Raw genomic sequence first — 57,671 nt, forward strand, 5'->3', positions numbered from 1 at the left:
AAAAGAGCGGGGATTATCAATGTTGACGGAATGAAAACTTCCACTGGCTATAGTAACCTTACTCCGCTCTTTTGTTCTTTCTGATTAATTACTAAAGTTAACTGATTTAAGAAAAATCAAACTTAAGCTGGCTATAAGTAATTGCTTGTTCTCGCCTACTTCTGAAAATCCTCATGGATTTTCAGATTGGTGTGTACTTGCAAAATTAAGTGTTAACCCACGCAACTACTCATAGCCGAGACCGTTGTGCATAATTTTGACCCGTCCTGAATAAAGGCTACATAATTTTAAACATTATGTACAAAAATGACAAAGTAATCAGACGGTATTCAGAGCCTTTTAAACTGAAAATTTTAGACGAACTTACTACCGGAAAACTAAACAAGTATCAACTCGGTAAGGCTTATGGAATTAACCCTACAACCATCAATGAGTGGATCAGGAAGTACAACCGTAAAGACCTTATGAACACTCGTGTGACTGTGAAAACCAAAGACGAAATAACCCGTATTAAAGAGCTTCAAAAAGAGATTGAGCAGCTCAAAAAACTCCTGCTTAAAAAAGATATGGAGGCTCTCGTAGATGAATCCTACCTAGAAGTAGCAGCTGAACAACTAGGCTATAAATCTGTGCTTGAATTAAAAAAAAAGCTAAATATCAAGCCCTAATAAAGGCCAAGGAAAAAGCTAAGGGATTTGCTTCTTTGACTTCTATAACAGCTTGCTTCGGACTAAAACGTGATGCTTTTTACAAATACAAACGTAGAGAAGATAAACGGTTGGATATCGAAAAAAAAGTGGTTGAAATTGTCCAACAAAGACGCAAATCCCTTCCCAGAGTAGGCGTTAGAAAACTCACCAGATCATTAGAACAAGTGTTTATTGAATCCAACTTAAAAATTGGTAGAGACACCTTATTTAACATCCTTAGAAAACACAATATGCTCATACTTAGAAAGAAATACAGCTCAAGAACAACAAACTCATTGCACAGGTTCTACAAGTACAAGAACATCATTAAAGATATTGACGTCACTAGACCAAACCAAGTTTGGGTAAGCGATATAACTTACATTAGAACTATAAAGGGATTTTGTTACCTGGCGCTCATTACAGATATGTACAGCCGTAAAATAGTTGGTTATGACATTAGTGACAGTTTAGAGCTTAAAGGTTGTGAAAGAGCTTTAAACAAGGCTCTGTATCAAGCTAAAGACACTACTGGACTTATACACCATTCCGACAGAGGTATACAATACTGTAGCAATGTTTACACTCAAATCTTAAAGAGGAATGACATTGGAATCAGTATGACAGAAGAAAACCATTGCTACGAAAATGCTGTAGCAGAACGTGTAAATGGCATCTTAAAAGACGAATTTTATCTCGACCAAACCTTTGATAGCCTACAACACGCAAAAAGAGCAACAAATAATGCAATTAATTTATACAACGAAATAAGATTACATTTATCTTTAGACTATAAAACACCTAATATGGTATATTTAAAAACAGCGTAAATCAATTTTTAACCTGTAGCCATATTTCAGGACTAGACATTTTAATAAATAGTGAATAAAGAGAAAATAACGCAATTCGATAGAATAAAGATTTTCCTATATGAATATTATTTTGGTTACGGAATTTATTTTTCAGTCTTAAGAATCATTGGCGGGCCGCTAATTTTAATGATTGGATTCTATCTATATTTTATCGCAAAGACGAGGTTCGGAATTAGCTACGGTGGCTTTATGATTTTTTTCGGAATTTACTATTTGCTCAAACCACTAATTTTGATTTTGACCCGAAAAGCTTGGTTCAGAAACTTTGATCTTGACTATCGTATCGAAAATGAAAAAATTATCATCAAATCAGATAAAAGTAAATCGGGATTAGATTTTTCAGATTTAAAAACGGTTAAAAAGAGAAAAGCCTATTTTGCGCTTAAAACTATATCAAAACAACAATTTTATTTGCCCATTAAATACTTAAAACCAAGTGAAATTGATATTTTAAACAACCTGAAAAATAACTAATGGCAATAATTTACTTATGTGCTATTTAAAAAATTACGGAAATAATCCAAACCATCACAATAGAAAATATAAAAACTTAATTCAACTATATGAAAACTACCTAAACACTATTCGTACTTATGATTGCGCTTTTATGCACAGTTGGCATACAAGCCTAGGATACAAACAATAAATTCAGAATTGGTTTCGCTACAAGTCTTGAAAAAAATTTGAGTTCAGAAACAATTGTTTTTGATGAATTTAAAGGGTTTTCAGTAGATTACAATAAAACCAATTACCGGTTGGGGATAGATTTTGAATATTTTTTGAAGGAGAATTTCTCACTAAATAGCGCAATTCGTTATAGCAACAAGGATTTTACAGGAACATATTATTGCGAAGTTTGCGATTTCACAGTTCCGCCAAGTCCACAAGAAATTAAACTCTCATTTATCGAAATGCCACTTACGGCCAAATATTATTTTCTTCCAAATAAAGTTCGGTTATTTGGAAAGTTGGGTCTTACAAACCTTTTTCTATTGAACAAAGATGTACTTGTTAATTCCTATGTTGTAGGATTCAGAATAGGAGGAGGGGTGGAGTACAATTTAACACAGGAGGTAGCACTGTTATTTAATATGGATTACAACAATAGCATTTCCAAACTTTACAAAGAATCTGATTATAATCTAAAATCGATTGCCTTCGGGATTGGGGTTATGAAAAGAATGTGAAATCTTTGATTATATAAACTAACACATATTGCAAACTGTTTTCATTTTTTCACACGACTTAATAAATATAATTTTACGTAAAACCAGTACTGAAAAATTATTTATTGAACCACATTTGAAAAAAAGACTAAATTTAGAAAATGAAAAAATACGTTTTCACGGATGTAGGGCCGTCCGCCACGATGACCATATTCATTTCCAACTAAAATAAAATTTAAGAAATGTCAACAATGGATACAGAATTCACGGAAGTTCAAAAATTCACGCAATGGTGGCTTTGGCTGCTTTTGGTGGTGATTGGCATCAGTTTGGCAGTTGGCGTGTACCAACATTATTCCGTAGGTGGAAATATCGAAGAAAATCCAGATGGCGTTGCATTGATTTCCAGTTTAGTCATTATTTTATTAGTTATAGGATTGTTCAAAATAATGAAACTTCAAACCTCCATAAACAAGCAAAAAATCCATATGAGATTTTTTCCATTCATCAATAAATCAATAAAATGGGACAATGTTAAGCATGCTGAAGTTGTAAATTACGGCTTTGTAGGTGGTTGGGGCATACGGATTTGGACAAGATATGGTACGGTGTATAATGTGAAGGGAAACAAAGGCTTAGCTTTAGAATTAACCAGTGGAAAACGCTTGCTTATAGGTACACAAAAGTCGAATGAATTAGCTAGGTGGATAAAAACCCAAGCATAGTTTCTCCAGTTGTTGCCGCACTTTTTTGATTTCAATAGGTTGAAATCAAAAAAGTAAAATCTTCATTTTCTTCTGAAAAATCATGTCTTTTTGAATTTTCAGAATTATAACTACAAACGAATAATCTTTCTGTTACTTTTACAAAAATTTAAAACTGAATTTATGGCCTCAGGATTTTTCGCACTTTTGGATGATATTGCCGCACTTATGGACGATGTGTCCGTTATGAGCAAAGTTGCCGCAAAAAAAACCGCCGGGATCTTGGGCGACGATCTTGCGGTAAATGCCGAGAAGGCTTCGGGTTTTATTTCAGATAGGGAATTGCCGGTGTTATGGGCTATTTCAAAAGGTTCATTTATTAATAAGCTCATTATTTTGCCTTTGGCTTTCTTGCTCAGCGCATTCCTGCCTTGGGCCGTGACCATCATTTTATTGCTGGGAGGAATCTATTTGGGCTATGAAGGCGCCGAGAAAATTTACGAATTTTTCTTCCCGCACGTACATGAAAAAGAGGAGGTAGTTCACACCGAAATGACCGAAGCTGAATTGCGGGCAATTGAAAAAGAGCGCATAAAAGCAGCCATACTTACAGATTTCATTCTTTCCGTGGAAATTGTAATCATCGCCCTTGGTACCGTTGTGGGGGAAACGCTTACCACACAAATTATTGTGGTCTCCATAATTGCAATCATAGCAACCGTAGGTGTTTACGGCATCGTGGCGTTGATTGTGCGTATGGATGAGATGGGGTATAAATTGATTAAAAGCAGCAAAAGGGAAAAAAGTTTTGCCAAAACCTTCGGGCAATTTTTGGTGAATGCGTTGCCAAAAGTCATAAAATCACTCAGCGTCATCGGTACTATTGCCCTTATTTTCGTGGCCGGTGGAATTTTCGTCCATAACATTAATTTTTTCCATCATTTTATGCCATCATTGCCTTCGTTTGTCTTGGAATTTCTTGTAGGACTTGTAGTGGGTTTCATTAGCCTTTTATTTGTTTTGGGCTTTAAAAAAATCTTCAAAAAGAAAACTGCATAATATTCAAAATTTCAAATTAATTATTCATTTTCGACTGCTTGATTAAACCTTTTCGGGTTTTTTCAGTCTTAAACTCGCGTTTATTCCGCAGGGCGGAATTTGTTTTGTTAAAAAAAGGCCATTTTTTTATTGAAATGGTGCATAAAAATTAGATTTGTAAAATTTCTATTTTCTTAGGGCATACCGCCTTTTACAGTGCTGTTTATATGAAAATTAAATATATAGTTTACACCCTATTGATTATTGGGATTGCTGGATTTGTTGGTTACAGGATTATTGCGAATAACGAAGCTGAAAATGCTGGCAAAAAGCAGGGTGGCCCATCCAAAACCACAGTGAGCGGTATGGTTTTGACACCCGAAAAATTTGCTGATAATCTTTCACTTTCTGGTACACTGGAAGCCAACGAACAGGTAGAGATAAGAAGTGAGATAATGGGTGTGATTGAAAAAATTAATTTTGAAGAAGGCACCCAGGTATCCAAAGGACAAGTTTTACTTAAGGTGAATGACATGGAAATGCGTGCCCAACTTTCTCAGGTTAGGACGGCGCAACAGCTAGCTTCAGAAAATGAAAGACGTGCCAAATTATTGCTCGAAAAACAGGCCATAAGCCAAGAGGAATACGACATTGCCAGCGCAGATTTTAAAAGCGCCCAGGCAGAATCACAACTTATAAATGCGCAATTGGGCAAGGCTACGATTCGCGCGCCGTTCTCGGGTACTATTGGGCTTCGGTATATTTCAGAAGGAACCTACGTTACGCCTACCACGCCCATCGCAACTTTGGTAAATACGAAGCAGCTGAAAATCACTTTTTCCATTCCCGAAAAATATGCTAGCAGAATGAAGCTAAATAGTGAATTGACCTTTACCGTGGCGGGTTCAAAAGAAGAATATAAAGCAACCATTTACGCCATTGAACCTATGGTAGATTTAAATACGCGAACCTTAAAAATGCGCGCCATTGCTGAAAACCCTGATGGTAAACTATATCCTGGAACCTTCGCGAATGTAATCCTTCCGCTGGAGACGGTGGACGATGCGCTGCTGGTACCTACGGAATCGTTGATTCCCATTCAAAACGGTAAAATGATTTTTGTTTCAAAAGGTGGAAAAGCCAAACAAATTGAAGTGGAAACCGGTTCACGGACCGATAGTTCCGTTCGGGTAATTTCTGGATTGAAGGCGGGTGACACCATTTTGACGTCCGGGGTAATGTCCTTAAAGGATGGCACAAATGTGAAAGTGGATTTTAAAAACAATAAAGCACAAACGGGCAGCTGATGAATTTATCTACCTTAAGTATTAAGCGCCCGGTTCTTACCATCGTAATGAACGTGGCCATTGTCCTCTTCGGCATCATTGGTTATACCTATCTTGGTGTTCGTGAATTTCCTTCGATTGATCCCGCACAAATTTCCGTGAGGACCAATTATTCCGGAGCCAACAGCGATATTATTGAATCGCAGATTACAGAACCGCTGGAAAAATCAATCAATTCCATTGATGGAATCAGAAATATAACTTCTTCCAGCAACCAAGGCTCAAGCCGTATCAATATTGAATTCAATCTTGATAAGGATTTGGAAAGTGCCGCAAATGATGTGCGAGACAAAGTTTCGCAAGCCGTTCGAAGCCTCCCGGAAGATATTGATGCCCCGCCAGTAGTTTCAAAAGCAGATGCAGATAGCGATGCCATCATTTCCATGACCGTGCAAAGCGACAACAAAAATGTTTTGGAACTTTCAGATTATGCGGATAATGTGATTGCGCCGCGTTTGCAGACCATTCCCGGGGTAAGTAGTGTGCAGATTTGGGGACAGCGAAAATATGCAATGCGCCTTTGGATAGACCCAATAAAACTGGCATCCTACGGAATTACAGTTGCTGAGGTCCGCGCTGCATTGCTGGCGCAAAATGTAGAGCTTCCTTCGGGAAAATTGACGGGTGCCAATACCGAACTCACAGTAAAAACAATTGGAAATCTTTCTACGGAAGAAGAATTCAACAACATCATCATTTTTGCGGATGCCGAAAAAGTAGTGCGGATGAGCGACATCGGAAAAGCTGTGCTGGAGGCCGAAAATATGGAAACAAAGCTCAGTGATAGCGGACAGCCTATGGTCGCGCTGGCAATTATTCCGCAGCCGGGAACCAATTATGTGGATATTGCCGATGCTTTTTATATTGAATATGAAAAATTAAAAAAGGACTTGCCCGCAGATTTTAAACTCAATATCGCTCGGGATAATACCGTTTTTGTGAAGCGTGCCATTGTTGAAGTTGTTGAAACTTTAGGTATTGCAATCGTTTTGGTGATCCTCGTAATATTCTTTTTCTTCAGAAATTGGTCGATGGCACTTCGGCCGTTGATTGATATTCCTGTTTCGCTCATCGCCACTTTCTTCATTATGTGGCTATTCGGCTTCAGTATAAATGTGCTTACACTTCTGGCAATTGTACTTGCAACCGGGCTTGTGGTGGACGATGGTATTGTGGTGACCGAAAATATCTACAAAAAAGTGGAGGAGGGGATGACCCCAATTGAAGCTGCCATAAAAGGTTCCAATGAAATATTCTTCGCCGTAATTTCCATCTCAATAACCCTTGCGGCTGTGTTTCTTCCGGTTATTTTTCTGGAAGGATTTGTGGGCAGACTTTTTCGTGAATTCGGTGTAGTTCTTGGGGCGGCGGTACTTGTCTCGGCATTTGTGTCGCTTACGTTAACGCCCATGCTCAATGCTTATTTAATGAAGCCCGGAAAGCAAAAACAATCCAAATTCTATGTAGTTACTGAAAAGTATTTTCAAAAAATGAATACCAGCTATGCAGATTCCCTTAAAAAATTTATGGGAAGAAAATGGCTGAGTTTCCCCATTTTGCTCGTTTGCTTGGGAATGATAGGCTTGTTTTATAGTCTTCTGAAAAAAGAAACAGCTCCTTACGATGACCGAAGCTATATTCGCGCCAGCGTAACCGCGCCCGAAGGAGCTTCTTATGATTATATGGACCGTTTTATGAACGAATTGACCAACCTCATAAACGATTCCATCCCAGAAAAAAAGGTGAATTTGATTATTACCTCGCCGGGTTGGGGCTCGGGTTCGGTAAACAGCGGTCGCGCCATTATTTCATTGGTTGAACCGGAAGATAGGGAACGTTCGCAACACGAGATTGCAGATGATTTGACAAAATGGACACGACAATACACAAATGCCCGCGTATCTGTTTCAGAATCTCCAACAATTTCGGTCAATAGGCGTGGCGGAATGCCAATTCAATATATAATCCAGGCTCAAAATTTTGAAAAGTTAGAAGAGAAAATTCCTGCGTTTATGGAAGCTGTGGAAAATAATCCCACTTTTTCAAATAGCGATGTAGATCTAAAATTCAACAAACCGGAAATTTACGTTACCATAGATCGTGAAAAGGCACAAAGTCTGGGAGTATCGGTTTTAGATGTGGCGCAAACGCTTCAGCTTTCTTTGAGTGGACAGCGTTTTGGATATTTCTTAATGAATGGTAAGCAATATCAAGTAATGGGGCAATTTGACAAAAAAGATAGGGACGCGCCTATGGACCTAACGTCGATGTTTGTTAAAAATGAAGCTGGCGATCTAATCCAAATGGACAATTTGGTAACTACTGAAGAACACAGTAGCCCGCCTCAATTGTATCATCACAACCGCTATATGAGCGCCACCGTTTCTGCGGCACTTGCGCCCGGCCAGAGTATAAGCGATGGGATAGATGCCATGGAAAATATAAAAGAAACTGTGCTGGATGATTCATTTACAACTGATCTGGGAGGAGAATCGCGTGATTTTGTTGAAAGTAGCAGCAATACACTGTTCGCATTTGGGCTTGCCTTGGTATTGATATTTTTAATACTCGCGGCACAATTTGAAAGCTTTATCGACCCTTTGATAATAATTTTGACCGTGCCAATGGCGGTTGCGGGAGCGGTATTTTCACTTTGGTTGTTTGGACAAACGTGGAATATTTTCAGCCAGATTGGGACTATTATGTTAATTGGTTTGGTAACCAAAAACGGAATTTTAATTGTGGAATTTGCGAACCAATTGCGGGAAGAAGGTATGCCAAAAGGTAAGGCCATTATGGAAGCAGCAGAATCCAGATTGCGACCCATTTTAATGACGAGCCTTACTATTGCCCTTGGTGCGCTGCCCATTGCCCTTTCATTGGGTGCGGCTTCCACAAGTAGAATCGGGATGGGGGTTGTAATTATTGGTGGCACTATGTTTTCACTAATATTAACACTTTTCGTTATTCCGGCGCTCTATTATATGTGGTCGAGGGAGAAAGTGCACCGCCCGGAATTTGATGATTTAGAAAAATATGAAGTTCAGCAAAGCGTATAATTTTTTATTGGTATTTCTTTTTTTAATAGTTTCCCATTCTGGGCTAGCTCAGGAATTGCTTACTGCTGAAGAGGCGGTGGCAATAGCTTTGGAAAATAATTTTCAAATAAAAATTGTAGCGAATGAACTTGAAATCGATGAAACTGCGGTTTCGCCGGGATTGGCGGGAATGCTTCCGCAGGTAAATGCCGTTGTGGACAACAACCGAAGCCAGCAGGATATAACACAAGTACGGTCTGATGGTACTGAAATTTCAAGGAATAATGCGAAAAACAACAGTCTAAGTTATGGCGTAGAACTGGATTGGACTATTTTTGATGGGCTGCGGATGTTCGCGCGTTATGATCAACTAAAGGAAATAAAGAATCTAGGCGAAGCCGAACTAAAACAGGCTATTTTGGTTACGGTAAGCGATGTGATGACTACCTATTATGATCTCGTTCAGCAACAGCAACAGCTTACTGCATTGGATAGCACATTGGTAATTTCGCGCCAACGTGTGGATCTTGCCAACAATCGTTTTGAAATTGGAAAAGCCTCAAAACTCGAGCTGTTGAATGCACAAGTTGATGAAAACACAGACCAGACGCTGTACTTACGTCAACAGGAGTTATACGAAAATACAAAAACCCGCCTCAATGAAATTTTGGGGAGAGATGTCAAAGAAGAATTCAAAGTAGTGGATATTGTCGTGGTGGATGCGGATTTATTTCTTCCGAAATTGGAAGAATTGGCCCAAGAACAGAATCCGCAACTGCAGGTGCAAATAATCAATAAACGAATTGCTGAACTTCAATTTAAACAAGTGAGGGCGGCCCGGTTTCCAATAATAAGTGCCCAAACAGGTTATATTCTCAGTGATTCGGAAAACAGTCTTGGTTTTACCACGAGCAACAATGTACAGGGTTTCAATTATGGGTTTAGCGCAACGCTCAATATTTTTGATGGCTTCAACCAAAATCGAAATGAGAAAATAGCACGCATCCAAATTGAAAATTCGGAACTCGTGATTGAACAACAAACCCAAACGTTGCTATCCCAATTGTCCACTGCCTACCAAACATATAGTACCAATTTACTTTTGATGGATTTGGAAGAAAAAAATGAAGATATTGCAAAGGAAAATCTGGACATTACCATGGCCAAATATAAAATAGGAACAATCCCTACCATTGAATTCAGAACCGCGCAACTCAACTACATCAACGCCGTATTGCGCTCCAGTAATGCTGCATATGAAGCTAAACTTTCAGAAATTACATTAAAGGAATTGGCGGGAAATCTTACGCTTTAAGCTTAAAAACACAACTTTTTAAATTCTATTAATTTAACTTTTTAAACCCAAGTATGGTTTACTATATTTGCGCGATTTTTTTTTAACAATATTAAACAGAAACATGAAGAAATTTTACTCATTATTTATTGCAATGCTTTTATCATTAGTTTCTTTCGGCCAAGTGCTAAATGAAACCTTTGACGATAACAGCGGTTTTACTACATCAACACCATTTTTCTCTGATGGGACCGGAGATTATTTCGGTCTGGCCGGCGTAAATGATTTTAATGGAGAGCCCACGCCTACACAGCTAAAAGCATACACAGGCTTCACAGGCGGATTTTTAACCGGAATGGATCTGGATGGTGAAGGCGCTTCTCTCCCGATTATAATCGATTGGACAGGACTTGATATTGATGAACTGTCAGATTTAACGTTCAGTGGAGAGTTTGCTGAATTTTTTGATACTCCGGGTGACATAGACGATAATGATTTCATTATTGTAGAATATCAGATAGACGGAGGTGGATACCAAAACTTGATTGCCTTCGCCGGAGCAGATTTTACTGGAGGCGGTGGAAATGCAAACGGAAATTTCCGTGAGGATACAGATTTTGACGGGCTTGGTGATGGCAATCTATTAACAGATGCTTCGCAGGTATTTACTAAAACAATTGTTGGTACGGGATTATTATTAGATTTACGCGTTACAGTTTCTGTAGACTCTGGTGATGAGGATTTCGCAATTGATTCGTTTAACATTAACGGAACAGCTCCAAATGACATTACACCGCCAGTCATTACGTGCCCAACAAATATCACGCAAGATAATGATTTGGGGATTTGTGGAGCTGTGGTGACTTTTGACGCTGCCACCGCAACTGATGACGTAGATCCAAATCCAATAGTGACTCAAACTGGTGGGCCTGAAAGTGGTGACGAATTTCCAGTGGGAGAAACAACCGTTACATTTACAGCCACAGATGCTGCAGGAAATGTGAGCACTTGCAGTTTTACCGTGACTGTAGAAGACGTAGAAGCACCAGTTGTAACTTGTCCAGGATTGCAAACAGTTTCTGCAGATGAGAATGGAATGTATGAAATCCCAGATTACATTGGTGATGGTTTGGTAACTATTGAGGATAATTGCGCAACTGAATTTACAACAACGCAATCTCCCGTTGCTGGAACTATGGTGGCCGAAGGCACTACCACAGTAATTATCGAAGCTAGCGATGATGCTGGAAATACAGCTGGTTGTTCTTTTGATCTTCTTGTTGAACCTTTCTTGGGTGTAAATGATATAGATCTTGCTCAAGTTTCATTGTTTCCAAACCCCGCGAAAAATAGGGTAACTGTAAACACAGATGTTGAAAATATTACAGTTTACAACGTTTTGGGTCAACAAGTATTGGTTTCAGAAACGAATACTTTTCAAGTGAATACTCTTTCAAAAGGAGCTTATTTAGTAAAAATTACTACACTTAATGGAAGCGCGGTTAAGCAGCTGATCGTAGAATAATTTTCAGAATTGTTTATTTAAAAAAAGCCACTCCGCACAGGGGTGGCTTTTTATTTTCCATAATTCAATAATTTTTCTTAGTATTCTATATGGTTTGGTCACAGAAGTATATGAAATAACATATGAGAATTAGTTTCTCGAGGTAAAACTTATAGTTGCAACCAACAAATTACTCCCCCAATTTTCCGACATTTGAATTTCTTATTCTGAAAAAAATTGAAGAAACAGCTTATAGCCATAACATTTTTATTCATATTAATTGCGCCGGCAGTTACTATTTATGGCTACCTTCAATTTGAAAAAAAATCCCTAAAGCGCGAGATCAAAAGAAGAATAATTGCCGGGATAGCCGAAGAAGAACTGGTGCTTTTGAAATTTTCAAAAGAAGAATCCAAAACTCAACTTCGCTGGGAACATTCAAAAGAGTTTGAATTTGAAGGGCAGATGTATGATGTTGTTTCAAAAAAAACTGTGGGAGATTCCATTTTTTACCGTTGCTGGTGGGACCACGACGAAACGGCCCTTAATAAAAAATTGAAAAATCTGGTTGCAGACGCGTGGAATTTGGATAAAAAAAACACCGATGCCCAAATCAATTTGTATTCTTTTCTGAATTCATTCTTTTTTAATGAAACTGTTGCTTGGCAGCCTAAAGTTTATGCTTCTGAAATAATTTTTCATAAAGTGCTCTTGCATCCACAAACTTTCCGTTCAATTATACATTCACCGCCTACACCACCGCCAAGACGGTTTTAAAAATCACTTGTTATTTTTAAAAGAAGCTGCCTTTTTGGTGGCTAAAACCAGTATGCTTCATTTGAAGCACCATAAACTAAAAACAAACCGCAATGCGAAAATTAATATTATTGTGGTTATTGTTGGGCGCCGTAGGCACGGCGATTTCGCAAACAATAACCATCAAAAACAATCAAACCCAACAACCTATTGAGTTGGTGACCCTTAGCAGTGCCAGCCCAAGTGTGTTTGCAACAACAAATGCTGAAGGACAGGCAAATATCGCTGCATTTAAAGGGGTGGAGCGAATTGAGATTCGTTCCTTGGGCTATAAAACCCTCACGCGAAGTTATGCCGAACTTGAGGCAACTTTGTTTATACTTGAAATGGAAACTTCAAATTTGAATCTAGATGAAGTTGTAATTTCCGCAACCCGTTGGCGCCAATCCACGGATGATATTCCTTCAAAAATTATCAATATTTCTGCTGAGGAAGTGGCACTGCAAAACCCACAAACGGCAGCTGACTTATTGGGAATATCCGGAAAAGTGTTTATCCAGAAAAGTCAGCAGGGCGGTGGAAGCCCTATGATTCGTGGTTTTGCCACGAGCCGTTTGCTGTATTCCGTTGATGGTGTGCGCATGAATACCGCTATTTTCCGTTCCGGAAATCTTCAGAATGTAATCAATATTGATCCATTTGCCGTTGAAAATACCGAAATACTTTTTGGTCCCGGATCCGTCATTTATGGTAGTGATGCCATTGGTGGGGTTATGAGTTTTCAAACCTTGACGCCGCAACTTTCGCTAACGGACCAACCGTTGATTACCGGTAAAGCAGGCGCGCGCTATTCTTCAGCTAACAATGAAAAGACAGGGCATTTTGATGTAAATCTCGGTTTCAAAAAATGGGCTCTCGTAACCAGCGTCACTTCTTGGGATTATGATAATCTGCGGCAGGGAAGCCACGGTCCGGAAGATTATATCAAAGATTATTACGTGCAGCGGCAAGATAGTATGGACGTGGTAATTACTCAGGATGATAAACTGTTGCAGATTCCTTCAGCGTATTCACAGATAAATATGATGCAAAAAATCAGATTTAAACCGAATGAGCGCTGGGATTTTCAATATGGTTTTCACTTCTCTGAAACTTCGCCGTATGGAAGGTATGATAGGCACAACCGCGTTCGTAACGGTACCGCGCGTTATGCGGAATGGGATTACGGACCTCAAATATGGATGATGAATAATTTGAATGTGAGCTTTAATGCAAATAATTCGGTATTTGACCAAATGAGCCTTCGCTTGGCACACCAATGGTTTGAGGAAAGCCGGATAGACCGTTCGCTAAATAATAATGAGCGGAATACCCAAAGTGAAGAGGTGAGCGCCTATTCCATCAATCTTGATTTTGTAAAAGCAACGCACGCAAATAACACTTTGTTTTATGGTGTTGAATATGTACTGAATGACGTTGATTCCTTTGGAAAATTGACTGATATTTCAACAAATATTTCTGAAATGGGCCCTTCACGCTATCCGCAATCAACTTGGCAATCAATGGCTGCATATGTAACCGATGAATTTAAGATATCTGAAAAGTTTACTTTGAGTGCCGGTGCGCGTTACAATCACGTTTTGCTCGATTCAGAATTTGATACTACATTTTATCCATTTCCGTTTACCGAAGCAAATTTGAGCAACGGCGCGCTTACCGGAAGCCTTGGTGGCGTGTATCGCCCCGATGAAACTTGGGTTTTGAGTGGCAATTTGGGCACCGCGTTCCGTTCGCCAAATGTGGATGATGTTGGGAAAGTTTTCGACAGCGAGCCGGGCAGCGTAACAGTACCAAACCCCGACCTTAAACCGGAATATGCCTACAATGCAGATTTGGGCGCGGCAAAGGTTTTTGGCGATTTGGTAAAAGTGGATATTACTGGATATTACACCCATTTGGAAGATGCTTTGGTGCGCCGCAATTTTCAATTGAATGGCTTGGATAGCATTCCGTACCAGGGTGAATTGAGCCAAGTCCAGGCCATACAAAATGCGGCAGTAGCGCACGTGTATGGTATTCAGGCTGGCGTTGAGGTAAAATTGCCACAAGGTTTTGGATTTTCAACCGATGTGAATTTTCAAAAAGGGGAGGAAGAACTTGACAATGGAACCACAAGTACTTCAAGGCACGCTGCCCCATTTTTCGGTATTTCAAGATTGAATTATAAGGCGAATAACCTGAATATGGAATTGAATTTAGCCTATCAAGCCAAACGTGATTTTGAAGATTTGCCCGAGGAAGAAAAGGAAAAGACGGAAATTTATGCTCTGGATGAAAACGGAAATCCATATGCGCCATCGTGGTACACGCTCAATTTCAAAGCGCTCTATAAATTAACCGAAACATTTGATGTAAGTGGAGGAATCGAAAATTTGACGGACCAGCGTTACCGTCCATATACCTCTGGTATTTCAGGTGCTGGCCGCAATTTTATTTTGGCCGTTACGGCGCATTTTTAAATTAAATTTTAACAAGTTATTTTTTTATTTCGGAAAAGGTTGGTTCAAAAGACCAACCTTTTTTTATAATTAAAAATGAAATTTATTTCACTCTAAACTATATTAATCGTAATATTGCAATAAAACAATTAAGCATGGGAATTTCAAAGACCGAAATATTCACCGAAGATCAAAATACAATTGCTGCCTTTGCAAAGGCGTTTGCCCACCCGGCGCGCGTCGCCATCTTACAGCATTTATTTAAAATCGATTCCTGTATTTGTGGCGAATTGGTAAACGAAATAGGCCTTGCACAGCCTACCATCTCCCAGCATTTAAGGGAATTAAAACAACTTGGGCTTATAAAAGGAAGTGTAGAGGGAACAAGTGTTTGTTATTGTATCGACGCCAAAAATTGGGAGAAAATGAAAAAAACGATGGCTCAATTTTTAGATCAGGATATTGTTTCAAAAGAGAATTGCTGTTAAATATTTTACTAAAATGACAACCAAAAGACCAATCCTTTTTCCAGAAATAGAAAACGTTCTGAAAACCATAAATACTGAAACTATTTCTAATGAAAGAAAAGATTCTTTACAACCTTTAATAGATTTCATCAAAACAAAAGTTTCAAATTCAGGGAAAATCAGATTGAATTTTATTTGCACACACAATTCCCGAAGAAGCCATCTCTCGCAAATTTGGGCGCAAGCGTTGGCGTATTATTTCAAAATTAATAATGTGCAATGCTATTCGGGCGGAACGGAAAGAACGGCGCTATTTTCTTTGGTTGTGGAAACTTTGCTGAGTTCCGGTTTCAAAATAAAATCAATTTCAGAAGGAAATAATCCTGTGTACGCCATCAAATATTCTGAAAATGAACATCCTATAATTGGTTTTTCTAAAACATTGGATGACGATTTTAATCCAAAATCAGCATTCGCGGCCATAATGACCTGCTCCCAAGCGGACGGCGGTTGCCCATTTATTGCGGGTGCTGAGAAACGAATACCAATCACATACGAAGACCCAAAACAATTTGACGGAACACCACTGCAAACTGAAAAATACAAACAAACTAGCCTACAGATTGCAACCGAATTATATTACGTTTTCTCACAAATCAATTCATAAACTATGGCTTCAAAAAGACTAAGTTTTCTGGATCGCTATTTAACCTTGTGGATATTTGCAGCTATGGCCTTAGGGGTTGCCATTGGGTATTTTTTCCCTACCTTTTCGCAGTTCATAACCGCTTTTAGCAGCGGTTCCACAAATATTCCAATCGCCATTGGTTTAATATTGATGATGTACCCACCGTTGGCTAAGGTGAATTATTCACTTTTGCCAAAGGTTTTCCGGAACACAAAAATCCTTTCCATTTCCCTTATTTTGAATTGGATTATAGGCCCTGTTTTAATGTTCTTTCTGGCAATCCTATTTCTCCGCGACTATCCCGAATATATGGTAGGCCTTATATTGATTGGCCTTGCACGGTGCATCGCAATGGTTTTGGTATGGAATGATCTTGCCGAGGGAAGCCGCGAATACGGTGCGGGTTTGGTAGCGCTAAACAGTATTTTTCAAGTTTTTGCGTATAGTTTTTACGCTTGGATTTTTATAACCGTATTGCCACCATATTTCGGTTTTGAAGGTGCCATTGTAGATATCTCAATAGCAACCATCGCGGAAAGCGTTGCAATCTATTTGGGAATTCCATTTTTAATGGGGATTTTAAGCCGACTTATTTTGGTAAACCTGAAAGGCGAGACGTGGTACAACCAGAAATTCATTCCGGCGATTTCGCCAATTACGTTGATCGCATTGTTATTGACCATTGTGGTAATGTTTTCCCTCAAAGGCGAATTGATTGTAACCATACCCATGGATGTGGTAATCATTGCAATCCCGCTGCTGCTTTATTTTTTGGTAATGTTTGTAATTGGGTTTTTTGTCACCAAGGCAAGCGGCGCAGCATATGATAAAACAACATCCGTAGCATTCACCGCGTCAGGCAATAATTTTGAACTTGCCATTGCCGTTGCCATCGCTGTGTTCGGGCTAAATTCCGGTCAGGCATTTGCCGGTGTCATTGGGCCGTTGGTTGAGGTTCCCGCATTAATTTTATTGGTTAGGGTGTCTTTTTGGCTTCGGAAGAAGTATTTTAAGCAAACTCATAAATTTATAAGAAATGTAGATGAATAAATTTTATTTATCTGATTTATAAAAAACAACAGGCTCCGTAAAATCAATCTCAGGAACCGAATTAAAATAGGAAATGCCAAGTTTGGAAAGAATGCGGGTAACAATCCTGTTCTCCGTGCAAAGAAGGATGAGCACCTTGTTGTTTTCAGCGGCCTTTTTGGAAATCATATAGAGCATACACGCGCAGGAAATATCAAAACTGTACAACGGGTCCAGATCAATCACCAGATATTGGGTCTTGTCCAGCGCACTTTCAATCCTTTGCTGGACTTCGCTTAAGTTGCCACTGTACAATTTACCTTCCAGATGGGCAACGTGTTGCGTTAAAAAGTGAATTTTCATTGTATGTGACGGGTTGGGGGATCACATAGGTTACAAGAAGATTTGGGGATAAGTTCAATGCCAATAAAGCTAAAAAAAAATTATAGGAAATCAAATCCCATTCCGTGCGATTACGGCTACAATTAAAATGGAACATTAAATCACAAGCTATCAAGGCAAAATCAATTTTTATTCAGTATTCAAAATTCAACATTCAAAATTCATCATTAATTACTAATTGCTAACTGTTCATTGTTAATTGCTAATTGATAATTGTATAGTTTTGCAAACTCAAAAATTTCAGAATGATTTCAATAGACAACCTGGCGGTAGAATTTAGTGGCGATACGCTTTTTAGTGACGTTTCCTTTGTGGTGAATGAGAACGACAAAATTGCCCTTATGGGAAAGAACGGCGCCGGAAAAAGCACGATGATGAAGATTATTGCGGGCGTTCAAAAACCCACGCGCGGCAATGTGCGCGCCCCCAAAGATGCGGTTATTGCCTATCTTCCACAGCATTTGTTAACGGATGACACGGTGACTGTTTTTGAGGAAGCCTCAAAAGCCTTCAAGCAAATTTTTGAAATGAAAAATGAAATGGAGCGCTTGAACAAGGAACTGGAAACCCGTTCAGATTATGAAAGCGATGCCTATATGGACATCATTACCAAAGTAGCCGAGCTAGGCGAAAAATATTATGCTTTGGAAGAAATTAATTATGAAGCCGAAGTGGAAAAAGCACTGCGCGGTCTCGGTTTCAAGCGAAGCGATCTACACAGGCAAACATCAGAATTTAGCGGAGGGTGGCGTATGCGCATTGAATTGGCAAAACTGCTACTTCAAAAACCGGATTTGATTTTGCTGGACGAGCCCACAAACCACGTTGATATCGAATCTGTAATTTGGTTAGAAGACTTTCTGCTGAACAAAGCCAAAGCAGTAATCGTAATCTCGCACGATAAAACATTTATCGACAACATTACCAACCGCACCATTGAAGTTACGATGGGAAGAATTTATGACTACAAGGCAAATTACAGCCATTACCTAACCCTGCGGGCAGATAGAAGGGCGCACCAGTTAAAAGCGTATGAGGAGCAACAAAAATTCATCGCCGAAACCCAACAATTTATTGAGCGTTTCAAAGGCACCTATTCCAAAACCAATCAGGTAAATTCCCGCGAGAAAATGCTTGAAAAATTACAACTCGTTGAAATTGATGAAATAGATACCTCCGCATTGGCACTTCGCTTTCCGCCCGCCCAACGCAGTGGTGATTATCCAGTTGTGGCTGAAGGTTTGAGTAAAATGTATGGCGACCATGTAGTTTTCAAGGACGCCAATATGAGTATTTCCCGCGGCCAAAAAGTAAGTTTTGTGGGAAGAAACGGAGAGGGAAAATCCACCATGATCAAGGCCATTATGGGTGAAATTGATTTTGAGGGAAAATGCACTTTAGGCCACAATGCCAAAGTGGGTTACTTCGCCCAAAACCAAGCTGCGCTTTTGGATAAAGAACTCACGGTTTTCCAAACGGTAGATGAGGTTGCCAAAGGCGATGTGCGTACGCAAATTAAGAATATTCTAGGCCGTTTTATGTTCAGCGGTGATGATATTGATAAAAAGGTTGGGTTACTTTCCGGAGGCGAAAGAACGCGCTTGGCAATGGTGAAATTATTGTTGGAGCCCGTAAACGTTCTCATTCTCGATGAGCCTACAAACCATTTGGATTTAAAGTCGAAAGATGTTTTAAAGGAAGCATTGCTTCAATTTGACGGCACCTTGATTTTGGTTTCCCACGACCGCGATTTCCTGCAAGGGCTTTCAGAGAAGGTTTTTGAATTCAAGGACAAACGCGTGATAGAGCATTTTGAAACCATAGACGATTTCCTTCAACGCAATAGAATTGAGAATTTAAAGGAGATTGATTTGAAGGCTTAATTTGAAGTGTATAAGATTTACAAAACCAATTCCTCAAAAAGCCTTTTCAAAGTAGCGTCCAGATTTTCACTGAAACCGTTGTGCGGACGGGATGTCTGTATGGATGAACTGCGCTGTGCGGTAAGCCAGCGAAATCTATCCGCAAGCTCCCACTGGGCAATTGGTCCGCCGTTTTTGTCACCAGAAACAATTTTTTCAATGGCTTGCAAATTTTTTTCGATGTCTTCAAATTCCAATTCGCAAGTGAATATTTCAAATTTTTGCTTTTCAATCCTGCAAAGCACTTTCAGGAATTTTGCCTGCTTGCTGAAAAGCAAAACGCCCACATTCAAGAATTCTTCCCGCTCCACCTTCGGCACGAGCCTAATTACGGCATATTCATAAAATTGCTTCCCTTGCATGCTGTATCTGTTTTACAAAATTGATGGAATGTTTTTTTCGCTGCAGCAAAAACTGAAAATATACTTGACGAATGGCTTCCGGCGATAATTCCGCCCCTTCCCACAAAAGCCAATCTTTGGGAATTAAGTTGGTAATTTCAGCTAAAACTTCATCAGTTAAAAGCGAAAGCATTTCCTCTTGAATCTCCCCAACTTTTGAAGCAAATGGCAACAGCACGTGGTCTTTTATATATGGAAAAGTACTCTGCGCCTGCTGTTCCCACTTTTCCCAAGAATGGTGGAAATAAAACGTTGCGCCGTGATCGATAAGCCATAATTCCTTGTGCCAAATAAGCATATTCGTATTTTTTACCGTTCGGTCAATATTGGTTGTAAAAGCGTCCAGCCACACAATTTTTGAAGCCAAAACCGAATCGGGTCGTGTAACCACAGGGTCAAAAGTGATGGCGCCGGAGAGAAAATGAAGTGCAAGATTGAGGCCGCGACTTCCCTTCAGCAAATCTTGAATTTCTTCATCTGCCTCGCTTCTGCCAAAGGCTTCGTCCAAATTCGCAAAAACCATTTCGGGTACTTTCAGCCCTAAAATCCGCGCAATTTCGCCGCCAAGCAATTCAGCAATCAACGCTTTTACGCCGTGCCCCGCGCCGCGAAATTTGAGGACGTATTTAAAGTCGTCATCCGCTTCGGCCAATGCGGGAAGTGAACCGCCTTCCCGAAGCGGGGTAATGTAGCGCGTAACGTTGACCGTGCGCAGTTCTATTTTTTCTTTCGCCATTTGGCTTACGGGTTTGTTGCAAAAATAGGTTTATTTGTTAAATGTGAAATGAAATCATCAATACCTATTCTTGAACCAATGAAGTTTTATGAAGGTTATTCGTAGTTTTGCCGAAGCAGAAATTTCTAAGAAAAACGGCTTGAATTTAACCATTGAAAATATATTGCTTGTTGGCTCCTTGCTGCTACTAATAAGCATTTTTGCGGGGAAGACTACCTATAAATTTGGCGTGCCAACCCTGGTTCTATTCTTGGGAATTGGGATGCTGGCCGGGGAGGACGGCATTGGCGGTATCAGTTTTGACGATCCGCAGATTGCGCAATTAATAGGTATAATATCACTGAATTTCATATTGTTTTCGGGCGGACTGGATACGGACTGGAAAGCTGTAAAACCTATTATGAAAGAAGGATTGGCGCTTTCAACATTGGGCGTTTTGCTTACTGCTATTACGCTTGGAATATTTGTTTATTACATTACGGATTTTACTATTTACGAAAGTTTGCTATTGGGAAGCATTGTTTCTTCCACAGATGCGGCTGCGGTTTTTTCCATTCTTCGGTCTAAAAATTTGGCGCTGAAAACAAATTTACGCCCAACGCTTGAAATGGAGAGCGGAAGTAACGACCCGATGGCATACGTGCTAACTATTGCATTTCTGGGCTTGGTGGTAAATCAGGATCAAGGGTTGGCATCGATGATTCCTTTATTTCTGAAACAGATGATAATCGGCGGAATTGCGGGTTTCGGCTTTGGAAAACTGAGCAAAATTGTAATCAACAGAATAAAACTCGATTTTGAAGGACTTTATCCGGTGCTGGTCATTGCACTTATGTTCATCACCTTCTCGGCAACTGATTTTGTGGGCGGAAATGGATTTTTGGCAATCTATATCTGCGCCGTCTATTTGGGAAATCAATATTTAATCCATAAAAAAACCATTCTGAAAATGTACGATGGGCTTGCCTGGCTTATGCAGATTGTGCTTTTCCTAACGTTGGGCCTGTTGGTATTTCCTACGCAAATGATTCCCGTTATAGGTATTGGTCTCGTCATTTCATTGTTTTTGATGTTTGTGGCGCGGCCCGTAAGTGTTTTTATCAGTTTGATTTTTTTTAAAATGAAATTGCGCAGGCGGTTTTATATTTCGTGGGTAGGGCTTCGTGGCGCGGTGCCCATTGTATTCGCAACCTATCCACTTTTGGCTGGAATTGAAAAGGCGAATATGATTTTCAATATTGTATTTTTTATATCGCTCACGTCTATTTTAATTCAGGGAACGACGCTTTCCATTGTCGCAAAATGGCTACACGTGGGCCTTCCGGAAAAAGTAAAGCCGAAAAGCCCAACGGACGAATTTCTTTCGGAACACCCAAAAACTGAAATGAGGGAAATAGGCATTGCAAATTCAAATGCTATAGTGGGAAAAAAAATCGTACAGCTTCAATTTCCGAAGAATGCCATTATAGCGATGATAAAGCGAGATGAAAAATACATAACCCCAAACGGTGCCACCATTATTGAAGCGGATGATGTGCTCATTGTGCTTTCAGATTCCAAAAAAGGGATTCAACGTGTGTATGATACTTTGAATATTGGCCAGTTTGAGATTCAGTGATAAATACTTTTCTTATTGAAATTTCGCTCAAATAATTATTATTATTTTTGAAGCAAACCCATTGCAATGAAAATAGTAGTTTCCCCGGCAAAGACGCTGGATTTCGACACAAAACTTCCTACAACCCGCGCAACACAGCCAAAATTTCTGGAAGAAGCCGAGCAGATAAACAATAAGCTGGAACGAAAAAGCAAAAAATCCATTTCAGAACTGATGGACATCAGCGATAAATTGGCAGAGTTAAACTATCAGCGTTATAAGGAATTCAACACCCCGTTTACTAAAAACAATGCACGGCCCGCGGTGTATGCGTTTGCTGGCGATGTGTATTCGGGGCTTGATGCCTATACAATTTCTTCTGAAAAGATCGATCTTCTGCAGGACTCATTACGCATCCTTTCCGGAATGTATGGGTTGCTGCGGCCGCTGGATTTAATACAGCCATACCGTTTGGAAATGGGCACAAAGCTTCCCATAAATCGAAAAAAGGATTTGTATGCCTTTTGGAAAAAAACCATAACCGAAACCCTAAATGATGAACTGGAAAATAACGAACTTTTTCTGAATCTTGCAAGCGTGGAATACTTCAGCGCCATTGATGGGAAAAAGTTGAAAGTGCCAGTAATTTCTCCAGTTTTCAAGGATTTCAAAAATGGGAAATTGAAGGTAATTTCGTTTTTCGCAAAAAAGGCGCGTGGTAGTATGGCGCGCTTCGCAATAGACAAAAATGTGAAAACGCTGGAGGACTTAAAAGGTTTCGATTACGATGATTATAAGTACAGTGATAAATATACTGAAAAAGAAGGCGAGCCGGTTTTTGTGAGATAAATCCAAATTCTTAAAATCAAAAATCCAATAACCTAATAGTCTATTAGTCTATTTTGTTTCATCATATTCATCCATATCCACCCTTCATCCCTGAAAATGCTACAAAATTAATTGTAGGCACGCTGCCACCACCCAGATTTACTACTGGAGAACTTAGGGAAGGCGATGTTGATTTTTGTTACGGTAGCAGGGATGGGCAACTTTGGTTGATTTTAGATAAAATTTTTGGATTGAATTTAAAGTTTGAAACCACTACCGAAGCAATTGAACAGCGCGAAAAGTTTTTGAAAAGCAGAAACATTGGCATTTGCGATATGGTATCTTCGGCGAAGCGTGCAAAAGTTGATGCTTCAGATGTTGGGATGCTGGAGGTTGAACTTAGGGATTTGGTTCGTGTGCTTCAGGAAAATCCTAAAATCAACACGCTACTTTTTACCGGAGGAAACAGTAAAAATGGCCCGGAATATTTTTTCAGAAAAAATTTGAAACACTATGGAATTTCTTTGAAATCGGTTTCAAACGAAGTACCGCGTATCCATAGTTTCAAGCTTCCGGAATCTGGTAGAATTATAAAAACCGTTTCACTCATTGCACCCTCAGGTGCAGCAAATAGGGCTGTAGGGAGTCTCCAATCCTATAAAAATATGAAAGATTTAAATCCCGAAATGACAACTATTGATTTTAGGGTAGAGCAGTATCGGAGGTTTTTTTGAAATTAAATATTTTATTTTAATGTATATATTTTGTTTGAAAACACGAAAAATTATACTTTAGCGGAAGTTATTTACTAAATAGCTTGTATAAGTGTTGATCGTTTAAAGTAACCAGCCAAAAAAGAAAACCCACCGGTATTGCCGGTGGGTTTTTGTTTTATTAAAAAAAATCTTAAGTAATTAATTGTTTTTCATTAAGGTAGTCAATGGACTTACTGCGATTTGAAATTGAATATAAATAACGTTGTTTCTGATGAAAATTTTAGATAGGGAACAACTTGTATGAGTTCTCAATTAGAAAAAAACGTTTCATTAGTTATAAAGGGGTTAACCTGCGTTGCAACATCATTTTATTTTCTTTCGATGTGCTATGCCTAAAAATAAAATATGCTTTAGGGCCAGTTGACTCCACAAAATATTAAGAAATAAAAACGCTATTTTTAAGCCTAAAGAATTACTTCTTTATTTTCCTTTTGTCTTTTTTAGGATGGACTAGTGTCATTTCGTTGATTAAATTTTTTGCATCTGCGTATTTGTCAACAATAAAAAGAACGTAACGGATATCTACCATAATATTGCGTGATAAGGCTGGATCATAGTAATAATCGCTCATAGTCCCTTCCCAAACACGGTCAAAATTTAATCCAATCAAATTTCCATTTGCATCAATAGCTGGACTGCCGGAATTGCCACCCGTGGTGTGATTTGTTCCTATAAAATTAACAGGCATTTTACCATTTTCGCCATAAGGACCATAATCTTTGGTGTTGTACAGCTCAATAAGTTTTTTGGGCACGTCAAACTCATAATCTCCCGGAACGTATTTTTCCATAACACCTTCCAAATGTGTAACGGGTTCGTAATAGACCGCATCTGCGGGAGAATATCCATTAACCTTTCCGTAGGTTACGCGTAATGTGCTATTGGCATTTGGGAAAATACGGGCATCTTTTGGGCTAAGTTCCAATAATGCTTTCATATAATTACGTTGCAATGCAGAAATATTGGTATTCAGTTCATCGTACTTAGGATCAACTTTTTCAAAATAACTATCCGCCATTTCTTTTACCAATATAAATCCGGGATCCTTTTCCAATTTCGAGATCACTTCTTCTGCATTCCCAGTCAACAGATTTTTTACTGAATTATATTTCACAAAGGCAGAATTTTCATAAATGTTTGAAGCCGTGGATTCCGCATTGAGATTTTTGAATGAATTGGGAAGAAACTGTTGCGGTACATTTTTCGCATAAAGTGCGATTAGCGCTTCAAAAACTTCAGAATCCACTTGCTTGTTAAAATCTTTGTACTGATTTTCCAGCGAAGCCAAAAGATTATCCCTGCGGTCATTAAAAGATTGCTCCCCTCTATTCTCAAATATCTGTTTTAATTGATAGGTTTGATAGGCAGTCCGAAGCAATTCCACATTTCTTAAAACCGTTTCCAAAAAATATTCCCGGGCTAGGGCATAGGGCTCTATTTCAGAATAAAATTTTTCAAATTGTGGCAAAATATTGGCATATTCCTGTTGTTTCCCTTTCTTGTTTATTTCTGATGTAAGCTTGTTTTCCTGCCGCTTTTTGATTCCCGCAGCGTCAGATTTTTTCAAGCCAAGCGTTTCTCCTCGCCATTTTTTCCAGTAATTGGCGATGCGCGCATACTTTGAAGCATACTGAATTTTAATCTGCGGATCTGCACGCATATATTTATCCTGAATTGCCAACGCTGCATCCCGAATGGCTATTCGTGCGGGATTGATAGTATTTATAACTTGCTCAATGGCTACCGAAGGCAAGTATTCATCAGTAGTTCCGGGAAATCCAAAAACCAGTGTGAAATCATCCTCCGCTACGCCGTCCAGCGAAATGGGCAAATAATGTTTTGGTTTGTAGGGTACATTTTCTTCAGAATATTCTGCAGGGCGATTGTTCTTATCGGCATAAATACGGAACATTGAAAAATCTCCGGTATGCCTAGGCCACACCCAGTTATCTGTATCGCTCCCAAATTTTCCGATGGATGAGGGCGGAGCACCAACCAAGCGAACATCCTTATAAGTCTCTACAACAAACAGCATGTATTGATTGCCCTCATAAAAGGTACGCACACGGTTTTCTTGCCAGGTTTCTTTGGGAGAATTTTTTACAACCTCAGCCATATTTTCTTCAATTTTTTTCTGCTTTTCAGCTTCCGAAAGTGATTGATCTACATTTGCCAAAATCTTTGAAGTTACATCTTCAATTTTAATAATAAATGTTGCAGTAGTCCCTGGATTGGGGAGCTCATCCTTCATATTTTTTGCCCAAAAACCATTTTCAAGATAGTCGTGCTCAAGCGTGGAATGGCTTTGTATCTGCCCGTAACCGCAGTGGTGGTTGGTCAACAGAAGACCGTTGGGCGATATAACTTCTGATGTACATCCGCCATTAAAATGCGGAATGGCATCTTTCAAACTGGCATTATTGACGTCATAAATATCCTTAGCCGTCATTTTCATCCCCAGGTTGGTCATTTCGGTAACGTTCATTCCTTCTAAGAGTGAAGGAATCCACATACCTCCCTGTTGCGCGAAAAGTGGAAAGGATACTAAAATGAAGAGCGTTTTAAATATTTTCATGATGATTTTATTTTTTAATGTTATTCATAAAACTTTGGAAGTTAGGCTTCTGTAAGAGTTCTCGAGTTAGTTAACTTTCCACAAATATACGCTTTCAGAATTTTGTCTACCGTTATCATCTTTCATAATTGATTGTTAAGCGAAATTGCTTTGAGTGATTTATCCATTAATTTCACTGCAAAAAAGAAATTATGTCAAGTGAAAAAAGACCCTACGAAGCAGAAAAAGATCCGAAAATCTTCGAAAAAGTACGTGAATTTCTGAAAGATCTGAATTCTGGCGATGCCAAACCAATGGAACAAATGGAGCCGAAAGAAGCGAGAAAGGTTTTGGAGGATGCCCAAAATTCTGTTGATGTGGACTATTCCGGAATTTCAGAAAATGAAAAAACCATTAGCCAAAATGGACTCAACGTAAAAATTCACATTACCAAACCCAAAGGTGTAAAGGATGAAGCCCCCGTTTTCATCTTTATCCACGGCGGCGGTTGGGTGTTGGGCGATTATCCCACACATCGCAGATTGGTGCGAGACCTTGTGGTTGAAAGCGGCGCTGTTGCCGTATTTCCAGATTTTACACGCTCACCCGAGGCACAGTATCCTACAGCAATCAATGAAATTTATGCTGCAACGCAATGGGTTGCTGAAAATGGAAAGGAAATTGGCGTGGATGGAAAAAACCTGGCGGTTGTTGGAAATAGTGTTGGCGGAAATATGAGTGCCGTTATAAGTTTAATGGCTAAAGAGAAGAAAGGGCCAAAAATTAAATTACAGGTGCTGTTATGGCCTGTGACCGATGCAAACTTTGATACGGAATCCTATAATTTATATGCCGAAGACCGATTCTTGACTAAAAATATGATGAAATGGTTTTGGGATAATTACTTACCCGATGTTAAAAAAAGAAAAGAAATTTACGCTTCACCATTGCAGGCCAGTATCGAGCAATTAAAAAATTTACCACCAGCATTGATACAGACTGCTGAAAATGATGTATTGCGTGACGAAGGGGAAGCATACGCCCGAAAACTGGATGAAGCTGGCGTAAAAGTTACTTTGACGAGGTATGAGGGAATGATTCACGATTATGGTCTCTTGAACCCCATTGCCCACGTTCCCGCAACCAAAATGGCTGTTTTACAGGCTGCGGCGGTACTGAAAAATGCGCTTAAATAAAAAAATGAATCCGTTCGGAAAAAATTGGATTTGCTAATTTTCTGAACGGATTTTTTAATACTCAATTTTCAATACTTCTATTTCCTTGGTTTCTGAGCCTAGCTGAAATAAAAATTTTTCGCCAGTTTTATGTCCCGTCAATGCTACGGCGATGGGTGCCACAAAAGCTATTTTCTTTTTTCGTATATCAGCTTCATCCACGCCCACAATCTGAAATTGCTGAACGTTATTACTCGGCAATATTCTATAGGAAACAGTCGCCCCAAAACGCACCTCATCCTGGGGTTGCTCTTTTAGTTGTAAAACACGCGCCGTTCGTATCCTTTCATTTAGCAAATCCATTTTGCCCTGTAATACGCCCAGATCCACCCGGCGCTGTTGCTCATTTATGCTTTCAAGGCCATCGCGCTGCATTTCCAATTGCTCGCGTTCCAGTTTTAGCAACTCAAGTCCCTTTGGAGTAACATAATTTACTGCATTATTGGGCAACGCAGCCCTGGGGGGAATGATGGGTGTCTCCTCTTGGTCGCCTTCCTTTACAAAACCTCTGCTCATATATTCTTCATTCTAAATCTTAAGATACTAGTTTTACGTGAATTTTAGTAAATTACACAATGGAAAAATTATTCTCGACCTCTCCTACAAGCCTTTTGCTAATAGCGCTAAGCTGTTTTTTCATTTACATTTCGGTTATAATATTGACGCGGATTTTTGGGAAAAGGAGTTTTTCAAAAATGAGCAGTTTTGATTTTGCGATGACTGTAGCCATTGGTTCCGTAATTGCTTCGGTAATTATGACGCAAAGCCTTTCAGTTACCGAAGGGGCTTTCGGGTTATTGATAATCTATTCCTTGCAGATGATGGCGGCCTATTTCAGAAGGTTTGAATTTTTCAAAAAAGCTATTGATAATTCACCGCTGTTATTAATGGATGGAAATAAAATATTAACGGAAAATCTGAAAAAAGCACGGGTTACCGAAGGCGATTTAAGGTCAAAACTTCGGGAAGCAAATGTGATAGATTTAGATGAAGTGCGAGCCGTTATTTTTGAAGCTACGGGAGATATGATTGTGCTGCACGCCGCGGATAAAGAACGAAATCTTGACAAATGGTTGTTGAAAGATGTAAAAAGAAATTAAGCAATGGCGAACCAAACATCATCAAATAGTTTAAAAAAAAAACCAAGAAAGATTGATATAAATGGTTTTAAGAAAAAAACTAACTAATGGCATTGGTATAAAACAAAACTGAAATTACCGTTAATGCAAACGCCACAGCGGCGGTAAAGATGAAGAAAACCCAAATTACCTCTGGAGAATAGAGGAATTCATTGAAATTGTATAAAACTTTTCGCATAATCGGTTGGATTGATTATTGCGTAGGTTCAGATTTCTTGATTTGGGGTCTAAAAATCTCAGAGAGATAAATTTACCATAAATTCTCAATTGCTTGTTATTTATCACGTTAAAGTTTTGAACATTGTTATTATGTAGAGTAAATACAATAGATGTTAAGATCTGTTTCTTGTAATTTCGATTTAAAATATGATTTTTTTGATTTGAAAATTATCCAATCCTTACTTTCGTAATGTAAAAATGATATTATGAGTTATTGTAAAGCGATAGAAAGCATGCAGCCCGAGGAGCGGCGGGCACTCCACAAAAATTATCACGATAATTTTTATGGATTTCCCATCCATAATGACGATGAACTTTTTGGGCGATTGATTATGGAAATTAACCAAGCTGGTTTAAGTTGGGAAACCATTCTAAAAAAGGAATCATCATTCCGCAAAGCCTACGATGATTTCAGCATTCAAAAAATTGCGCATTATACCCAAGAAGATAGAAACCGCCTATTGAACGATGCCGGAATTATAAGAAACAAGCTAAAAGTAAATGCCGCCATTGAAAATGCAAAAACGGTTTTAGAATTGCAGAAAGAGTTCGGTTCCTTTGAGAATTGGTTGGAGCACAATCATCCCAAATCAAAGGAAGAATGGGTAAAGCTTTTTAAAAAAACCTTCAAATTTACGGGCGGTGAGATTGTGGGCGAATTTTTAATGAGCATCGGGTATCTTCCCGGCGCGCACGAAGAAAATTGCGCCATTTATAAAAAAGTTTTAAAAGCGAATCCTATGTGGAAAAGGAATGTATAAAATAAAAAAAATCCGCTAAACAAAACGCTTCGCGGATTTTTTGTGGAGCCGGAGGGATTCGAACCCTCGTCCAAACGCGCAACCATACTGCTTTCTACATGCTTAGTCTTCATTTGGTTTTTCGAGGGTTTGCCGGTCAAAGACTACCAACGCACCCCTTAGCTTCGCTCAGGTTTCACCCGCGCATCAAAGCCCTGCGCAGATTAGGTTTACTTTTACGAAGCCGCTATATCGAACGCCGTAAACCAAGGCCTTCGAGCGACTTCCTGCTTGCCCACCTTGTGGGCCGAGGCATACCGTACTATAATTCGGGTTATGCAGCTAGGGCGTAGTTATTCTCGCCGTTTAAAAAGTGTGAAATATGAGATTTACGAGCTGTATCCCAGCGCTCGGCATGCTTACAATACAATTAGACCCGCTGTCAAAACCAGTCGGCCCCTTTTTCAATGAACAATGAACAATGAACAATTAGCAATTATTAATTAGCAATTGTTCTTTTGGGCGTTACCCGCTTGGGGCGGGTCGGGCTTTCGGCTATATCTTTTTATAAAAAATAAAAAGGATGCCGCCTCAATCCCTAACGCGGGCGGCAAAGATACATGAAAAACCCTATCTTTGCCACCGCAATAATTCCAATTCCATTTGGAACAAAAAACATACCACATGCCCATTACCTTCGCCATTATCAAGGAACGCAAAAACCCACCCGATAGACGCGTGGTTTTTTCACCGAAAAAATGTCAGGAAGTCATAAAAAAATTTCCAGATGCGCGCATAATTGTGGAGACCTCAGATGTCCGGATATTTCCTGACAGCGCGTATAGCGATGCGGGTTTTGAGGTTTTGGAGGACGTTTCAAAAGCAGACGTTATGCTGGGTGTAAAGGAAGTTCCCGTTGAGGCGCTTATTCCCAATAAAAAATATTTTTTTTTCAGCCATACAATCAAAAAGCAACCGTATAATAGAAAACTGCTACAGGCAATTCTTCAGAAAAAAATTGAGCTGTTTGATCACGAAACCATTGTTGGCGAACATAAAAATAGATTGATAGGTTTTGGCTATTACGCAGGCTTGGTGGGGGCGTACAATGGTTTTAGAGCGCTGGGAATTCGCGATGGAATTTTCAATTTGCCAAAAGTGGAAAGCCTTCCCGATTTAAAAGCCGTGAAAGCCGAACTCGATAAAATTTCGCTGCCAACGTTGAAAATTATTCTTTCCGGCACGGGAAAGGTAGCTCGTGGTGCAAAGGAAATTCTGGATCATCTAAAAATTCGCGAAGTTTCGGATTTGGATTATCTTTCAAAGGAATTTGATGAAGCGGTTTATTGTATGATTGACGTTACGGAATACAACAAAACAAAGGACGGAAGCCCCTTCAATAAAGAGGAATTTTATAATGACCCTTCCAATTATGAAAGCGATTTTATGAAATATGCCAAGGTGAGCGATATGTTTATTACCGGGCATTTTTATGGAGATGGCGCACCGTATTTGTTTACACGCGAAGATGCCAAGCATCCAGATTTTAAAATAAATTTAGTGGCCGACATTTCCTGCGATGTTGATGGGCCCATTGCCAGCACCCTGCGGGCATCTACTATTGCAAATCCGTTTTACGGCTATAATCCACAGACGGAAACCGAAACTGAATTTGATGCCCCAAACGCAATTACCGTCATGGCTGTGGATAATTTGCCGTGCGAATTGCCAAAGGACGCCAGCGAAGGTTTTGGCGATATGTTTCTGGAGCACGTAATCCCGGCCTTTTTCAATTTTGATGAAGATGGCATTTTAAAACGTGCGCAAATGACCACGGCGGATGGAAAATTGACCGATCGATTTTCGTATTTGCAATCGTATGTAAACGGTTGATTAAATTCTTTTAAGCTCCAGCGGTTCTTCTTTTTCCAGTTTAATAAGTTGGGTAAAAAATTCCTGCAAACTTTTATAGGCCTCTGGTCTAAAACTATGATTGTTCAGTTTCAGGTTTAACCTAATAGTTATCTTGTTGCCAGCGGCATCATATGCTACGGTAAGCTCCCCATCATTCTCAGGTAATTTCATTACTTTATTCGCCGGTTTTTTTACCAATTCGTATTGGTCATTCAAATCTATGGAAACCAAATAGGTATTGGATATTGGGAATGCGAAATCTATTGGATATTTCCGTATTTCTGCCGTAAAAGGATTTTGTTCAAAATAATTTTCGGAAATAAATGGAAAAAGAAAAAATCTATCGCCGGCTGTCTGGTCGTGCAATTCAATATCGTAGGTTTCTTTGTAGGGTTGTTCCAAATCCTTATCGTTTTCAATTTCTAGATTTGAAATATCCAACGACTCATTTTTGCTCTGTTTCTTTTTTAGAATTTCTTGCGGAGTGAAATTATTGTACTCATCCCTTTTTTCCACCGAAATATAGCCAGTTGAAATCTCACTTACTTTTCCACTGAAAACGCCCTCTTCATTGGCAGTTAGTTGTACGTTCGTGTAGTGCACATTTCGATTGATGGGTTCAATCTTTTCCCAGTAACTTCCTTTTTTGAAATCCAGCACCCTACCTTCACCATTGAGCGTTCTCACGGGCAAAACTCCAAAAGGCGTATTCTTTTCGGTAGCATCCAGAAAATATTTCTCATTTTCTAAAGTAAGCATTACAATTGCGTAATTGAAATCGGTTATCACTGGATATAATTGTGTTGGTTTTGCTCTATCACGTGTAGTGATAAGGACCACATATGCCTCGAGATTGGCGGCTTCCAAAGCATTCAATAAGGCGAAATTGATTTCAGAGTTGTTGCCAGAACCTTTCTCATAAGCATTCTTTACATCAGTATCTATTGAGATACCATCTTTTTCGTTCCAATTCATTTGTTGCTGAATATGGTAGTAGATGTTCTTTGCTTTTTCTAGATCTGTACTCGCGGCAAGTAGGTTTGATGGTAATTTGCTTTTAAAATAACTATCATAGTTTAGTTGACGGCCAAGATTGTTATCGTATTTAAATTTCGTGTCGATTTCATCCCAATTACGGGTAAAATTATTTCTCTCGCCGCTTAGATTAGTAAATTGCACCAATTCATAACTTATATTTGAAAGATAATTATCCTTGGACAGCATATATTTTTCTTCCTTGAAGGCTGGAACATTTTTCATGGCATATGTTACTGATTCACAATCACCAGGAACCGCAAAACCTGGCAAGGTAAAACAAGCCTTTTTTATGGTTGCATCATTAACATCCAAAGGAATTGAGCCTCTAAGTGTTCTGTTATATTGAAAATTACCAGGAATTTCTGCGTGGAATTCTGAATAAATAATGGGCAGCGGTCCCTGAAAATCCCATTCGCCGAAATTGGTAAAATAGGGAGACTCGATTCTATAGGTATATTCCAAAATGCTTCCATCCTGTACGTTTGGGAATGTAAAGGTTTTATAGGCCCAATTATTATTTATATCCGTTTCAAAAAAGGCATTGTTTCCCACGTAGGTTTCAGTCTTGCCATTGTAGGTTACTGCCTTGAATCTTGTGATGTTTTCACGCACGTTGCGTTCTCTGTAATAGGGAATATTAATGGTTGCTTGTTTAAATTCCTTTGCATTGAAAACTTTGGTTTTAACGTGGACTTCTTTTACAACCCTTACGTAATTGTCAATAACATCAACGAAATAATTGCCCTTTTTGAAAATTACAACCCCTGCCGCTTCCGGATCCTGTGGGTACATTTTCATTGAAATTTCTGAGGCCAAAGGCTCCGTAAATTCTATTGGTTTGTGCTTTTGGGCGGTTGCCAAGTTAAAGACTAATAAAAACGAAATAAGAAGATATTTACTTGAAATTTGCATTGGAAAAATTTATTTAAGAAATATGTATTAATTTTTTACGAGGACGATGGGTTGTCTTTCTTCGTTCGTTTTATTTATTTCAAATTTTTCCGCAAAATAAACTAATTATCAAAAACCCAAAATTTTGATTGTGTTAATATGTATATCAATTGTACAATCCCTAGATTTTAGTTGCCGTTTTTGAAAGAAATAAAATAAATAGAAACCCAATAAAATAGGCCAAAAAGTCCCACGGATCAAATACGGAGCCAATGATTATTAAAAGCAATTTTGATTCTATTTGAAATTTTTCCGTTATTTCAAAAAATTGTAAAATTTCAACCAAAAAAGCAAAGCCTAAAACGGCAATGGCCAATTTGAAATATTCAACGTTTATGAATATTTTGCAAAAATAGAACAACAGCACAACAACCAATGCATCGCCAATAAATCCACGGACAAATGAATGGGAGGGAAGGGTGGCAATAAGTATTTCGATACCAAATAGCGCTAAAAAAATTAGAAAATAATTCAATTTATGATGTCTCAAATTTGCTGATTTTAAAAAAGAGAAGGGAGTTTTTTCCCTTCTCTCTATATTAATTGATTTCTTATCCATTATTCCAATCAATTTTTCGGGAAGCAAACATGATAATGCCCAATATTACAAAAAGACCAATACTTCCAACCAACAGCGCATAGTTTTCTAATTGAATAATCACGTAGATAAAACCATAAAGTGAGGCAAGTGAGGCGCAAATTAACATGGGGAATTTCCACCCATTAAGTATAGCTCTTGAATAGATAGTGATCAATGCAAGCACAGCCGCGGCCGCAACCATATATGCCATAAAGAAATCACTGTGTTCAGAAATAGAGATGAGCAACGTATAGAACATAACCAAGGCAAGACCTATCATTACATATTGAAATGGGTGTATGTAAATATGGCTGACCAATTGTATAAGTAGAAAAACCAATAGCGTCAATCCTATAACCATAAATCCGTATTTTGCCGTGCGTTCGCTTTTTTGGTAATCATCCACTGGGACAATAAATTTGGTGCCGAAAGAGAATTCCTTTAAATCAGGTAATTTTTCTGAAAATTGCTGTTCAAATTGTCTATTTATTTGAAGGATACGCCACTGGGCTGTAAATCCTTCCTTTTTAATAGTATTATCGGTATCTTCCGGTAAAAAATTACCATCAAAGCTGGGCGAGTTCCAATTAGATCTCATGGAGACGTCAGTTTCTTTACCTATTGGCAAAAATCTTAAGCTTTCACTGCCATTTATTTTTAAGTTGAATGAAAATTTATTTTCATTCAAAAATAATTCCTGCGCATTTTCTATGAATCCACTCTGAATGGTATTCAAAAAATCACGAGAATATTGTGGTGTCATTGCTAAATCCAATGAATTGATACGTACAGAGGGAGTGGTTTTTATGCCTCGTAAATTTGAAGTTTTAATTAGTACGGTCGCCTTTTCCCAAACTATATTTTCTGGAAGAATATCCAATGCCGAAAAATCTATTTTGGGGAATGTCCCTTTCATAGCAATGGATGCCGTAAAAACTACCGATTCATATATGCTGCGCTCACGGGTGTTGGCATCAACATCTGAATCAATTTTTAAGCTATCTGGAAAGAAGTATGCATATTTTATAATTTCTGAAGTTGTTGGATAATACGTTTTATCTTTTTCATTAAAATTGGTTTCTTCTTTCAAAACCTTATATGGAATCTTTATAATTGGACCTGAAATCAACACATTGTTGCCCCATTTTCCATTTATTTCTGATACTACTTCTGCTTGCCTCACCGCGCGTTCCCTGATTAATTCTTTTACAAATTCCAACGGAATCAATAAAATTAAAAGTAAGAAACCAACAACCATCATTCTTGCGGTAATGGAGTTTTTTAGCCAATTGCTGAATTTGTTTTTTGAATTTTCCATAATTTAGTTTTTAAAGTACTTTGTATTTCAAAGTTAATTGATAAAAAAAATTGTTTTTAGTTATATTGGTTTTTGAATTAATTTCTCGAGTGCATCAATATGTTTCTTAAATTCTGAAGTACCCAATTTCGATGCGGAATAGCTGGTATTCGGCTTTCTTCCTACAAAGGTTTTTTCAACTTTTATGTATTCCGCCTGCTCCAGTGCTTTTATGTGGCTGGCCAAATTTCCATCAGTAACATCAAGTAATTCCTTCAATCTGTTGAAGTCCGCATCTTCATTGACCACTAGAATGCTCATGATTCCCAAGCGAATTCGATGATCAAAAAGTTTATTGATGTTGTCTATAATACCCATAATTATTTCTGTTCATTATAGTGCATTATACTACCGTAAATAATGTGGAGCACCCCAAATCCCAAAACCCAAAAAACCAGTCCGTACCCAGGAAAGATGGCGCAAATCAATCCCAAGATAATCTGTGCATAGCCAAGATACTTCACATTGCCAATAGTATATTTGGATGCATTAACCAGAGCCAGGCCATAAAAAATAAGCATTAACGATGCTGAAAGACCATAATGTTGGCTATTGAGTTTTATAAGTATGTATAATCCACCTGTAACCAGTGGTATCAAAAAATTGATCAATAAACGTCTCGTGGTTTGATCCCATATTTTTTCGTTGTTTCTTTTGGCCTTTCGGGTAGTTAAGAAATAGGCTGTTAAAACACTGAAAAACGCTACTGAAAAGAGCAATGCCACCAAAAGCATAAAATTTCTCCCATATAGAAACAGAACTTCTCCGTCTTTCGGAAAGAGAAAAAAATATGCGATGGCCGCTCCGGCAATAGCGTAAATACCTGCAAAAATACCCGAGAGTCCACTAAGTGAAATAAATCGAGATGATTTATTCATCAAATTTTTTATCTCATTTATGTCCTTCAAATAATCTGTGCTATCCATGTTAAAGTACTTTGAAAAGCAAAGTAAATTAATTTATCCGAAACTGCAAAATAGATTTTAGCTATGAGAATGTTTAATATATAATTAAAATTTATTGAAAAAGGGGTTTTTCCCCCCTAAAAAAGGGGAAAAACCCCCTTGACCCATATATCTTTTTCCTACCATCTTTGCAGTAATAAATTAATGGGGGAAAAGTAATTTATTCAATAAAAAAGGTCGCGCAATCCTGCCGGCCTTTTTTAAAAAAAATTAAAATCGATAGGGGGTCGATTTTGTGTTTGCCTAGCTGTTCAAATTTGAACAGCTTTTTTTTGAGAAACTACAGGTTCGCCTTTTTTTTTGTAAATGCAGAAGTGTTTACATTTTTTAGCCAAAGCTGAAAATACAGCTGTAATTGGGGAGTTATAGTAAGTATGGGATGCAAATGGACCAATCCAAATGATTGGTCCTTTTTTATACCTGCTATTTTTTATAGACTATTGATGGTCTTTTTAATAGCTACCAAATCCGTCAACAATTTTTCCAGATGCGAAAGATCCAACATGTTAGCTCCATCGCTTTTCGCGTTTGCGGGATCAAAATGGGTTTCTATAAAAATACCATCAGTTCCAGTTGCAATTCCCGCACGGGCAATGGTCGAAATCATTTCTGGTCTACCTCCGGTAACACCTGCACTCTGGTTTGGTTGTTGTAAACTGTGGGTTACATCAAGCACCACTGGTGCATATTGTTTCATAGTAGGGATTCCGCGATAATCCACGATCATATCCTGGTAGCCAAACATAGTCCCGCGATCTGTAATAATTACTTGTTGATTGTTGCAATCGGTAACCTTTGTAACTGCATGCTTCATACTTTCTGGGCTCATAAATTGACCTTTTTTCAGATTTACCACTTTGCCCGTTTCCGCAGCTGCCACCACCAAATCTGTCTGTCGAACCAAAAATGCTGGGATTTGTAAAACATCTACATATTCGGCTGCCATTGAGGCATCACTTATTTCATGAATATCAGTAACCGTGGGAACGTCAAAAGTTTCTGAAACTTTTCGAAGAATTTTCAGCGCCTTTTCGTCGCCTATACCGGTAAAACTGTCTAGTCTGCTTCGGTTTGCTTTCTTGAAACTTCCTTTAAAAATATATGGAATTTTAAGTTTTTCCGTTATGGCAACAATTTTTTCTGCTATTCGCAATGCCATTTCTTCTCCTTCTATGGCGCATGGTCCAGCCAGAAGAAAAAAATTATCAGAATTCGTATGCTTTATTTTTGGGATTTTGCTCAATTCCATAATTCAAATTTAGAGATGTAAAGATATGTATTTTACCTTCTTCCTTTTGGGCAAAATCTATGGGTGGAATAACTCAATTTTTTCTCAAAAATATATTTTCACTATCTGCGTGTAATCAACTAAGAAACACTACTTTTGCACCCTCTTAAAAAAGGAGTCTTTCTATGAAAATTAAAAATATTGCCATTATAGCCCACGTTGACCACGGTAAAACTACTTTGGTCGATAAGATTATGCACCACTGCAGCCTTTTCCGTGAAAACGAAAATACAGGTGAATTAATTTTGGACAACAATGATTTGGAACGTGAAAGAGGAATTACCATTACCTCAAAAAACGTTTCGGTTGTTTATAAGGATACTAAAATCAATATAATAGATACCCCTGGTCACGCGGATTTTGGAGGAGAAGTGGAACGGGTTTTAAACATGGCAGATGGTGTGTTGCTATTGGTTGATGCCTTTGAAGGACCTATGCCACAGACGCGATTTGTACTCCAGAAAGCAATCTCACTCGGTCTGAAACCTTGCGTGGTTGTAAATAAAGTTGATAAGGAAAACTGTACGCCAGATGAGGTGCACGAAGCTGTTTTTGATTTAATGTTTGAATTGGGTGCTGAAGAATGGCAGTTGGACTTCCCAACAGTCTATGGTTCTGCAAAACAGAACTGGATGAGCGATGACTGGAAGAAGAAAACAGAAACTATTGAACCGTTACTGGATATGGTTCTTGAACATATTCCTTCTCCAAAAGTGGAGGAAGGTACGGTGCAGATGCTAATTACCTCACTCGACTTCTCTTCATTTACGGGAAGAATTGCCATCGGCCGCTTGCAAAGAGGCACCTTAAAAGAAGGTATGCAGGTTATGCTCGTAAAACGCGATGGAACTAAGGTGAAATCAAAAATCAAGGAAGTCCACACTTTTGAAGGGCTTGGCCGTAAAAAAGTAAACGAAGTACAGGCTGGAGATATTTGTGCGCTTGTAGGGCTCGAAGGATTTGAAATTGGAGATACTGTTGCAGATTTTGAAAATCCTGAGGCTTTGAAAACCATCGCAATCGATGAACCTACTATGAGTATGATGTTTACAATCAACGATTCCCCATTCTTCGGGAAGGATGGAAAATTTGTAACATCACGCCACATTAAAGAGCGTCTTGAAAAGGAACTTGAGAAAAATCTTGCGCTGCGTATGCAACCTACGGATAGCGCCGATAAATTTATGGTTTTTGGCCGTGGGGTTTTGCACCTTTCAGTTTTAATTGAAACTATGCGCCGTGAAGGTTATGAGATTCAAATTGGGCAGCCACAAGTTATTATCAAAGAAATTGATGGTGTAAAATGTGAACCCGTTGAAGAAATGACTATCGATTTGCCGGAAAACGTTAGCGGTACTGCCATCAATATGGTAACCATCCGTAAAGGTGAAATGATAAGTATGGAAGGAAAAGGCGATAGAATGGTTTGCAAATTCATCATTCCATCCCGTGGTATTATTGGTATGCGTAACCAACTGCTTACTGCAACTGCTGGAGAGGCTATTATGACGCACCGTTTTCTTGAATATCAACCCCTAAAAGGTGGAATTCCAGAAAGACAAAACGGAAGTTTGGTTTCTATGGAAAATGGTAGCGCAATTCCTTATTCTATAGATAAATTGCAGGATAGAGGGCGCTTCTTCGTAGATCCGGGAGAGGATATTTATGAAGGCCAAGTAATTGGTGAAAATTCTCGCCAAGATGATATGACGGTGAATATCACAAAAACCAAAAAGCTTTCAAACGTACGTTCTTCGGGCGCTGATGATAAAGCACGCATTATTCCAGCAATAAAATTTTCTTTGGAAGAAGCGTTGGAATACATCCAGAAAGATGAATATGTTGAGGTTACGCCAAACCACTTGAGACTTCGTAAAATTCTTCTCAAGGAAACCGATAGAAAACGCTTTAAACTTTAAAATTTATTTTATAAAATAGTAAAATCCCTTTTGGACAACGTTGTTAAACTGCGAAACCAAAAGGGATTTTTTAAAATATTCTGCCATATTTTTAGTTTATTTGTTGTCTAATTGTAAAGAAAGCACTGCCTTTCTGTAAATAAATTCAATATGAATTTTTTGTATTTTGATCCAGGATTGGGTGCAATGATAGTGCAAGCTGTAGTTGCGGGTGCTGCGGGAGTGCTGCTTTTTTCAAAAGGGGTAATGTATAAGGTGAAATCTTTTTTTGGGTTGACAAAAGAGAAAGAAGATACTTACGATTCAATTGATATTGAAGAGCAAGACACCGATGACAAAAAAAACTAACGCTCACGAAGCTTCCTTTAGAGATCCTTCCGGCTACATTTTTCACGATAATGGCACCTTGAGAAGGGCCATAAAACCAGTTTATTTTCCACAGTACAAAAAATTGACCGAGAGTGGATTCTTCCAAAATCTCATTCAAAATGGTTTGTTGATTCCGCACGAGGAAACTTCAAATTCTCCAGAAGAAATTGTTATTACCCCAGAAAAAATTCCGTTCATCACAAATCCATACGAGTGGAGTTTTGAGCAATATAGACACGCTGCGCTTCATACGCTGAAAATTCAGAAATATGCGCTTTCAAAAGGCTTTATTTTGAAGGACGCATCGGCATACAATGTTACGTTCCATAAAGGAAAACCCATTTTCATCGATACGCTTTCTTTTGATTTTTATGAGGAAGGAACTCCTTGGCGGGCGTATAAGCAGTTTATCACCCACTTTTTTGGGCCGCTTGTTTTGGCAAAATATCACGGGACGGAAATTTTTAAAATGATGCAAACGTATATCGACGGGATTCCCGTTAAATTGATTTCCTCATTGTTGCCAACGCGCACTAAACTCAGTTCCACATTATATCCCAATATTCACTTGCTAGCTAAGATGGAAAGCAAGCATAGTGAGGATTATAAAGCTGAGACTAAGATCGCTACACTTTCCAAAAAAGCCCAAGAAAATATACTTCAAAGTCTATTTGAATATATCAAAGATTTAAAATTGAAGGAAACCAGCGAATGGGGCGATTATTACAACAAAACCAATTACAATGAAACCGCTTTTGAAGCTAAAAAAGAACTCATAAAAAAGTGGATAAAACCTCTCAATCCACAGAAATTAATAGATGTTGGGGGAAATGATGGCACTTTTGGAAGAACGGTAATAGATAGCGTCCCGCATATAATGGTTACCGATATTGACAGTAACGCTGTGGACCATAATTATAGGCAAGTTCAACAGAATAAGGAAGAAAACATGTTGCCCTTTGTATGTGACGTGCTGCAGCCGGCACCGAGTGTAGGATTCAATAATACCGAGCGCAATTCGCTCATTGAAAGATTGAAGGAATATTCACCGGACGTAACGATGGCACTTGCGCTCATTCACCACATCACACTTTCGGGCAATGTCCCTTTTGAAAAATCTGCAGCATTTTTTGCATCATTTTCAAAAAATCTGATTATTGAATTACCAACCCGCGATGACTCTTGGGTAGAGTCGCTATTAGTGCGAAAACGCGAGTTTATAAACCATTTCGATTTTTACAATGAAATTGAATTTGAAAAGGGGTATTCAACATATTTTGATCTTGAAAAAAAGGAGGCCGTGATGGGCACAAAGCGGATTCTTTATTTGTATAAAAGAAAATAAATGGCGCAGAAAAAAGGGCAAAATATCGCTGAAAAATTTCTAAAAGGTGAAAAAGAATTTCCCATTTTGGCGGGACTTGCAGCCGGGCTTTACCCAATGTCTTTTTATTATTCGCGTAATTTTTCGCTTATAGACTCTTGGGCACATCTCGGGTATTTTTCCTTGATTTTTCTTGCAATTCCACTCTTTTTATCCGTCATTTTTTATTGGCTTTCAACAAAAATAAAAGCCGATTGGTCAAAAATTATCTTGCCTTCCTTAAATATCTTTTTGTTTCTCTTTTTTCTGAAAATGGTTTTATATCCAGGAATTCAAATGAAAATTACAGCGGGAATTTTCCTGATTTCGTTGGTTCTTGGTTACGTTCTATCCAAACATTTCAAAAAAGTGATTTTGCTACAGCTTATACTAGCTGTAATTAGTCTTTTCACGTTAATTCCGGTTGTATATGAAAACCTTTCATACTCAAATAATTGGACGCGCCAACCAGATACTATTGAAGCCGCTATTTTCAAAAAGAAACCGAATATTTATTACATCCAGCCGGATGGTTATGTGAATTTTTCAGAATTGAAAAAAGGCTATTACAACTATTCAAATACAGATTTTGAGGACTTTTTAACTGGCCGAAATTTCAAAAATTACAGTGATTTTCGAAGTAATTATGATGCCACGTTAGCTTCAAATAGTTCCACTTTTACGATGAAGCATCATTTCTATTCCAGCAGCTCGGGTTCAAATGAAGTTACGCGCGCCCGGAATATCATCATCAGCGAAAATGCTGTTTTAAATATTTTCAAAAGTAATGGCTACAAAACCCATTTCTTTTCAGAATATCCGTATTTGTTGATGAATAGACCAAAAATAGGTTACGATTATTCTAATTTTGAATATTCTGAAGTGCCCTTTTTGGGAACGGGAATGGAGATTAAAAAGGAGATTTTACCCGATTTCAAAAATAGTTTGAATGAAGATGAAGCACAACCAAAATTTTTCTTTATTGAAATTTTTAATCCAAAACATATTGATGGTTCTTCCGGCGGTAAAAATATAGTTGAAAAAAAACGTAAGATTTATCTCGAAAATCTTGAAAAAGCGAACAACAATTTAACCGAATTAATTGAGGTAATTTTAGAAAAAGATCCAAATGCACTTATAATGATTATGGCAGATCACGGTGGGTATGTGGGTATGGAAAAACTTCAACAAGGGAATGAGAAAATGGAAGACCCGGATAAGGTTCGTTCAATTTTCAGCAGCATACTTTCTATACATTGGCCCAATGCTACAGCTCCAGCTTTTGATTCTGAAATGAAAACTTCGGTGAATGTCTTTCGGGTTTTGTTCAGTTATTTAAGTGAAAATGAAAAATATCTTGACAATTTGCAGCCAGATATTAGTTACGGTTTAATCACAAAAGGTGCGCCGAAAGGTGTTTACGAATTGATTGATGGGAATAACAACATTTCTTTTAAGAGCGTAAAATTAAGTGAAGAATAAATTACTTTTTCAACCCCAATATACTAAAAAACAGACTGAACAGAATAACCTGAATACCAAGTAACATCAGCGTTACTGCGGGAATTACAATTCTTAAAATTTCGGTGGAATTAATGTTTCCAAAGCTTAATTGTTGCCAGTCTGTATAAGCAGTTATGCTTAAAATGACTCCAAATATCACCAATAAAATTCCCGCAACCAATCCTTTTTCAAGGGTAATCAATTTAAAAAATCGGTCGTATTTGTTTGATTTTGGTAGCAAATCATTTTCAACCGTGAAAACTTTTGTGAGGCCGTAAAACAGCACAAACTGAAAACCTATCAATAACATTCCGGAAGTAAAAAGAAGGGTGTGCACGTCAAAATTCACGTTCCCGATTGTGACGGGGCCAGCTATCAAAGCAGCCGAGGCGAAAATCCCCAAAATCATCATTAAAATTCCAGGTAGCAAGAAAAGCCATTTTGGGCTGTAAAGTACCAAAAATCGCAAGTGCCTCCAGCCGTCGCGCCACGTATTTAAATGCGGTGGCCGCGAACGTCCATCTTTGGAAAGCACGGTGGGTACTTCAGCGATTTTCATATTTTTTAGGCTCGCTTTTACTATCATTTCACTGGCAAATTCCATCCCCGTGGTTTTCAGTTCCATTCTGTGATAAGCCTCTTTTGAAAATCCGCGAAGCCCGCAATGGAAATCCCCAATTTTTGATTTAAAAAACAATCTTCCAATAAAAGAAAGCACGGGATTGCCCAAATATTTATGGAGAAACGGCATAGCTCCTTTCTCAATTCCGCCTTTGAAACGGTTTCCCATTACCAAATCAAAACCTTCGCGAAGTTTTAAAACATAGGGCATCAAATTGCTAAAATCGTAGCTATCATCTGCATCACCCATAATCACGTAAAGTCCATTTGCGGCTTCAATACCGCCGCGCAGGGCACTTCCGTAGCCTTTTTGCGGAACGTTAATTACGGTTGCATTCAGGTTTTTCGCAATCTGTTGTGAGCCATCCGTACTGCCATTGTCCGCAATAATTACCTCGCCGGCAATGTTTTCGCGCTCAAAAAAATGGTGCGCTTTTTCAATACAGACCGCAAGGGTTTCAGCTTCGTTAAGGCACGGCATTACTACACTTAGCTCGGTTTTCATTTGGCGAAGGTTGCTTTTTTCAGCAGTAAAATTAAAATAATAAACGCCAACGCAAAATTATAGAACACATATCGCATAATGGTGTGCACGGCAACTGCGACAATTAGTGCATTTGAAAGAATCAATAAGCTTCCGAAAAAAATAATTCCGTATTCGAGAGTGAATTTTTTCAAAAGTTTGATTCCGCTAAAAATGCACACCAAAACGAAGAAAAGAAAAATAAAAAATGAATAAAAACCGTGCATCACACTTGTGTAATAAAGCGAAATATAATCTTTCAAATGTGTTTTTACCAGTGGAAAAAACATCGCTTTTGCGGCAATTTCAGTATCGATTGAACTTTGGAATGGATCATTTTTATCCCTAAAATGTTTTCGGCCAATGTCATGAAAACTTTGGTTGCAGATGTACGGGAAATTATCGTGGAAAACCTGATACTTCGCTTTGTAATCGCCTTCAACCTTCGAACTTAAAAGCCCCAAACTATCAATGCGATGATATGTTTTTTGAAAAATTATCTTTTGGTCCTCGTTTTCAAATAGCAGGGAATCCTTTTCTTCTGAAATAAAAAGTGGCAATGTAACCGCGTTCACAAAACTGTAGGGCGCGGTAATAAAATGGTTGTGGACCAATTTTCTATAAGTGCTGTCCAGCATATTTGAAATAAACGGAAGCAAAAGGAGTAACAGCAAAAACTTGAGATTCACTTTTCGGAAAATAAATTTTTTATGCTTCAAAATAAAAAGAAAAGCAACGATAACGGCAATAATGGCAAACTGCCCGCGGGTGAGTGCGAGCGCAATAAAAGCAATGGCAAAGAAATAAATTTTTCGTTTTTCATTTTTGAAAAGAAAATCCACGGCGAAGGAAACCATCAATAAATACAGTGGATATGAAAGTCCTTCGGAGCAAAGATTATTTGCCGTAAGTAGCGGTGGAAAAATGGGAAACAGCAAAATACCAACCAATAGCAATTGCAACACGAAATGAAGTTTCAGCAACCGCGAAAAATTGCTGCTGAAAATTTGAACGGAAATCAATGTGAAAACCAGTTGAAACGCAACCGCAAAAGGTTCATAATTTTCACCAAATATAAATTCAAATCCTCTTAAAAAAAGCACGTAAACGGGATAACGAACAATATCCAAATGCCAATAACTATGGGTGTCCGGCGAAATTATTGCAGGCTGAAAAACGAAATATCCAAATACCGCCGCGTAAAGAAGGAAAATCAAAATATCCCATTTCGAAAATTTCAGGTTTTGTAAAGAATATTTCTGCAAATTGGCGGTTTTAATAAATTAGGTACGGGACTGTAAAACTAAAAATAAATTTTAGCTTTACATTTTTATTCCGAAAGCCTTTTTTTAAAAGCAAATCAGTTGGATACCAATACTTTTTCAGTAAAAAAATATTCGCCGAAAGATAAAAATTTTTGGGATGCCTTTGTGGCTTCGACAAAAAACAGCACTTTTTTATTTCAGCGAAATTTTATGGACTATCACGCCGATAGGTTTGATGATTTTTCGTTGATGGTTTTTAAAAATGAAAAACCAGTTGCGGTTTTACCAGCGAATGGTGTTGAAAATAAACTTTTTTCACACCAAGGTCTTACCTACGGCGGACTTATTTTGGGCAAAAAAACGAAACTGAAGGAAGCTTCGGGAATATTTACAAGTGTGCTGAAATTTCTTTCCTCAGAAAAAATTGAACTGTTGCAATTAAAATTACTGCCAAAAATTTACAATACGATGCCGGCAGATGAAATGGATTATCTGCTATTTATTGCCGATGCGAAATTGATACGTACCGATGTTTTAAGTGTGATAGATCAAAAAAACGCTCCCAAAATTGCTTCAAATAGAATGGAAGGCGTAAAAAAAGGAATTAAAAATAATCTGAAAATTGAGGAGGGCAACGATTTTGAACCATTTTGGAAAGAAATCCTTATCCCGAATTTAGCTGAAAAACACGATGCGCTCCCAGTGCATTCTTTGGGCGAAATTGTGCAATTGGCGAAGGATTTTCCGAAGAATATTTTACAATTCAATGTGTATAAAAATACTGAAATAGTGGGCGGCGCTACCATTTTTGATACTGAAAATGTAGCGCACGTGCAGTATATTTCGGCGAATGAAACCAAGCAACAGTTGGGCACGTTGGATTTTCTTTTTGAATATTTAATAAAGGAAAGATTTAAGGAAAAAAAATATTTTGACTTTGGAACTTCCAATGAAAATGCGGGAAAAAATGTGAACGAAGGCCTTCAATACTGGAAGGAATGTTTCGGTGCGCGCAGTATTTCACAACAATTTTTTGAAGTTGAAACATCACATTATAAAAAATTAGAATCCATTTTTATATGATTCCATTTTTAGACCTTCACGCCATAAATGCCCGTTTTGAAAGCGGTTTCCAAAAAAGTTTTCAACAGTTTCTGGATTCCGGTTATTATATTTTGGGAAACCAAGTTAAAGTATTTGAGGAAAATTTTGCCAACTATTGCGGAACCAACTATTGCGTTGGTGTTTCCAACGGACTTGATGCTTTGCGATTGATTTTGGAAGGCTATAAAATCCTCGGAAAAGTAAGCGAAGGCGATGAGGTTTTGGTGGCATCAAATACATACATTGCAACGATCATCGCCATAAAACAAGCTGGAATGATACCGGTTTTGGTTGAAAGCGATGCCTCAAATTATAATTTTGACATTTCTTCGCTCAAAAAATCGATTACCAAAAAAGCGAAAGCAATAATGCCCGTCCACCTTTACGGACAGTTGGCGCCGATGGATGAAATTTTGGAAATTGCAAACGGCCACAATCTGTTGGTAATTGAAGATGCGGCCCAAGCGCACGGCTCAAAAAATAATGATGGAAAACTGGCCGGAAATGTGGGCGATGCGGCAGGTTTCAGCTTTTACCCGAGCAAAAATTTAGGTGCTTTGGGCGATGGCGGCGCGATCACCACAAATGATGAAGAGTTGGCGTCGGTCATAAAAAAACTGAGAAATTATGGTTCTTCGTCAAAATATGTAAATGAATTTTTGGGAATAAACTCCCGATTGGATGAGGTACAGGCGGCATTTTTAAATGTGAAATTACCAGCACTGGATGTGGACAACAACCGAAGAAGGGAGATTGCAAAAAAGTATATTTCTGAAATAAAAAATAGAAAAATTACGCTTCCGGAGTGGGATGGAAGTGATAATCATATATTTCATCTTTTTGTGGTGCGTGTTAAAAAAAGGGATGTTTTTTTAGAATATTTAAGTGAAAATAAGATTGGCTTTTTGATTCATTATCCCATTCCTCCGCATAAGCAAAAAGCGTTATCAGAATATTCAGAATTGAGTTTTCCGGTTACTGAGAAAATCCACGAGCAGGTAGTAAGTATTCCCATAAGCCCAGTGCTTTCGGAAGCGGATGTGGATACGGTTATTGACGTTTTAAACCACTATTGATTGAAAATCCCCCAATTCATACGCGGCAATTTGCTTTTGAAGATGACTTCGCTGAATGCTGGAGTTATTGGAGTCCGGTTTGTTATTTCACTTTTTATACAAAGACTTATTGCCCAATATTTGGGAGAAACTGGTGTTTCAAAAATTGGTCAACTTCGCAATCTTTCAGAATTACTTACTTCATTTTCCTCTTTGGGAATGTTCAACGGAGTGGTTAAATATGTTGCGGAACATAAGGAGAATAAAGAGAAGCTTCAGAAATTATTCAGTACAGTTTTTGTTCTTTCTTTAATTGGTATTATAAGTACTTCAATTGTACTTTTTATTTTTTCGGAATCTATTAGCGTTTATCTTTTTACAACTGCAGATTTCAGTTATTTAATAAAACTAACAGCGGTTGTCGTCCCTTTTATCAGTTTAAATAGAATTTTTAGTGGTGTTGTAAATGGACTTTCGCAATATAAAAAGTTTGCGAAAATTGAACTTTTCGGCTACATAGCAACGGCTGTGCTAACGGTATTTTTTCTTTTTAATTTCAATATTGATGGGGTTTTGGTAGCAATAGCAGTTACTCCAATTATACAATTGGCTACCTTGCTTTTTGTATTTTTTAAAGTTTTGAAGGAATATGTAGCGTTTAAAAACTTGAATTGGAAAACGCCAATGTTGAAAATGTTGCTTTCGTTTTCCATTATGTCTTTTTTCTCAACCGTGCTCTTAAACTACGTTTCTATAGAAATAAGGGCAATGATAATCAAACGAATTACCGAAGCTGATGCAGGAATCTGGACGGCGATGACCAATATTTCAAAAAATTATATGGTCTTTTCGAGTGCCATTTTCACACTTTATGTATTGCCTAAATATGCCGCAATACATTCAAAGAAAGATTTCACGAAAGAATTGATGGTAATTTTTAAAACACTTTTGCCGCTATTTGGAATTGGAATGCTGCTTATTTATTTTTTAAGGGATTATGTTATTCAGATCGTATATCCTGGTTTTAATGAGATGGCGCCGCTGTTTAAATGGCAATTGGCGGCAGATTTTTTAAGATTGATTACAATAATTTTGGGATATCAATTTATAGCAAAAAAACTGGTGCTAAATTTTATTTTTTCCGAAGTAATATCTCTTATAATTTATTTTGGTTTGGCTCGCTATTTTGTTGACATTTATGGAATTGAAGGAGTTGTTGTAGCCAATTTCATCCGTTATGTTATTGTGATATTTATTGTTTTATTTTTGGTTTATAGATATTTTCAGAAATCGAAAGATGGGAAAGCTGTTTAGTTTTTTAAATTAATATATGATTAAGAAATATTTCATAAAACTTCTTTTGGCCTGTAGTAAAGCGAAATATGCATTTTTGTCAAACAACAAAAATATTTCTGGAAGCGCAAAAAAGCATCAGCCAATCATTTGTAACGGAAGGGGTTCAATATGCTTTGGTGAAAATGTACACTTTGGGGTGGTAAATTCACCAATGTTTTACAATTCTTATGCATATATTGAAGCGCGCACGGAAAATTCAAATATTATTTTTGGGAACAATATTTTTATAAATAATAATTTTTCAGCCATTTCTGAAAAGAGTATCAGTATTGGCAATAATGTTTTGATTGGCTATAATTGTAATATATCAGACAGTTTTTTCCATAACCTAGAAATTAAAAAGCGAATTGAAACAGATCCCAATCCGCAAACGGTTATTATCGGAAATAATGTTTTTATTGGTAATAATGTCACAATTCTCAAAGGCGTAAATATAGGAGCTAATTGTGTGATTGCGGCTGGTTCAGTTGTGACAAAAAGTTTTCCCGAAAATTCAATTATTGCTGGAATTCCTGCTAGTATCATAAAAACAATTTAAATTACAAGGTTTGTTGCCATAATGAAAGATACTTCTTTGCCACAACTTCACATTCATGCTCCCGCTCGATAAACTCCCGAGCTTTCTGCCCGATATTCTCAATTCTTTCGGGATTTAAAATGAGTTCCTCCAGCTCCAAAAAAATACTTTCTGCATCCGGCAGCGCATTTATGGCTACTTTTTCTTTTAGATTATAGTGTTGCTCAAATTCAGTTTCAGCCCCGGTAAAAACTATCTTTCCGCGAGCCATTGCTTCCAGTGCATTGTAACCTTGATCATAGGCATAAACGTTGTCCAATAAAATGTCGCAAAGTTCCAACTCCTTCACGTAAATATGAAAGGGCAAATTTTCAGTACGTCTTATTTCAACCAAATGCGGAAATTTTTTTTCAATTCTAATTAGTGCCTCATCAAAAAATCGGTATCCTTTTTTGGTGTAATTCATTGTATTTACACCGAAAAGTATCCTGATTTTCCGACCCTCAATTTTTATGGGCGAATATTCTTTGGAAATAATAATCGGGTTCGGAATCATTTCAGCCACTTTATCCCACCCTTCCCACGGAATTTTATAATCCATATCACTGGGTATTACGGCCTCGGCATTTTTATAGACAAAATCAAAAAGTTTTTTATACGGTGGCGTCAAATATTTTAAAGCATAATCCGACTTCAATTTTGAGCCGCTTTCCAAATAGGGCGTGAGCATGTGGTATCGCATTTTACCTTCCAAATATGCCTTGACCACCGGATAATCGTCACCGCAACCCATCAAAAAAACTTTCCCATTTTGTTCAAAAATTTTTTTCAGAAGTTTTATCTCGAAATTGGGATACGTGCCAATGCTGTGGGAATTAATTAACTGGACAACATCATAATTTTTCAATTTTGGGAGTATTTTCTTGAATCGATATCCAATTTCCCATTGCGCTGGATCTTTTTTCAGAATTCTCAAAAGGATTTTTCGGAATAATAGCGGAATTGGTTTGTCCGTTAGCCATTTTGTTTGGATGCTTTCATCTACCGGAAATTTTTTGAACATATCTCCAGTACCCACAAGCGTAACTTGGTGGCCCAATAAATTAAGTCCTTTTTTCAACGAATTGTGGAGCCGGCTATATTCCCCAATCAGTAATATTTTCATCAATTATTGATCGTTATAAAAATCAATTTCAAAATCAAATCTTCAAAACGGCATTCTGTAATTAATAATTATTAATTACAAATTATTCGTTCTGCATTAATACTTTTGCTGAAAATCCATTTAATGGCCGAAGATACTTATAAAACCTCAGATTTGGAGATTTTGGTTGCTACAATGCACCGAACATCCTTGGATTTTTTAGATAATATGTTTTCAAAGACAAAAATCTCGGATTTTAAAATTCTGATTGTAAATCAAACGAATGAAGATGAATCTTTAAAATCTTCCCATCCAAACATTCGGGTAATTAATTCTTTAGAAAGGGGTCTTTCAAAAAGTAGAAATCTTGCCATTAAAAATGCCGAAGGCCTAATATGCCTTAATGTTGATGATGACGTTGTGTTTATAGATGGTTTTTCAGAAAAGATTATTGATGCCTATAATAAACACAATGCAGAAATCATAACTTTCCAAACGTTAACCACCAAGAATGAACCCTATTGGGATTATCCAAAGCACGCAATGCCGCACAATAAGTATATTTCTCAAAAAACGCTTTCAATTGAAATTTCCTTTCTTGTGGAAGAATTAAAAAAATTGAAATTATTATTTGATGAGCGATTTGGACTTGGCGCCCAATTTGAGGATGCTGAGAATTTTGTTTTTTTGAATGATGCTAAAAAGAAAAATTTACTGCTTTATTTTATTCCAGATTTTATTACCATCCATCCTCCATTATCGTCAAGTGACGATGTGGCAACAGATAGGTTATTGTATGCAAAAGCAGCTATTAAAACCTATGCTTATGGCAATTTAAGTTACCTTTGGGTATTCAAATTTGTATCATTCATTGTAAGAAAAAAATATGTTCCCTTTTCTGAAATTCCACGGAAAATAAAGATTGGTTTTAAAAGTATTTCAGACTACAAAAAAACATCAAATGAAAAATAGGATTGAGGATTGTGTCATGCTCGATGTTCCAAAAATCACGGATAGCAGAGGAAATCTTGCCGTAATTGAAGGCAATACGTTACCATTTCCCTTTAAGCGCGTTTATTTTTTATACGATGTTCCCAGTGATGCGCACAGGGGAGGCCACGCCCACAAGGAGCAGCAGGAATTTTTGATTGCCGTTAGTGGCAGTTTTGAAGTGATTTTGGATGATGGTAAGAACAAAAAGACCATAACCTTGAACAAACCCAATAAAGGATTATTGTTGCCAACAGGGATTTGGCGTGAATTGGGTAATTTTTCATCGGGAGCCATCTGCCTTGTTTTTTCTTCGGGGACTTTTCTGGAAGAAGATTACATACGCGAATATGAAGAATTTATAAATCTTTATTTGTAAACGCTGAAATAAATCCCGGATTTTTGAAGAAAATTCTTGATTGATTTTGAAGCTGATAATATATTGGCAGGAGTTTTAAGAATTATTTTTTGCTTGGTATTTAAATTTTCCTTTACAATTTTATCGCTATACTTTTTAAAATTTTTCGTATCGCCGGCAAGTTTGTAATTGAGTGCGATGGAAAAGTAATGCACATCCAAATATTTTTTTAAAGCTTTATTATTTTTGGCTTCCGCTTCATATGTATCAAAATTTGGATACTTACGCGTTCTCATAGCAGAATGGTTCAGCCTATTACTTGAATTGAGGTTAATTACTGCCGAAATTTTATTTGAGAATGCCACTTGCGTTTGAAGTGCCGCACGTATCCAAAGGTCAGTATCTTCTGAAAAAGTTATATTCGTATTGTGTCCGCCAAGATTCAAAAAGAAATCTCGTTTCATGCCAAAACTGGATGGATGCACTAACGAATCTATCAGACTGGTTTCAAAAAAATTTACCTTCCCAATAAAATTTTCGTTTTTCTCATTGAGTGGTGCTATCATTTTTCGGGTCAGTTTTTCATTGTAATTTTTTTCATAAGCTGCTGCGAACCATGGAGCCTCTGGAAATTTTTTTAGAATTGCAGCTAAATTTTCCAGATGAAATGGATACCAAAAATCATCCGCATCTATAAATACAACATTTTCAGCAATAGCCTTATTTACCCCGAAATTCCGCGTCGCGGCGAGCCCTTCATTTTTTTTACTGAAAACTTTAATTCTTTGATTTTTTAAAGCTTCTTTTTCCGCAATCGCTAGGCTATTATCTGTTGAGCCGTCATTCACAATAATTATTTCAAAATCAATAAAATTCTGTGCCAACACGCTCTGTAGCGATGAAGGGAATTCTTTTTCTTTATTATATAATGGAATTATGACCGAAAATTTAGGCATCTACTTTTTCTTTTAATTGAATATAATAATTCAGTCTGTAAAGATCGAACCAAAAAAGGTTGGGGTTTTCAGTTAAAAAGTTATGCTCCATCATAGTTTTGATTCTCGAAACAAAAAAGCTGAAAATTTTTGTTAAATGGAGTCTTTCCAATTTTAAATAACTTTTTTGCAAAGAGCTTAAATCGTTTGAAATCTTTTTTTCACTTTCCAGAAAAACGATCGTTTTAACAGCATTTAGCGATTTTTTTAAAAATGCCGAGTTGTCTTCAAGCCCCAAATGGATCACCGGATTTTCGATGTGAGCAACCTTTGGGGATTCCTGTTTCAATAATTGGGTAAATAGTATGTCCATCCCATAGTAGTTGATGTCCATTTTAGAATTAATTTTTAAAAACAGCATTCTGTTTATTAAAAACGCACCCGAATTAATCGTCAAAAATGGATTTTTTTTGCGGATTTCAACTGATAAACGCTCGCGGTGTGAACCATATTTCCAACGCAGCAATTTTTTCTTCTCTGGTTTTTTTTCATCATAATCAATACCGCCGAAAATAACACCAGCAGCTGTTTTGTTCAGTTCATTGATATAAATTTCAATAAAATTTGAATGCTTCGGAAGTACATCGGCATCCAAAAAAAGCAGATTTTCAAATTTCGCCATTTCAGCCAACCTTTGCCTCGTGGCAGTTCTTCCCAGATTTTTTTCGTTCTCAATGAAATGGCAATTTGTCCAATTTCCAATTTGTTTGTTTTCTGAAAGCATTCCAAAATCTGAAGAAGCATCGTCACACACAACAATTTCAAAGGGAAGCCTAAGATTGCTGGCCTGTTTCTGAAGCGTTTTCACAAGTTCCGAAACCTGATAATTGTATGTGGGTATGAGGATGGAAAGCATTGCTAGAGATTGGTGGCTAATTTACAATTTACAGAATAGTAACACTTTATTTATTATACTAAAAAGTGCTTTGTTTTTCGATATTACTTAAATTGTGGAATATTATAGAGCAAAATGAAACAAATTATATTAATCATTTTTATTTTCTTCTGCACAAACGCATTCACACAAAACGAGACTTGGTTTTATTTGGTTGCGAAAGATTCCACCGTAAATCCCATTTTTATGCCAGCAGAGGGAAATCTTCAGTATGCGGGAAATAATCCTGAATTGAAACAAATTTTCTCGAAATATAAAATCAGAACTTTCAAGAAAACGCTGAAAAATGCTAAAAAGGAAAATCTTAATAAAACTTTTTTTGTAATAGCAGACAAGGAATTTCTTTTAGAAGAATTACTTCAAAAATCCCGAAATATTTTCATTTCTGGACAGATTATTCCAAAAGAGCAACGAAAAATTTTTGAACCCAACGATTATGGTCTCACGAGTACGATCGGTTCAAATATAGGTTTACAGGCACATCTGGATTATCTCGATTTTCTCGAAGTCCCTAAGGCGTGGTATTATACGGTAGGAAATCCGAACATTATTATTGGAATTTCAGATACCGGACTCGATACCACGGATACCGATTTTGCTGGAAAAACAAAAATCATAAGAAAATCTATAGAAGGCGGACATGGAAAAGGCGTGGCTTCTCTAGCGGCTGCCACTGGAAATAATGCCTTCGGAGTTCCTGGAGTTTGTTATAATTGTGGAATTTACAGTACAACTTATGGCGATTTTAAAAATTTGGATCAACTGCTTGAACTTTCAAATTTAGGTGTGAAGGTTATTAATTGTAGTTGGTATAGTACTACTCGGTTTGATTCTGCGCAGGAAGCAGTGAATAAAATGTTTGAAAACGGAACAATCCTCGTAGTGGCAGCAGGAAATAAAAATTGGCAAGAAAGCAAGAATGGGGAGCGATTATATTACCTAGCATCGTACGATAATGTTATTTCGGTTTCCTCGGCTATGTATAAGTACAAAACAGTAGAAGAAAATGTTGTTAAAAGTGAAAAAGGTTTTAGATATGCTGAAAATATACTGGGCTATGTTGGAAGAACTATGGGATTTAAGGATAATGATATCTCGAAACCATATATTTATCCGGTATCTGTAACTTCTCTGAACCGCGAAGTGGATATCCTGGCGCCTTCAACTGGGACTTTTCTTTATGGAAATTATTTGGAAAAATCAGATCTTGTCTATGATACGAATGAGCATACCAGTAATGCTACACCATTGGTTACTGGCACCGTGGGACTGATGTTTTCATTATACCCTTGTTTGCCCGTAGATGAGGTAGAAAGCATTTTGAAAATGACCTCCTTGAACATTGACCATATTGAAGCCAATAAACCCTATGCGGGAAAATATGGCGCAGGCATTTTGAACACAGGAAGGGCAGTGGAAATGGTTTTTGATATGTTTGCTGAAAATGAGGTGGTTACTATCGAAAATCAAAAATTCAGCCGATGGGATTTTAAATTGACATCTCATTCTGAAGTTCTTATTAAAAACCAAGAATTTACTGAGAATGCAACATTGAATCTTACTTCAAAAAAGAGAATTGTAATTGCTGCGAACACAATTTTGAAACCAAGTGAAACTGGAAAAATCCAATTGAAAATCAACCCAAATTTAGAAAGAGAATGTGAACTTCAATTGCGCGATCCGAGCATTTTAGATGATTGATTTTTTAAAAGCTAATCTTTAGAAGTAATGAAAATAAGTGAGATTTCCATAATTTATCATCAACCATCAACCATCAACCATCAACCATCAACCATCAACCATCAACCATCAACCATCAACCACCATTTAAACCGTTTTTTGAACTACCTCAAAAATTTGGTTTTCGTCGCATTTCAGCGTTTTTGAAGGATATTTCAGCAATAATGCATAATCGTGCGTCGCCATTAAAATGGTATTTCCATTTTGGTTTATTTCCTTTAAAACTTCCATAACTTCCACGCTGGTTTGAGGGTCAAGGTTTCCGGTAGGTTCATCTGCCAGAATCAATTCCGGATCATTTAAAAGTGCCCTTGCAATAGCAACACGCTGCTGTTCACCACCGGAAAGTTGATAGGGATATTTAAAGGCTTTAGTTTTCATCCCAACTTTGTCCAAAACTTGGTTTATCTTGCTTTCCATCGCAGATTTGTCTTTCCACCCAGTTGCAGTGAGTACGAAAACCAAATTATTATGAACGGTTCTATCATTAAGCAGCTTGAAATCCTGGAATACAACGCCTAATTTTCTTCTCAGGAAAGGAATGTCTTTTTCCTTTAATGTGGCTAAATCATATCCAACAATATTTCCCTCACCCTCTTGAAGCGGAAGATCTCCGTAAAGCGTTTTCATAAAACTACTTTTCCCGGTTCCGGTTTTCCCGATTAAATAAACAAATTCGCCTTTTTCAACCGATACAGAGACATCTGAAAGAACCATATTTTCGCCTTGAAAAATGGATGCGTTTGATAATGCTAATACTGGTTGTGACATATTTTTTTATTGAAATTTAGATAAAACTGTAAGACCACAATTACCATCAATGGAAAAAATGGCATCGAAAATCTTGCATTCGAGCCAAAGGTAACCAAAGCTTGGCCAATTGAAGCGCCCAAAATTAGTAAAACACAGAATAATTCAAAGTTAAAAAGCCATCTTCGTTTCATTATTCTTATGAAGATGTGGTACCCACAAATCAATAAGAACAGGATTTTCAGAATAATTATTACAGGAAAGGTTATATATTTCCAAAGTACAAGCAGTATTTTCCGTGCTTCAAAAATTTTGAAACTGTTGTAGTTCCACAATATGCTCGTTCCCCAAAAGTCCGCCCAAGATGTTGAAACTTGTTTCAAATAATCAAGTTTGTTTTCCATAATTAAATCCCGGTTCATTGGATTTAATCGCTGTGAAAATTCAGCGACAGTAAGGGAATCCTTCTTTTTCATTTCAGTAAAAACAAACCAAATTGCCATGGCCGGATCGTGATTGTGCGCAATTAATGAATCTCTTTTTCTCACGTGAATATCCCGTATTTCAGCATATTTATCATCAGCTTTTTCTACGTAGAAAACAGTGTTTTGAGCCAAATTTCCTCCTGAAAATGAAGTAATAGATTTATATCCCGTATGGCTTTCGTTAAAGGAGGTCCAGAATGTATAGAATATTAAAAATGGAGTGCAAAAAAGAAATACACGTATGGCGTTGTGGAATATCCCTTCCTTATAATTAAGAAGAATGTAATAGATGGTAATAAATAATGGCAGAATTAAAAACATGGGCCTTACCGTAACGGTAACCATTGAAAGTATTCCAATCAAAAAAACAGCAAACAGTTTTTGTGGCCGATTGAAAAAATCTTTTTTTATCATAAACCAAATGCACGCCGTAAAGCAAAAAAGTGTCAAATTCTCAGTTAGAATGGCTCGTTCATAGAATAGTAGATGTAAAAAGATAGAAGGCACAAGACCGGCAATTAGTGAAATGCCCACATTTTTGCTTTGGTTGTAAAAAATACTGTAAAGCATCAGTGAAGTAAGAATACCTAGAATACTTTGATAAATGGTAACCAGCGAACCAGAAATATTCGCCAAAAAAATGAGAAAGGGATATCCGGGAGTCCTGTTGCCATTATAACTGCTGAAATCCCAATTTTTGATCATTTCTGCAACGTCCGTGTAATTTTCAGAATCATTAAACATACTTACGTGCCCGCCGTATGCAAGATAAATTGCCAATCGAGCAGCGATTCCAGTAATGAATAAAAATGTATAGGGATTTTTTTTAGCCTTTTCCCAAATTCTTTTCATCGTTTGTTTGCTTTTTATAGATAAGAAATAATTGATACGGAATTCTAAGCAAATCCTTGAAACGAATTTTTGAGTCGCCCATTTCTACCCAGGTTTTTAAGGGCTGTTCATACATTATTTCCTTGAGACTTTTTTT

The 57,671-nt window shown here is 37.7% G+C and carries 54 protein-coding genes and 1 other RNA gene (1 of these 55 running past the window's edge); 34 read left to right on the forward strand and 21 right to left on the reverse strand.

Translation table 11 applies throughout. The features are described 5' to 3' along the window. The first annotated feature begins 296 nt into the window (after positions 1-296). The 15 genes from KIV10_RS11475 to arsB all read left to right on the forward strand — a co-directional run bounded on the left by KIV10_RS11475 (position 297) and on the right by arsB (position 17,110). On the forward strand, positions 297-668 hold the full coding sequence (locus tag KIV10_RS11475) for a transposase (protein ID WP_214113840.1): 372 nt from the start codon (positions 297-299) through the stop codon (positions 666-668). Between the two features lie 35 nt (positions 669-703). After that, a complete protein-coding gene (locus KIV10_RS11480; protein ID WP_246516289.1) occupies positions 704-1,519 on the forward strand; it encodes an IS3 family transposase in 816 nt (271 codons plus the stop codon). A 51-nt stretch (positions 1,520-1,570) separates the two neighbouring features. Continuing rightward, positions 1,571-2,035: a hypothetical protein gene (locus KIV10_RS11485; RefSeq protein ID WP_214113842.1), complete on the forward strand. Its 465-nt coding sequence runs from the start codon at positions 1,571-1,573 to the stop codon at positions 2,033-2,035. A gap of 179 nt (positions 2,036-2,214) precedes the next feature. Next, positions 2,215-2,748, forward strand: coding sequence for an outer membrane beta-barrel protein (locus tag KIV10_RS11490; protein WP_317194741.1), 534 nt, complete (start codon positions 2,215-2,217; stop codon positions 2,746-2,748). Positions 2,749-2,969: 221 nt separating this feature from the next. Next, a complete protein-coding gene (locus tag KIV10_RS11495) occupies positions 2,970-3,452 on the forward strand; it encodes a hypothetical protein (protein ID WP_246516290.1) in 483 nt (160 codons plus the stop codon). Positions 3,453-3,614: 162 nt separating this feature from the next. Next, positions 3,615-4,490 carry a DUF808 domain-containing protein gene (locus KIV10_RS11500; protein WP_214113845.1) on the forward strand — a complete coding sequence of 292 codons (876 nt, stop codon included), beginning with the start codon at positions 3,615-3,617 and terminating at the stop codon, positions 4,488-4,490. Positions 4,491-4,696: 206 nt separating this feature from the next. After that, positions 4,697-5,776, forward strand: coding sequence for an efflux RND transporter periplasmic adaptor subunit (locus KIV10_RS11505; protein WP_214113847.1), 1,080 nt, complete (start codon positions 4,697-4,699; stop codon positions 5,774-5,776). Next, complete coding sequence (locus KIV10_RS11510; protein ID WP_214113849.1) at positions 5,776-8,874, forward strand: efflux RND transporter permease subunit; 3,099 nt, start codon at positions 5,776-5,778, stop codon at positions 8,872-8,874. The genes KIV10_RS11505 and KIV10_RS11510 overlap by 1 nt, the downstream gene beginning before the upstream one ends. Continuing rightward, positions 8,852-10,168 carry a TolC family protein gene (locus KIV10_RS11515; RefSeq protein ID WP_214113850.1) on the forward strand — a complete coding sequence of 439 codons (1,317 nt, stop codon included), beginning with the start codon at positions 8,852-8,854 and terminating at the stop codon, positions 10,166-10,168. Before KIV10_RS11510 ends, KIV10_RS11515 begins: the two co-directional genes overlap by 23 nt. Before the next feature lie 103 nt (positions 10,169-10,271). Then, positions 10,272-11,672 carry an HYR domain-containing protein gene (locus KIV10_RS11520; protein ID WP_214113852.1) on the forward strand — a complete coding sequence of 467 codons (1,401 nt, stop codon included), beginning with the start codon at positions 10,272-10,274 and terminating at the stop codon, positions 11,670-11,672. A gap of 216 nt (positions 11,673-11,888) precedes the next feature. Then, complete coding sequence (locus tag KIV10_RS11525) at positions 11,889-12,428, forward strand: hypothetical protein (RefSeq protein WP_214113853.1); 540 nt, start codon at positions 11,889-11,891, stop codon at positions 12,426-12,428. Positions 12,429-12,520: 92 nt separating this feature from the next. After that, the gene (locus KIV10_RS11530) at positions 12,521-14,926 is read left to right on the forward strand and encodes a TonB-dependent receptor (RefSeq protein WP_214113855.1); all 2,406 of its coding nucleotides are present in this window, start codon (positions 12,521-12,523) and stop codon (positions 14,924-14,926) included. 134 nt (positions 14,927-15,060) lie between these two features. Then, the gene (locus KIV10_RS11535) at positions 15,061-15,393 is read left to right on the forward strand and encodes an ArsR/SmtB family transcription factor (protein ID WP_214113857.1); all 333 of its coding nucleotides are present in this window, start codon (positions 15,061-15,063) and stop codon (positions 15,391-15,393) included. Between the two features lie 13 nt (positions 15,394-15,406). Continuing rightward, the gene (locus tag KIV10_RS11540; protein ID WP_214113858.1) at positions 15,407-16,039 is read left to right on the forward strand and encodes an arsenate-mycothiol transferase ArsC; all 633 of its coding nucleotides are present in this window, start codon (positions 15,407-15,409) and stop codon (positions 16,037-16,039) included. A gap of 3 nt (positions 16,040-16,042) precedes the next feature. After that, positions 16,043-17,110, forward strand: coding sequence for an ACR3 family arsenite efflux transporter (arsB, locus tag KIV10_RS11545; protein WP_214113860.1), 1,068 nt, complete (start codon positions 16,043-16,045; stop codon positions 17,108-17,110). Positions 17,111-17,113: 3 nt separating this feature from the next. Here the strand turns inward: arsB and KIV10_RS11550 are convergent, their stop codons facing one another. Continuing rightward, positions 17,114-17,452, reverse strand: a complete 339-nt coding sequence (locus KIV10_RS11550; RefSeq protein WP_214113874.1) for an STAS domain-containing protein — start codon at positions 17,450-17,452, stop codon at positions 17,114-17,116. A gap of 284 nt (positions 17,453-17,736) precedes the next feature. On the opposite strand from KIV10_RS11550, the gene KIV10_RS11555 reads away from it, so the two are divergent. Next, entirely contained in the window at positions 17,737-19,374 is a 1,638-nt protein-coding gene (locus KIV10_RS11555) for an ABC-F family ATP-binding cassette domain-containing protein (protein ID WP_214113875.1), read from the forward strand. A gap of 17 nt (positions 19,375-19,391) precedes the next feature. Here KIV10_RS11555 and KIV10_RS11560 read toward each other — a convergent pair whose 3' ends face one another. Both KIV10_RS11560 and KIV10_RS11565 read right to left on the reverse strand, forming a co-directional pair. Next, positions 19,392-19,775 (reverse strand): DUF3037 domain-containing protein, encoded by a 384-nt coding sequence (locus KIV10_RS11560; RefSeq protein ID WP_214113881.1) that lies wholly within the window; start codon positions 19,773-19,775, stop codon positions 19,392-19,394. Continuing rightward, entirely contained in the window at positions 19,753-20,550 is a 798-nt protein-coding gene (locus tag KIV10_RS11565) for a HipA family kinase (RefSeq protein ID WP_214113883.1), read from the reverse strand. The genes KIV10_RS11560 and KIV10_RS11565 overlap by 23 nt, the downstream gene beginning before the upstream one ends. Before the next feature lie 139 nt (positions 20,551-20,689). Between KIV10_RS11565 and KIV10_RS11570 the strand changes: the two genes are divergently transcribed. The 3 genes from KIV10_RS11570 to KIV10_RS11580 all read left to right on the forward strand — a co-directional run bounded on the left by KIV10_RS11570 (position 20,690) and on the right by KIV10_RS11580 (position 23,709). Continuing rightward, positions 20,690-22,168, forward strand: a complete 1,479-nt coding sequence (locus tag KIV10_RS11570; RefSeq protein WP_214114228.1) for a potassium/proton antiporter — start codon at positions 20,690-20,692, stop codon at positions 22,166-22,168. A gap of 66 nt (positions 22,169-22,234) precedes the next feature. After that, positions 22,235-22,996: a peroxide stress protein YaaA gene (gene yaaA, locus KIV10_RS11575; RefSeq protein ID WP_214113885.1), complete on the forward strand. Its 762-nt coding sequence runs from the start codon at positions 22,235-22,237 to the stop codon at positions 22,994-22,996. Between the two features lie 53 nt (positions 22,997-23,049). Beyond that, entirely contained in the window at positions 23,050-23,709 is a 660-nt protein-coding gene (locus KIV10_RS11580; RefSeq protein ID WP_214113886.1) for a uracil-DNA glycosylase family protein, read from the forward strand. Positions 23,710-24,163: 454 nt separating this feature from the next. Here KIV10_RS11580 and KIV10_RS11585 read toward each other — a convergent pair whose 3' ends face one another. Next, the gene (locus tag KIV10_RS11585) at positions 24,164-26,326 is read right to left on the reverse strand and encodes a S46 family peptidase (protein WP_214113888.1); all 2,163 of its coding nucleotides are present in this window, start codon (positions 26,324-26,326) and stop codon (positions 24,164-24,166) included. A gap of 191 nt (positions 26,327-26,517) precedes the next feature. On the opposite strand from KIV10_RS11585, the gene KIV10_RS11590 reads away from it, so the two are divergent. After that, positions 26,518-27,501: an alpha/beta hydrolase gene (locus KIV10_RS11590; protein WP_214113890.1), complete on the forward strand. Its 984-nt coding sequence runs from the start codon at positions 26,518-26,520 to the stop codon at positions 27,499-27,501. Between the two features lie 54 nt (positions 27,502-27,555). Here KIV10_RS11590 and KIV10_RS11595 read toward each other — a convergent pair whose 3' ends face one another. Beyond that, positions 27,556-28,056, reverse strand: coding sequence for a GreA/GreB family elongation factor (locus KIV10_RS11595; RefSeq protein ID WP_214113892.1), 501 nt, complete (start codon positions 28,054-28,056; stop codon positions 27,556-27,558). Between the two features lie 59 nt (positions 28,057-28,115). Between KIV10_RS11595 and KIV10_RS11600 the strand changes: the two genes are divergently transcribed. Further along, positions 28,116-28,640 (forward strand): DUF421 domain-containing protein, encoded by a 525-nt coding sequence (locus KIV10_RS11600; protein ID WP_214113894.1) that lies wholly within the window; start codon positions 28,116-28,118, stop codon positions 28,638-28,640. A 79-nt stretch (positions 28,641-28,719) separates the two neighbouring features. Here KIV10_RS11600 and KIV10_RS11605 read toward each other — a convergent pair whose 3' ends face one another. Continuing rightward, positions 28,720-28,857 carry a hypothetical protein gene (locus tag KIV10_RS11605; protein ID WP_214113903.1) on the reverse strand — a complete coding sequence of 46 codons (138 nt, stop codon included), beginning with the start codon at positions 28,855-28,857 and terminating at the stop codon, positions 28,720-28,722. 247 nt (positions 28,858-29,104) lie between these two features. On the opposite strand from KIV10_RS11605, the gene KIV10_RS11610 reads away from it, so the two are divergent. Next, the gene (locus tag KIV10_RS11610) at positions 29,105-29,659 is read left to right on the forward strand and encodes a DNA-3-methyladenine glycosylase I (RefSeq protein WP_214113905.1); all 555 of its coding nucleotides are present in this window, start codon (positions 29,105-29,107) and stop codon (positions 29,657-29,659) included. Between the two features lie 40 nt (positions 29,660-29,699). Here KIV10_RS11610 and ssrA read toward each other — a convergent pair. Then, positions 29,700-30,098: a transfer-messenger RNA gene (gene ssrA / locus KIV10_RS11615) on the reverse strand. A gap of 230 nt (positions 30,099-30,328) precedes the next feature. Between ssrA and KIV10_RS11620 the strand changes: the two genes are divergently transcribed. Continuing rightward, positions 30,329-31,531, forward strand: coding sequence for an NAD(P)-dependent oxidoreductase (locus KIV10_RS11620; RefSeq protein ID WP_214114230.1), 1,203 nt, complete (start codon positions 30,329-30,331; stop codon positions 31,529-31,531). Here KIV10_RS11620 and KIV10_RS11625 read toward each other — a convergent pair whose 3' ends face one another. The 6 genes from KIV10_RS11625 to kdsA all read right to left on the reverse strand — a co-directional run bounded on the left by KIV10_RS11625 (position 31,532) and on the right by kdsA (position 37,692). Further along, positions 31,532-33,502 (reverse strand): DUF3858 domain-containing protein, encoded by a 1,971-nt coding sequence (locus tag KIV10_RS11625; protein WP_214113907.1) that lies wholly within the window; start codon positions 33,500-33,502, stop codon positions 31,532-31,534. Positions 33,503-33,662: 160 nt separating this feature from the next. Continuing rightward, positions 33,663-34,016 carry a ribosomal maturation YjgA family protein gene (locus KIV10_RS11630; protein WP_214113909.1) on the reverse strand — a complete coding sequence of 118 codons (354 nt, stop codon included), beginning with the start codon at positions 34,014-34,016 and terminating at the stop codon, positions 33,663-33,665. 76 nt (positions 34,017-34,092) lie between these two features. Then, positions 34,093-35,439, reverse strand: a complete 1,347-nt coding sequence (creD, locus tag KIV10_RS11635) for a cell envelope integrity protein CreD (protein ID WP_214113911.1) — start codon at positions 35,437-35,439, stop codon at positions 34,093-34,095. Between the two features lie 60 nt (positions 35,440-35,499). After that, the gene (locus tag KIV10_RS11640) at positions 35,500-35,796 is read right to left on the reverse strand and encodes a winged helix-turn-helix domain-containing protein (RefSeq protein ID WP_214113913.1); all 297 of its coding nucleotides are present in this window, start codon (positions 35,794-35,796) and stop codon (positions 35,500-35,502) included. A gap of 2 nt (positions 35,797-35,798) precedes the next feature. Further along, on the reverse strand, positions 35,799-36,404 hold the full coding sequence (locus tag KIV10_RS11645) for a hypothetical protein (protein WP_214113914.1): 606 nt from the start codon (positions 36,402-36,404) through the stop codon (positions 35,799-35,801). A gap of 469 nt (positions 36,405-36,873) precedes the next feature. Beyond that, positions 36,874-37,692: a 3-deoxy-8-phosphooctulonate synthase gene (gene kdsA, locus KIV10_RS11650; RefSeq protein WP_214113916.1), complete on the reverse strand. Its 819-nt coding sequence runs from the start codon at positions 37,690-37,692 to the stop codon at positions 36,874-36,876. Between the two features lie 164 nt (positions 37,693-37,856). Between kdsA and typA the strand changes: the two genes are divergently transcribed. The 4 genes from typA (at position 37,857) to KIV10_RS11670 (ending at position 42,864) form a co-directional block, all read left to right on the forward strand. Further along, positions 37,857-39,650 (forward strand): translational GTPase TypA, encoded by a 1,794-nt coding sequence (typA, locus tag KIV10_RS11655; protein ID WP_214113918.1) that lies wholly within the window; start codon positions 37,857-37,859, stop codon positions 39,648-39,650. 150 nt (positions 39,651-39,800) lie between these two features. Then, positions 39,801-39,998: a hypothetical protein gene (locus tag KIV10_RS11660; protein WP_214113920.1), complete on the forward strand. Its 198-nt coding sequence runs from the start codon at positions 39,801-39,803 to the stop codon at positions 39,996-39,998. After that, a complete protein-coding gene (locus KIV10_RS11665) occupies positions 39,982-41,364 on the forward strand; it encodes a class I SAM-dependent methyltransferase (protein ID WP_214113921.1) in 1,383 nt (460 codons plus the stop codon). The genes KIV10_RS11660 and KIV10_RS11665 overlap by 17 nt, the downstream gene beginning before the upstream one ends. Further along, complete coding sequence (locus KIV10_RS11670; RefSeq protein WP_214113923.1) at positions 41,365-42,864, forward strand: sulfatase-like hydrolase/transferase; 1,500 nt, start codon at positions 41,365-41,367, stop codon at positions 42,862-42,864. Position 42,865: 1 nt separating this feature from the next. Here the strand turns inward: KIV10_RS11670 and KIV10_RS11675 are convergent, their stop codons facing one another. Both KIV10_RS11675 and KIV10_RS11680 read right to left on the reverse strand, forming a co-directional pair. Beyond that, positions 42,866-44,011, reverse strand: coding sequence for a glycosyltransferase family 2 protein (locus KIV10_RS11675; protein WP_214113925.1), 1,146 nt, complete (start codon positions 44,009-44,011; stop codon positions 42,866-42,868). Beyond that, entirely contained in the window at positions 44,008-45,246 is a 1,239-nt protein-coding gene (locus KIV10_RS11680; RefSeq protein WP_214113927.1) for a hypothetical protein, read from the reverse strand. The genes KIV10_RS11675 and KIV10_RS11680 overlap by 4 nt, the downstream gene beginning before the upstream one ends. A 147-nt stretch (positions 45,247-45,393) precedes the next feature. Here KIV10_RS11680 and KIV10_RS11685 point away from each other — a divergent pair, with 147 nt between their 5' ends. The 4 genes from KIV10_RS11685 to KIV10_RS11700 are packed head-to-tail and all read left to right on the forward strand — an operon-like array spanning position 45,394 to position 49,347. Beyond that, complete coding sequence (locus KIV10_RS11685) at positions 45,394-46,377, forward strand: GNAT family N-acetyltransferase (protein ID WP_214113929.1); 984 nt, start codon at positions 45,394-45,396, stop codon at positions 46,375-46,377. Then, on the forward strand, positions 46,374-47,474 hold the full coding sequence (locus KIV10_RS11690) for a DegT/DnrJ/EryC1/StrS family aminotransferase (protein WP_214113931.1): 1,101 nt from the start codon (positions 46,374-46,376) through the stop codon (positions 47,472-47,474). Before KIV10_RS11685 ends, KIV10_RS11690 begins: the two co-directional genes overlap by 4 nt. Next, the gene (locus KIV10_RS11695) at positions 47,475-48,767 is read left to right on the forward strand and encodes an O-antigen translocase (protein WP_214113933.1); all 1,293 of its coding nucleotides are present in this window, start codon (positions 47,475-47,477) and stop codon (positions 48,765-48,767) included. 16 nt (positions 48,768-48,783) lie between these two features. Continuing rightward, positions 48,784-49,347: an acyltransferase gene (locus KIV10_RS11700; protein WP_214113935.1), complete on the forward strand. Its 564-nt coding sequence runs from the start codon at positions 48,784-48,786 to the stop codon at positions 49,345-49,347. A gap of 1 nt (position 49,348) precedes the next feature. Here the strand turns inward: KIV10_RS11700 and KIV10_RS11705 are convergent, their stop codons facing one another. Continuing rightward, positions 49,349-50,491 (reverse strand): glycosyltransferase family protein, encoded by a 1,143-nt coding sequence (locus tag KIV10_RS11705; RefSeq protein WP_214113937.1) that lies wholly within the window; start codon positions 50,489-50,491, stop codon positions 49,349-49,351. Between the two features lie 123 nt (positions 50,492-50,614). Between KIV10_RS11705 and KIV10_RS11710 the strand changes: the two genes are divergently transcribed. Then, complete coding sequence (locus KIV10_RS11710) at positions 50,615-51,442, forward strand: glycosyltransferase (RefSeq protein WP_214113939.1); 828 nt, start codon at positions 50,615-50,617, stop codon at positions 51,440-51,442. After that, complete coding sequence (locus KIV10_RS11715; RefSeq protein ID WP_214113941.1) at positions 51,432-51,839, forward strand: sugar 3,4-ketoisomerase; 408 nt, start codon at positions 51,432-51,434, stop codon at positions 51,837-51,839. Before KIV10_RS11710 ends, KIV10_RS11715 begins: the two co-directional genes overlap by 11 nt. Here the strand turns inward: KIV10_RS11715 and KIV10_RS11720 are convergent. Both KIV10_RS11720 and KIV10_RS11725 read right to left on the reverse strand, forming a co-directional pair. Continuing rightward, a complete protein-coding gene (locus KIV10_RS11720) occupies positions 51,830-52,774 on the reverse strand; it encodes a glycosyltransferase family 2 protein (RefSeq protein WP_214113943.1) in 945 nt (314 codons plus the stop codon). The genes KIV10_RS11715 and KIV10_RS11720 overlap by 10 nt on opposite strands. Beyond that, a complete protein-coding gene (locus KIV10_RS11725; RefSeq protein ID WP_214113944.1) occupies positions 52,767-53,669 on the reverse strand; it encodes a glycosyltransferase family 2 protein in 903 nt (300 codons plus the stop codon). The genes KIV10_RS11720 and KIV10_RS11725 overlap by 8 nt, the downstream gene beginning before the upstream one ends. A gap of 114 nt (positions 53,670-53,783) precedes the next feature. Between KIV10_RS11725 and KIV10_RS11730 the strand changes: the two genes are divergently transcribed. Next, positions 53,784-55,409: a S8 family peptidase gene (locus KIV10_RS11730; protein ID WP_214113946.1), complete on the forward strand. Its 1,626-nt coding sequence runs from the start codon at positions 53,784-53,786 to the stop codon at positions 55,407-55,409. A 126-nt stretch (positions 55,410-55,535) separates the two neighbouring features. On the opposite strand, the gene KIV10_RS11735 is transcribed toward KIV10_RS11730, so the two are convergent. The 3 genes in view from KIV10_RS11735 to KIV10_RS11745 are tightly spaced (each overlapping or abutting the next) and all read right to left on the reverse strand, a layout consistent with a single transcriptional unit that may run on beyond the window. Beyond that, positions 55,536-56,219 (reverse strand): cell division ATP-binding protein FtsE, encoded by a 684-nt coding sequence (locus KIV10_RS11735; RefSeq protein ID WP_214113948.1) that lies wholly within the window; start codon positions 56,217-56,219, stop codon positions 55,536-55,538. Then, positions 56,201-57,535 carry a hypothetical protein gene (locus KIV10_RS11740; protein WP_214113950.1) on the reverse strand — a complete coding sequence of 445 codons (1,335 nt, stop codon included), beginning with the start codon at positions 57,533-57,535 and terminating at the stop codon, positions 56,201-56,203. The genes KIV10_RS11735 and KIV10_RS11740 overlap by 19 nt, the downstream gene beginning before the upstream one ends. Next, positions 57,510-57,671 carry the end of a glycosyltransferase gene (locus KIV10_RS11745; RefSeq protein ID WP_214113952.1) on the reverse strand. It continues 612 nt past the right edge of the window, so only the last 162 of its 774 coding nucleotides appear in the window; the start codon falls outside the window, past its right edge; the stop codon is at positions 57,510-57,512. The genes KIV10_RS11740 and KIV10_RS11745 overlap by 26 nt, the downstream gene beginning before the upstream one ends.

The organism is Aequorivita echinoideorum, from assembly GCF_018476645.1.
Classification (GTDB): Bacteria; Bacteroidota; Bacteroidia; order Flavobacteriales; family Flavobacteriaceae; genus Aequorivita; species Aequorivita echinoideorum.

Excerpts from the sequence above, each read along its gene's own strand:
- arsB (WP_214113860.1), top strand. The coding sequence starts at position 16,043 with ATGGCTTCAAAAAGACTAAGTTTTCTGGATCGCTATTTAACCTTGTGG.
- KIV10_RS11670 (WP_214113923.1), top strand. The coding sequence starts at position 41,365 with ATGGCGCAGAAAAAAGGGCAAAATATCGCTGAAAAATTTCTAAAAGGT.
- KIV10_RS11560 (WP_214113881.1), bottom strand. The coding sequence starts at position 19,775 with ATGCAAGGGAAGCAATTTTATGAATATGCCGTAATTAGGCTCGTGCCG.
- KIV10_RS11605 (WP_214113903.1), bottom strand. The coding sequence starts at position 28,857 with ATGCGAAAAGTTTTATACAATTTCAATGAATTCCTCTATTCTCCAGAG.
- KIV10_RS11640 (WP_214113913.1), bottom strand. The coding sequence starts at position 35,796 with ATGGGTATTATAGACAACATCAATAAACTTTTTGATCATCGAATTCGC.
- KIV10_RS11690 (WP_214113931.1), top strand. The coding sequence starts at position 46,374 with ATGATTCCATTTTTAGACCTTCACGCCATAAATGCCCGTTTTGAAAGC.
- KIV10_RS11510 (WP_214113849.1), top strand. The coding sequence starts at position 5,776 with ATGAATTTATCTACCTTAAGTATTAAGCGCCCGGTTCTTACCATCGTA.
- KIV10_RS11715 (WP_214113941.1), top strand. The coding sequence starts at position 51,432 with ATGAAAAATAGGATTGAGGATTGTGTCATGCTCGATGTTCCAAAAATC.
- KIV10_RS11520 (WP_214113852.1), top strand. The coding sequence starts at position 10,272 with ATGAAGAAATTTTACTCATTATTTATTGCAATGCTTTTATCATTAGTT.
- KIV10_RS11700 (WP_214113935.1), top strand. The coding sequence starts at position 48,784 with ATGATTAAGAAATATTTCATAAAACTTCTTTTGGCCTGTAGTAAAGCG.
- kdsA (WP_214113916.1), bottom strand. The coding sequence starts at position 37,692 with ATGGAATTGAGCAAAATCCCAAAAATAAAGCATACGAATTCTGATAAT.
- KIV10_RS11585 (WP_214113888.1), bottom strand. The coding sequence starts at position 26,326 with ATGAAAATATTTAAAACGCTCTTCATTTTAGTATCCTTTCCACTTTTC.
- KIV10_RS11505 (WP_214113847.1), top strand. The coding sequence starts at position 4,697 with ATGAAAATTAAATATATAGTTTACACCCTATTGATTATTGGGATTGCT.
- typA (WP_214113918.1), top strand. The coding sequence starts at position 37,857 with ATGAAAATTAAAAATATTGCCATTATAGCCCACGTTGACCACGGTAAA.
- KIV10_RS11590 (WP_214113890.1), top strand. The coding sequence starts at position 26,518 with ATGTCAAGTGAAAAAAGACCCTACGAAGCAGAAAAAGATCCGAAAATC.
- creD (WP_214113911.1), bottom strand. The coding sequence starts at position 35,439 with ATGGAAAATTCAAAAAACAAATTCAGCAATTGGCTAAAAAACTCCATT.
- KIV10_RS11625 (WP_214113907.1), bottom strand. The coding sequence starts at position 33,502 with ATGCAAATTTCAAGTAAATATCTTCTTATTTCGTTTTTATTAGTCTTT.
- KIV10_RS11665 (WP_214113921.1), top strand. The coding sequence starts at position 39,982 with ATGACAAAAAAAACTAACGCTCACGAAGCTTCCTTTAGAGATCCTTCC.
- KIV10_RS11495 (WP_246516290.1), top strand. The coding sequence starts at position 2,970 with ATGTCAACAATGGATACAGAATTCACGGAAGTTCAAAAATTCACGCAA.
- KIV10_RS11550 (WP_214113874.1), bottom strand. The coding sequence starts at position 17,452 with ATGAAAATTCACTTTTTAACGCAACACGTTGCCCATCTGGAAGGTAAA.
- KIV10_RS11735 (WP_214113948.1), bottom strand. The coding sequence starts at position 56,219 with ATGTCACAACCAGTATTAGCATTATCAAACGCATCCATTTTTCAAGGC.
- KIV10_RS11515 (WP_214113850.1), top strand. The coding sequence starts at position 8,852 with ATGAAGTTCAGCAAAGCGTATAATTTTTTATTGGTATTTCTTTTTTTA.
- KIV10_RS11705 (WP_214113937.1), bottom strand. The coding sequence starts at position 50,491 with ATGAAAATATTACTGATTGGGGAATATAGCCGGCTCCACAATTCGTTG.
- KIV10_RS11660 (WP_214113920.1), top strand. The coding sequence starts at position 39,801 with ATGAATTTTTTGTATTTTGATCCAGGATTGGGTGCAATGATAGTGCAA.
- KIV10_RS11610 (WP_214113905.1), top strand. The coding sequence starts at position 29,105 with ATGAGTTATTGTAAAGCGATAGAAAGCATGCAGCCCGAGGAGCGGCGG.
- yaaA (WP_214113885.1), top strand. The coding sequence starts at position 22,235 with ATGAAAATAGTAGTTTCCCCGGCAAAGACGCTGGATTTCGACACAAAA.
- KIV10_RS11725 (WP_214113944.1), bottom strand. The coding sequence starts at position 53,669 with ATGCTTTCCATCCTCATACCCACATACAATTATCAGGTTTCGGAACTT.
- KIV10_RS11710 (WP_214113939.1), top strand. The coding sequence starts at position 50,615 with ATGGCCGAAGATACTTATAAAACCTCAGATTTGGAGATTTTGGTTGCT.
- KIV10_RS11555 (WP_214113875.1), top strand. The coding sequence starts at position 17,737 with ATGATTTCAATAGACAACCTGGCGGTAGAATTTAGTGGCGATACGCTT.
- KIV10_RS11595 (WP_214113892.1), bottom strand. The coding sequence starts at position 28,056 with ATGAGCAGAGGTTTTGTAAAGGAAGGCGACCAAGAGGAGACACCCATC.
- KIV10_RS11500 (WP_214113845.1), top strand. The coding sequence starts at position 3,615 with ATGGCCTCAGGATTTTTCGCACTTTTGGATGATATTGCCGCACTTATG.
- KIV10_RS11645 (WP_214113914.1), bottom strand. The coding sequence starts at position 36,404 with ATGGATAGCACAGATTATTTGAAGGACATAAATGAGATAAAAAATTTG.
- KIV10_RS11535 (WP_214113857.1), top strand. The coding sequence starts at position 15,061 with ATGGGAATTTCAAAGACCGAAATATTCACCGAAGATCAAAATACAATT.
- KIV10_RS11740 (WP_214113950.1), bottom strand. The coding sequence starts at position 57,535 with ATGAAAAGAATTTGGGAAAAGGCTAAAAAAAATCCCTATACATTTTTA.
- KIV10_RS11600 (WP_214113894.1), top strand. The coding sequence starts at position 28,116 with ATGGAAAAATTATTCTCGACCTCTCCTACAAGCCTTTTGCTAATAGCG.
- KIV10_RS11565 (WP_214113883.1), bottom strand. The coding sequence starts at position 20,550 with ATGGCGAAAGAAAAAATAGAACTGCGCACGGTCAACGTTACGCGCTAC.
- KIV10_RS11730 (WP_214113946.1), top strand. The coding sequence starts at position 53,784 with ATGAAACAAATTATATTAATCATTTTTATTTTCTTCTGCACAAACGCA.
- KIV10_RS11475 (WP_214113840.1), top strand. The coding sequence starts at position 297 with ATGTACAAAAATGACAAAGTAATCAGACGGTATTCAGAGCCTTTTAAA.
- KIV10_RS11720 (WP_214113943.1), bottom strand. The coding sequence starts at position 52,774 with ATGCCTAAATTTTCGGTCATAATTCCATTATATAATAAAGAAAAAGAA.
- KIV10_RS11675 (WP_214113925.1), bottom strand. The coding sequence starts at position 44,011 with ATGAAAACCGAGCTAAGTGTAGTAATGCCGTGCCTTAACGAAGCTGAA.
- KIV10_RS11540 (WP_214113858.1), top strand. The coding sequence starts at position 15,407 with ATGACAACCAAAAGACCAATCCTTTTTCCAGAAATAGAAAACGTTCTG.
- KIV10_RS11530 (WP_214113855.1), top strand. The coding sequence starts at position 12,521 with ATGCGAAAATTAATATTATTGTGGTTATTGTTGGGCGCCGTAGGCACG.